The sequence below is a fragment of the Pareuzebyella sediminis genome (assembly GCF_008367235.1).
GTDB lineage: Bacteria > Bacteroidota > Bacteroidia > Flavobacteriales > Flavobacteriaceae > Pareuzebyella > Pareuzebyella sediminis.
The window spans coordinates 403,701-461,371 of the sequence record NZ_VTZS01000002.1; the positions used below are offsets into that span (position 1 = coordinate 403,701).

At 41.9% G+C, this 57,671-nt stretch carries 43 protein-coding genes (1 of these 43 only partly in view); 12 read left to right on the forward strand and 31 right to left on the reverse strand.

Features of this window, described 5'->3' with window-relative positions; translation table 11 throughout:
- Positions 1–326: 326 nt before the first annotated feature.
- Positions 327–1,979 carry a solute:sodium symporter family transporter gene (locus tag F2B13_RS08380; RefSeq protein ID WP_149303983.1) on the forward strand — a complete coding sequence of 551 codons (1,653 nt, stop codon included), beginning with the start codon at positions 327–329 and terminating at the stop codon, positions 1,977–1,979.
- Positions 1,980–2,054: 75 nt separating this feature from the next.
- On the opposite strand, the gene xylA is transcribed toward F2B13_RS08380, so the two are convergent.
- From xylA to F2B13_RS08420, 8 genes are all read right to left on the reverse strand, one after another.
- On the reverse strand, positions 2,055–3,380 hold the full coding sequence (gene xylA, locus F2B13_RS08385; protein WP_149303984.1) for a xylose isomerase: 1,326 nt from the start codon (positions 3,378–3,380) through the stop codon (positions 2,055–2,057).
- A gap of 87 nt (positions 3,381–3,467) precedes the next feature.
- Positions 3,468–4,967, reverse strand: a complete 1,500-nt coding sequence (locus F2B13_RS08390) for a xylulokinase (protein WP_149303985.1) — start codon at positions 4,965–4,967, stop codon at positions 3,468–3,470.
- 185 nt (positions 4,968–5,152) lie between these two features.
- The gene (locus tag F2B13_RS08395; RefSeq protein WP_232625204.1) at positions 5,153–8,362 is read right to left on the reverse strand and encodes a VCBS repeat-containing protein; all 3,210 of its coding nucleotides are present in this window, start codon (positions 8,360–8,362) and stop codon (positions 5,153–5,155) included.
- A gap of 71 nt (positions 8,363–8,433) precedes the next feature.
- Positions 8,434–11,715, reverse strand: coding sequence for a VCBS repeat-containing protein (locus F2B13_RS08400; protein ID WP_449406415.1), 3,282 nt, complete (start codon positions 11,713–11,715; stop codon positions 8,434–8,436).
- On the reverse strand, positions 11,715–12,326 hold the full coding sequence (locus F2B13_RS08405; protein WP_149274630.1) for a hypothetical protein: 612 nt from the start codon (positions 12,324–12,326) through the stop codon (positions 11,715–11,717). The genes F2B13_RS08400 and F2B13_RS08405 overlap by 1 nt, the downstream gene beginning before the upstream one ends.
- On the reverse strand, positions 12,286–15,561 hold the full coding sequence (locus F2B13_RS08410) for a VCBS repeat-containing protein (RefSeq protein WP_149303987.1): 3,276 nt from the start codon (positions 15,559–15,561) through the stop codon (positions 12,286–12,288). Before F2B13_RS08410 ends, F2B13_RS08405 begins: the two co-directional genes overlap by 41 nt.
- A 66-nt stretch (positions 15,562–15,627) precedes the next feature.
- Positions 15,628–17,220 carry a RagB/SusD family nutrient uptake outer membrane protein gene (locus F2B13_RS08415; RefSeq protein ID WP_149274632.1) on the reverse strand — a complete coding sequence of 531 codons (1,593 nt, stop codon included), beginning with the start codon at positions 17,218–17,220 and terminating at the stop codon, positions 15,628–15,630.
- A 9-nt stretch (positions 17,221–17,229) separates the two neighbouring features.
- Complete coding sequence (locus F2B13_RS08420) at positions 17,230–20,250, reverse strand: SusC/RagA family TonB-linked outer membrane protein (protein ID WP_149274633.1); 3,021 nt, start codon at positions 20,248–20,250, stop codon at positions 17,230–17,232.
- Between the two features lie 338 nt (positions 20,251–20,588).
- On the opposite strand from F2B13_RS08420, the gene F2B13_RS08425 reads away from it, so the two are divergent.
- The 7 genes from F2B13_RS08425 (at position 20,589) to F2B13_RS08455 (ending at position 29,312) form a co-directional block, all read left to right on the forward strand.
- Positions 20,589–21,626 (forward strand): LacI family DNA-binding transcriptional regulator, encoded by a 1,038-nt coding sequence (locus tag F2B13_RS08425; RefSeq protein WP_149274634.1) that lies wholly within the window; start codon positions 20,589–20,591, stop codon positions 21,624–21,626.
- A gap of 168 nt (positions 21,627–21,794) precedes the next feature.
- Positions 21,795–22,451, forward strand: a complete 657-nt coding sequence (pgmB, locus tag F2B13_RS08430) for a beta-phosphoglucomutase (protein WP_149303988.1) — start codon at positions 21,795–21,797, stop codon at positions 22,449–22,451.
- Positions 22,452–22,563: 112 nt separating this feature from the next.
- Positions 22,564–24,870: a glycoside hydrolase family 65 protein gene (locus F2B13_RS08435; RefSeq protein ID WP_149303989.1), complete on the forward strand. Its 2,307-nt coding sequence runs from the start codon at positions 22,564–22,566 to the stop codon at positions 24,868–24,870.
- Between the two features lie 20 nt (positions 24,871–24,890).
- On the forward strand, positions 24,891–26,672 hold the full coding sequence (locus tag F2B13_RS08440; protein WP_232625206.1) for an alpha-amylase family protein: 1,782 nt from the start codon (positions 24,891–24,893) through the stop codon (positions 26,670–26,672).
- Positions 26,673–26,678: 6 nt separating this feature from the next.
- Positions 26,679–27,428 carry a glycerophosphodiester phosphodiesterase gene (locus F2B13_RS08445; protein WP_317132006.1) on the forward strand — a complete coding sequence of 250 codons (750 nt, stop codon included), beginning with the start codon at positions 26,679–26,681 and terminating at the stop codon, positions 27,426–27,428.
- On the forward strand, positions 27,428–28,711 hold the full coding sequence (locus F2B13_RS08450) for a BaiN/RdsA family NAD(P)/FAD-dependent oxidoreductase (RefSeq protein ID WP_149274637.1): 1,284 nt from the start codon (positions 27,428–27,430) through the stop codon (positions 28,709–28,711). Before F2B13_RS08445 ends, F2B13_RS08450 begins: the two co-directional genes overlap by 1 nt.
- 55 nt (positions 28,712–28,766) lie before the next feature.
- Positions 28,767–29,312, forward strand: a complete 546-nt coding sequence (locus F2B13_RS08455) for a DUF1697 domain-containing protein (RefSeq protein WP_232625207.1) — start codon at positions 28,767–28,769, stop codon at positions 29,310–29,312.
- Between the two features lie 25 nt (positions 29,313–29,337).
- On the opposite strand, the gene F2B13_RS08460 is transcribed toward F2B13_RS08455, so the two are convergent.
- The gene (locus F2B13_RS08460; protein WP_149274639.1) at positions 29,338–29,814 is read right to left on the reverse strand and encodes a TspO/MBR family protein; all 477 of its coding nucleotides are present in this window, start codon (positions 29,812–29,814) and stop codon (positions 29,338–29,340) included.
- A 94-nt stretch (positions 29,815–29,908) separates the two neighbouring features.
- Between F2B13_RS08460 and F2B13_RS08465 the strand changes: the two genes are divergently transcribed.
- From F2B13_RS08465 to F2B13_RS08480, 4 genes are all read left to right on the forward strand, one after another.
- Entirely contained in the window at positions 29,909–31,012 is a 1,104-nt protein-coding gene (locus F2B13_RS08465; RefSeq protein WP_149274640.1) for a diphosphomevalonate/mevalonate 3,5-bisphosphate decarboxylase family protein, read from the forward strand.
- A gap of 74 nt (positions 31,013–31,086) precedes the next feature.
- Positions 31,087–32,025, forward strand: a complete 939-nt coding sequence (locus F2B13_RS08470) for a mevalonate kinase family protein (RefSeq protein WP_149274641.1) — start codon at positions 31,087–31,089, stop codon at positions 32,023–32,025.
- 10 nt (positions 32,026–32,035) lie between these two features.
- Positions 32,036–32,941, forward strand: coding sequence for a geranylgeranylglycerol-phosphate geranylgeranyltransferase (locus F2B13_RS08475; protein ID WP_149274642.1), 906 nt, complete (start codon positions 32,036–32,038; stop codon positions 32,939–32,941).
- Between the two features lie 114 nt (positions 32,942–33,055).
- Positions 33,056–33,898, forward strand: coding sequence for a pseudouridine synthase (locus F2B13_RS08480; protein ID WP_149274643.1), 843 nt, complete (start codon positions 33,056–33,058; stop codon positions 33,896–33,898).
- Positions 33,899–33,970: 72 nt separating this feature from the next.
- Here the strand turns inward: F2B13_RS08480 and F2B13_RS08485 are convergent, their stop codons facing one another.
- From F2B13_RS08485 to F2B13_RS08590, 22 genes are all read right to left on the reverse strand, one after another.
- Complete coding sequence (locus tag F2B13_RS08485) at positions 33,971–35,428, reverse strand: sulfatase (protein WP_149274644.1); 1,458 nt, start codon at positions 35,426–35,428, stop codon at positions 33,971–33,973.
- A gap of 282 nt (positions 35,429–35,710) precedes the next feature.
- A complete protein-coding gene (locus F2B13_RS08490) occupies positions 35,711–36,763 on the reverse strand; it encodes an endonuclease/exonuclease/phosphatase family protein (protein ID WP_149274645.1) in 1,053 nt (350 codons plus the stop codon).
- A 176-nt stretch (positions 36,764–36,939) separates the two neighbouring features.
- On the reverse strand, positions 36,940–39,162 hold the full coding sequence (locus F2B13_RS08495) for a xanthine dehydrogenase family protein molybdopterin-binding subunit (RefSeq protein ID WP_149274646.1): 2,223 nt from the start codon (positions 39,160–39,162) through the stop codon (positions 36,940–36,942).
- Positions 39,155–39,643, reverse strand: a complete 489-nt coding sequence (locus F2B13_RS08500) for a (2Fe-2S)-binding protein (RefSeq protein ID WP_317131622.1) — start codon at positions 39,641–39,643, stop codon at positions 39,155–39,157. The genes F2B13_RS08495 and F2B13_RS08500 overlap by 8 nt, the downstream gene beginning before the upstream one ends.
- Before the next feature lie 305 nt (positions 39,644–39,948).
- Positions 39,949–40,155 carry a helix-turn-helix transcriptional regulator gene (locus F2B13_RS08505; protein WP_149274648.1) on the reverse strand — a complete coding sequence of 69 codons (207 nt, stop codon included), beginning with the start codon at positions 40,153–40,155 and terminating at the stop codon, positions 39,949–39,951.
- A 12-nt stretch (positions 40,156–40,167) separates the two neighbouring features.
- On the reverse strand, positions 40,168–40,569 hold the full coding sequence (locus F2B13_RS08510; RefSeq protein ID WP_149274649.1) for a hypothetical protein: 402 nt from the start codon (positions 40,567–40,569) through the stop codon (positions 40,168–40,170).
- Positions 40,570–40,744: 175 nt separating this feature from the next.
- Positions 40,745–42,025: an argininosuccinate lyase gene (gene argH / locus F2B13_RS08515; RefSeq protein ID WP_149303992.1), complete on the reverse strand. Its 1,281-nt coding sequence runs from the start codon at positions 42,023–42,025 to the stop codon at positions 40,745–40,747.
- A gap of 59 nt (positions 42,026–42,084) precedes the next feature.
- Complete coding sequence (locus tag F2B13_RS08520) at positions 42,085–43,146, reverse strand: M20 family metallo-hydrolase (protein ID WP_149303993.1); 1,062 nt, start codon at positions 43,144–43,146, stop codon at positions 42,085–42,087.
- Between the two features lie 2 nt (positions 43,147–43,148).
- Positions 43,149–43,928 (reverse strand): acetylglutamate kinase, encoded by a 780-nt coding sequence (gene argB, locus F2B13_RS08525; protein WP_149274652.1) that lies wholly within the window; start codon positions 43,926–43,928, stop codon positions 43,149–43,151.
- A gap of 4 nt (positions 43,929–43,932) precedes the next feature.
- Positions 43,933–44,682, reverse strand: coding sequence for an SDR family NAD(P)-dependent oxidoreductase (locus F2B13_RS08530; RefSeq protein WP_149274653.1), 750 nt, complete (start codon positions 44,680–44,682; stop codon positions 43,933–43,935).
- 4 nt (positions 44,683–44,686) lie between these two features.
- The gene (locus tag F2B13_RS08535) at positions 44,687–45,625 is read right to left on the reverse strand and encodes an N-acetylornithine carbamoyltransferase (protein ID WP_149303994.1); all 939 of its coding nucleotides are present in this window, start codon (positions 45,623–45,625) and stop codon (positions 44,687–44,689) included.
- 52 nt (positions 45,626–45,677) lie between these two features.
- Positions 45,678–46,463: a glutamate 5-kinase gene (gene proB / locus F2B13_RS08540; RefSeq protein ID WP_149274655.1), complete on the reverse strand. Its 786-nt coding sequence runs from the start codon at positions 46,461–46,463 to the stop codon at positions 45,678–45,680.
- A 68-nt stretch (positions 46,464–46,531) separates the two neighbouring features.
- Positions 46,532–47,731 (reverse strand): glutamate-5-semialdehyde dehydrogenase, encoded by a 1,200-nt coding sequence (locus tag F2B13_RS08545; RefSeq protein WP_149303995.1) that lies wholly within the window; start codon positions 47,729–47,731, stop codon positions 46,532–46,534.
- On the reverse strand, positions 47,728–48,855 hold the full coding sequence (locus tag F2B13_RS08550) for an aspartate aminotransferase family protein (RefSeq protein ID WP_149274657.1): 1,128 nt from the start codon (positions 48,853–48,855) through the stop codon (positions 47,728–47,730). Before F2B13_RS08550 ends, F2B13_RS08545 begins: the two co-directional genes overlap by 4 nt.
- Before the next feature lie 123 nt (positions 48,856–48,978).
- Positions 48,979–49,779 (reverse strand): pyrroline-5-carboxylate reductase, encoded by an 801-nt coding sequence (gene proC, locus F2B13_RS08555; protein WP_149303996.1) that lies wholly within the window; start codon positions 49,777–49,779, stop codon positions 48,979–48,981.
- A gap of 71 nt (positions 49,780–49,850) precedes the next feature.
- Positions 49,851–50,825: an N-acetyl-gamma-glutamyl-phosphate reductase gene (argC, locus tag F2B13_RS08560; RefSeq protein ID WP_149274659.1), complete on the reverse strand. Its 975-nt coding sequence runs from the start codon at positions 50,823–50,825 to the stop codon at positions 49,851–49,853.
- A complete protein-coding gene (argG, locus tag F2B13_RS08565; RefSeq protein ID WP_149274660.1) occupies positions 50,818–52,008 on the reverse strand; it encodes an argininosuccinate synthase in 1,191 nt (396 codons plus the stop codon). Before argG ends, argC begins: the two co-directional genes overlap by 8 nt.
- Positions 52,009–52,073: 65 nt before the next feature.
- Complete coding sequence (locus F2B13_RS08570; RefSeq protein WP_149274661.1) at positions 52,074–52,700, reverse strand: GNAT family N-acetyltransferase; 627 nt, start codon at positions 52,698–52,700, stop codon at positions 52,074–52,076.
- A gap of 220 nt (positions 52,701–52,920) precedes the next feature.
- The gene (mptB, locus tag F2B13_RS08575; protein ID WP_149274662.1) at positions 52,921–54,282 is read right to left on the reverse strand and encodes a polyprenol phosphomannose-dependent alpha 1,6 mannosyltransferase MptB; all 1,362 of its coding nucleotides are present in this window, start codon (positions 54,280–54,282) and stop codon (positions 52,921–52,923) included.
- Positions 54,283–54,372: 90 nt separating this feature from the next.
- Entirely contained in the window at positions 54,373–55,857 is a 1,485-nt protein-coding gene (locus F2B13_RS08580) for a cellulose synthase family protein (protein WP_149274663.1), read from the reverse strand.
- A gap of 1 nt (position 55,858) precedes the next feature.
- Complete coding sequence (locus F2B13_RS08585) at positions 55,859–56,548, reverse strand: glycosyltransferase family 2 protein (protein ID WP_149303997.1); 690 nt, start codon at positions 56,546–56,548, stop codon at positions 55,859–55,861.
- 192 nt (positions 56,549–56,740) lie between these two features.
- A protein-coding gene (locus F2B13_RS08590) for a 4Fe-4S binding protein (protein ID WP_232622921.1) crosses the window boundary here: on the reverse strand, positions 56,741–57,671 show its 3' portion. Its footprint extends 662 nt past the window's final position; the window shows 931 of its 1,593 coding nt (coding positions 663–1,593); the start codon falls outside the window, past its right edge; the stop codon is at positions 56,741–56,743.

The following is a 57,671-nucleotide window of genomic DNA, read 5'->3' on the forward strand; positions in this document are numbered from 1 at the left end:
GTACTAATGGTTGGATGTTTAGGGCTGCAAAATTACATAATTTTTTAGCTTTCCCATACACTTGGTTTGGAAATGCTCATAGATAAAAATTAGTATTGTTGACTAAAAAACAGGGAGTTAAACTTACGAATCTTTTGTAAATTGGAATAGCGGTACCCCTGAAAACTAAGTTTTTCTCCAACAAAATAGTCGTTCTTCAACCTGATTGACCATTTATTTTCATTGTGACCTAACTGATTTCTATGTTAACAGATAAAACAGGCATTTTTGAATAGTTATCAAATAATCCGATATATTTATCATCAATAATCAAACCAAGCGATGAAATGATAGGAATTCTTTCTTTTTTAGGCTTTACCGTATTAGTGGCGATAATAGCCTATTTTGCCACTCGTACGACCGATGAAAAATCTTCTGATGGATATTTTCTGGGTGGAAGAAGTCTCACTGCTGGGGTAATTGCAGGTTCTCTTCTACTAACTAACCTTTCTACGGAACAAATTGTGGGGCTGAACGGAAGTGCCTATAAAGACGGTCTTTCTGTAATGGCTTGGGAGACTTTGGCGGCGATGGCGATGGTAGTCACCGCTATTTTCTTGTTACCTAGGTATTTGAAGGGAGGGTTGACGACTATTCCACAGTTCTTGGCCAAGCGATTTGATATTGCTACGAAAACCATCACGTCTGGCCTCTTTCTTACAGGATATGTGATCGTACTCTTGCCGGTTATACTCTATTCGGGGTCAGTGGCCATAAGCGGTATGTTCGATGTACCTGAATTGCTTAATGTCTCAGATGGTACAGCCTTGGTCATTTGTATCTGGGGTATTGGTATTATCGGTTCTATCTATGCTGTATTTGGCGGATTAAAAGCAGTCGCCGTATCAGATAGCATCAATGCCATCGGTTTGATTGTAGGGGGTCTATTGATACCGTTGTTCGGATTGATCGCTATTGGTGATGGAAATGCCATTGACGGTTTAAAAGTATTGGTCGATGCGAACCCTGAAAGGTTTGATTCTACGGGAGAACCTGGGCAAGAAGTTCCCTTTTCTACCATTTTCACGGGTATGATGTTAGTGCAATTGTTCTATTGGGGCACAAACCAACAGATTATACAGCGAGCCTTGGGTGCTAAAAATTTGGCTGAAGGCCAAAAAGGACTGTTATTGGCATCTTTTTTGAAAATTTTAGGCCCAATTATACTCGTTTTACCGGGTATGATTGCCTATTATTATTTTGAGGGAGGGTTGGAATCCAGTGATTTGGCCTATCCTGAATTGGTACGGGCAGTACTGCCAAAACCATTGGTTGGTTTTTTTGCGGCGGTTCTGTTTGGCGCGATTCTGAGTTCGTTCAACAGTGTCTTGAACAGTTCGGTAACCCTCTTTGGTATCGATATTTATAAGCAGCATATTAATAAGGAAGCCTCAGAGGCGACCGTGGTTAAATATGGAAAGATTTTCGGTATTTGCCTCGCTCTGGCGGCCATGTTTATAGCACCCCTGATCGCCGATGCAGGAAGTCTTTTTAATTATCTTCAGGAGATTAACGGCATTTACAGTATTCCCATTTTTACGATTATAGTTGTCGGATATCTAACCAAAAGAGTACCTGCCATTGCTGCAAAAATAGGAATCTTTTCAGGCTCTATACTTTATATTATCAGCCAATTCTGGCTTGGTCCGAAGCTCGTAGGGGAAGCTTTGGAATCGGCAAAGGCCGCCGGAATCTCAGATGCTTCGGAATTGCGATTAGTTGAAGCGGAGGCTTATCCACATTATTTGCATGTTATGGCCATTCTGTTTGTTTCGAATATAATTATTATGTTGATCATCGGAAAATTCTACCCAAGAAAAGAACCTTTCGAATTAGAGTACACGAAACAAGTATCGATAGAACCATACAAATATGTAAAACATGTCGGTCTTGCCATCTGCGTTATAGTTGTGGGTATCTATATCTACTTCGCCAAGTAAAAAAAGAAGTCCGATAATGTAGCACATTACCGGACTCCAGAAAACGATTCGTTTGAAAGTGAGCCTTACCTAATATTAAATATGCTGGCTAATGATGTTTTCGAAAAGTTCTTGTTTGCCGCTCTGAAGTTCAAGCTCTCCATTTGCCTTGGCAATGTCATAGAGATCTTTGAAATCGAGGGTACCCTCCTCAAAATCCTTGCCCTTGCCCGCATCGAAAGAACTATACCTTTTTTTCCTCAAGCTTTCATAAGAAGAGGATGAGATGATCTTGTCTGCGGTGATCAAGGCTCTTGCAAAGGTATCCATCCCGCCAATATGTGCATGAAAAACATCGTCCATATCCGTTGAATTCCTTCTTATTTTTGCGTCAAAGTTTATGCCCCCGCCCTGAAGGCCACCTGCTTTTAAGAAAGTTAACATGGCCTCGGTAACCTCGGTAATATTGTTGGGAAACTGATCGGTATCCCATCCGTTTTGATAGTCGCCGCGGTTGGCGTCAAGGCTACCTAGCATGCCGTGGGAAGCTGCAACTTCCATTTCATGCTGCATGGTATGGTTCGCCAATGTCGCATGATTAAATTCGAGATTGAGCTTAAAATCATCTTGCAAACCATATTGATGCAAGAAACCTATTACGGTAGCAGAGTCAAAATCATACTGATGTTTCATAGGTTCCATAGGTTTCGGCTCTATAAAAAAGTTTCCTTTGAAGCCTTGGCTTCTAGCATAATCCCTAGCCAGGCCTAAAAAGCGACCCATATGGTCGAGTTCACGTTTGATATCGGTGTTCAATAAAGACATATAGCCTTCACGGCCGCCCCAAAAGACATAGTTCTCGCCATTGAGTTCGATGGTTGCATCGAGGGCTAGTTTTATCTGACCGCCGGCACGGGCCAAGACGTTAAAATCTGGGTTGGTTGCCGCCCCGTTCATGTACCTAGGGTTAGAGAAACAATTGGCCGTTCCCCATAACAATTTTACGCCCGATGCTTCTTGTTTTGCTTTGATATAATCAACAATAGTGGTCAATCTTTTCTCTGATTCGTTGAAATTCGGGGCTTCCTGAATCAAGTCAAAATCGTGGAAACAGAAATAATCGACGCCCATCTTGGTGATAAATTCAAAGGCGGCATCGGCTTTTGCTTTGGCGGCTTCTATGGGGTCGGAAGGCTGGTCCCAGGGAAAATTCTGTGTTCCCGGTCCGAAGGGATCGGAACCTTGGCCACAGAACGTATGCCAATAAGCGATGGCAAATTTAAAATGTTCGGACATGGTTTTTCCGGCAACTTTTTGCTCTGGGTCGTACCACTTGAAAGATAATGGATTATCTGAATCCTTGCCTTCGTATTTTATCTCTCCGATTCCCTTAAAATATTCTTTGTCTCCTAATAGTGCCATTTTAATTTAATGAGTTATGTGTTAATAATTCTTCTTGAGCTCGATATAAGATCTAAGACCATTTAATTTTTGGGTCCTATATTTTATTTATTCATCGGTATTCACGAGATGCTCGAGCATGAGTTCCAGTTCTTTCTTCCACTTGTTGTAGGCTAGGGTGTAGGACGAGCTATTTTTGGAAGGTTTGAAACCCATAACATAGTCGTTGTTCATAATATGCTTTCCAAAGGCATCAAAATCACCGTGGTGCAATTCGCAGGCCCGCGCGGCCCCGATGGCCCCCGTGGTATTGTAAATTTCAATTTCTTGTCCTATAAGTGTCGAAATGGTGTTTGAGAAAATTTCGGACCGAAAGAGATTATCGTTACCTGCTCGAATTACCTTAGGTACGATTCCATCCGATTTCATGATTTCCATACCATATACAAAAGAAAAAGCGATGCCTTCTAGGGCAGCTCTACATAAATGGGCTTTCGTATGGTTATTAAGGTTGATATTGGCCATTCGAGTGCCTAGTGTCTTATTGTTCAATACTCTTTCCGCACCGTTACCAAAAGGATGTACGGTTACTCCATCAGATCCAATAGGAACCGATTCGGCCAGTTCGTTCATTTCTTCGTACGACGAAACCTTTAAGTTGTTCATCAACCATCGGTACATGATACCTGCTCCATTGATACAAGCCATTTTGCCGATACGTGTATTGTTGGTCGTGTAATTGACGTGGGCAAAATTGTTGACCCGGGCACTTTCTTTTACCGATAGACTATCTGTGATAGCATACATTACCCCCGAGGTACCTCCCGTAGCAGCCACTTCACCTGGATTAAAGACATTGAGTGAAAGTGCATTGTTGGGTTGGTCGCCCGCACGATAGAATATCGGGGTGCCAATGGCCAAACCAGAATCTTTTGCGCCTTGTTCGCTGATACCGCCTTGGTCGGAAAAGGTATCTACCAAATCAGGAATGAGATTTTCTTCGATACCATAATACTCAATGAACCAATTGGCAATGGATTTGGTCTTGAAATCCCAAAAAATACCTTCTGAAAGTCCCGAAATGGTCGAGCAGATTTTGCCGCTCAACTTATAGGCAATATAATCGCCGGGAAGCATGAATTTATAAATACGGGCATAGATCTCAGGCTCATTATCTTTGACCCATTTTAGTTTAGATGCGGTAAAATTTGCAGGAGAGTTCAGAAGGTGTTCTGAACACTTATTATGCCCAAGTTCGTCGAAGGCTTTCTGTCCAATGGTCACGGCACGACTGTCACACCAGATGATTGAGTTCCGTAAGGGTATTCCCTTGTCGTCGACTACTACCAGACCGTGCATTTGATAAGAAATGCCGATTCCGGTAATTGAGTCAGGGCTTACCCCATTCTCTTTGAGCAGTCTTTTGGAAGCATTACAAACATGCTGCCACCAATCGTCGGGGTGCTGTTCGGCCCAACCGTTTTGAAGGGCGATCATACCCATTTCAACGGAAGGTTCGCTGACTACAGCAATACTTTTTCCGGTGGCCTTTTCGACCAAAGCCGCTTTTATGGATGAACTTCCAATGTCAAAACCAATAGTGTACATTATACATTTATTAATTTGCTGCCAATATACTGCAAAATAGTATTAATTCGAAAAACTACTACGTATTGATTACTTTTCTTATAAAATCTATCACCAAAATTTTGATTACCCCCTTCTTTTTAGAGTAGTGTTTTCGTATGGAAAAGTATTTTCAATTTGCTGGGCCCCTGAGAGCCCAGTTGGTCTTAGGGACTGTCGTTTTTAGCTGAAGGCTTATTTTTATTGTTAGAGGGGCTCACGATATAAGATTTATCATTATTTGATAGCACCAAAAATTGGTGATCGTTCAATTTGGTTATTCTGCGTGCATTTAACCCTTGGGGAAGATTCAATCTTCCTGTTTCCTTGAGATTCATGTCTTTATTCAAAGTCAGGCTACCTCCTGAATTTCCGGTGTTTTGACCGAGTTCATTAACAAAATCCAAGAAGTTTCCAATATATACAATAGTATCGTCATCTAGATAAAAATCTTCAATGGTACTCATTTGGGCACTTCTGGGTAATGGAATTGGTTCGAATGTAGCTTCCTTGTTCCAATAGACCATTGACCGGAGTTCCGATAGTTTCTTGATTTCCAAAATTTGACTCTCCTTTTTTCCGGTGAGTTCTTCAATTGAATTTATTTTTGAAAAATCGGAATAGCTTAAGAATTTCTTCTTTAGAAAGGGTAGTTGGCCTACTAATTTATCTTTTGAGGCAAATGGAACATAATTTCCAAAGAAATCATAAAAAATGATGGGATCAGGTTGTTCGTTATCATCAAAGTCATCGAGATACATTTTAACCGGCCTTTCTTCGGAGGCTTTCCATTTAAAATTAAGACCTACATTACCGGCAAGAATATCGTTTCGTCCATCTTTGTCTAAATCTGCGACTAAAACCGTGTTCCAAAGGCCTTCGGTATTCTCAAGACCAAAATCTTTGGTTTTGTCCAAAAAGCTTGAATCGCCCTGATTTATAAGAATAGTTATGGGCATCCAGTCACCGACGATGACCAAATCTAAAAGGCCGTCATTGTTCATATCGGCCCATTGACTATCGGTAATCATACCCAAACGTCCTTTTTGTACCATGGCAAACTGACCTTTGCCATTATTCTTCAGCATGTAGCTGAAGGGTGACAAGCCATAACCTCCCGGAATCGAGCGATTACCAATAAAAAGATCGTCGAAACCATCACCGTTAAAGTCGGTGGAAGATACGCTGCCCCCATTTGTGCGTATCAGCGTGGTTTTCAAACGAGAGAATTTGGCAGTGCCATCGTTAACATAAATACGATCTTCTAGCTGAATATCATTTTCGAGTTTGTCATTGCCACCGCTCATTACGTAAAGATCTAGATCACCATCGTTTTCCAAATCGAAAGCGGCCGCTGACACATCTTCATAAATAATGTCTTTGGTGAAGTCGCTACCGTGGACTTGGAGGTAGTCACCGTTCTTTCCCTGAAGAAACATCTGTGGCGATTGATATCTTGCCCCGCCGATATAAATATCATCAAGTCCGTCCCCATTAAAATCAGCTTTGGCAAGGGCAGGGCCTTCCGCGGAAAGTTTTTCGGGCATCAGGGGTTCCCTTTCATAATCGAGAAAACTATTTTCCATATGGATATACGGGAAAGTGATCAAAGTATCAGCTTCAGTTTTAAGCCTTTTCTCGGTTCTTGCTAACGTATTATTTCTGAATATTGTGTGTATTTTATTGGTTTGAATATTCTTTTCCGTTTGTATTTTACCATCGAGCCAAGAGATCGTAACGGAATCTATTTCCGTAATATTTCCAAGACCGAAATGAACGCTGTGGGTAGAAGATGATTGAAATCCTTTTGTGGGGGTCAGCTCTTTAAGAAAACTTCTACCACTTGCATAGACACGTATTTTAGAACCGGTTACGTTTCTAAAAATCGAATCTCCTTTGAGTCTAAACGAAACGAAGTTATGGTCGTGATAATTACTATGGTTCTCGAGCAAAAATGCGGGTTCACCGATATTGTTTATTACAATGTCAAGATCACCATCATTGTCTAAGTCGGAATAGGCCGCCCCATTTGAATAAGAGGGAGGCTGTTCTTCGTCCCTCTCGTAATTTAAATCACCCTGATTGTAAAAAAAGACGTTGGGTAGCTTTACCGTAGGCATCTGATCGATAAGCTTTTTTTCGATGTCTTTTTGTTCGGTTAGCGAGAACTTTGCAAAATCTGTAGAGCTCAGGTAGTTAATGTAGTCAAGGTCGTTAGGTCTTTTGTAGATTCCGTTGGTGATGTACATATCGTTGGCTCCATCATTGTCAAAATCTTGGAGTAATACGCTCCAACTCCAATCAGTAGCATAGGTTTCTGTTTGAAGTGCTACATCAGTGAAAAACAGCTTGTTCTGATTGAGCTGAAAGGTGTTCCGGGCATATTGGTCGGCAAAACCGAAATTTTGCTTGATTTGGCTTACTTTATCAGAATCTTCCCCACCAGACTTTAAGAATATTTCGGAATCGTAGGGCATCATATCCAAGGTGAAAATATCCAAAAGATCATCCCCATTCATGTCCGCCACATCAACACCCATTGTAAAACGGGAGGTATGATCGAGGTATTGGCTTCCGCTTTCCTTGAAGGTCTTGTCGCCTTGATTGATGTAGAGGTAGTCGTTTTCATGAAAGTCATTGCCGACATAGATATCGATTAGTCCATCTTGATTAATGTCTGAGGTAATCAGTGCCAAACCGTATCCGAGGGCACTGCTATAGATGCCTGACTTTTTGGTCACATCGGTAAAACTTTCTATGCCCTTATTCAATTGATTTTCGAATAGTCGATCACCGGCTAGGGAATCTGTTTTTAGACGCTGTTCGATATTTCCATAGCTTCTGGGAGTGTGTATCGAATGGTTCATCAAGTACATATCCATATCTCCATCATTGTCATAATCGAAAAATGACGCTTGAGTAGACAATCCTGAGAAATCGAGACCGAATTTAGCAGCACTTTCGGTAAATGTATTGTTCCCGTTATTGATATAAAGTAGGTTGTGTGCATTAAGATTTTTGTATTTCCCCACTTTAGATACATATATATCTACAAAACCGTCGTTGTTGACATCTTCCATCGTGACTCCGGTCGACCAAGTAGAATCTATTTCAATATGGGCTTCTTCCGTAATGTCCTTGAACTTCAGGTTGCCCTCGTTCAGGTACAAGCGGTCGGAAACCTGGTTCGCTGTAAAGTAAATGTCGTCAAGGCCATCATTGTTGATGTCGCCCACGGCAACACCGCCCCCATTGTAGTAATAGAGGTATTCGATGATATTCAAATCGTCAAGATAATGGAGCTCATTCGCAAAATGAAGACCGGTACTGTCTGATGGCACTTGGCTAAAATAACCATCGGTGCTAGATGTCGTCATTCGATCTTTTTTTGAGCACGAAGTTGTTACAAGAACTAAACAAAAGATTATTCGGAGTACTACTCTCATTCCTAAAATTTAAATAGTGCTAGCGGGTCACTATTCCGCGCAATTATCAAGGTATCTCCATCAACGAACATGTCTCGAGTTTCTCCATTTACATGGAGTCCCTCACCATCCGGATAGCCTTTGAAATTCATATTTCCTTGGTTTTCCAGATATACACCGTAACTAGCATCGTACCTTCCCATTTCGGGCTTGACCCCGAAAAGGTTTCCTCCCAATACCAGATCAAGGTCTCCATCAGCATCGAAGTCATTGGCTGCGATAGCATAAACGGTAGAATATTGGGCCTCTATGGGTAGGGGCCGGACTTCAAAGCTGAGGTTGCCCTTATTGATCAATACGACAGATTCAAAGGTGTTCGCAGTCAGTTTTCTAGCGTCAATCAATTCTTCTTCGGTAAAAATAGTGCCGATATCGGCAGCTTTGAAGGAGTCATAGTTTGGGAACCTCTTTGTCAATGTTTTTAATTGTGCCGTCAAATCATGGCGCAGGGCATAAGGATAATCTTTGCCGTCTTCCGATCTGAAAGCGAGAATCGGATCTATAAAGCCATTACCGTCAAAGTCTTTTGAGAAAAGGGTTACCGGCTTTTTTTCAGTGGCCCTGAACCTACTGTTCAAACCTAGGTTCCCCAATACGAAATCTAAATCGCCGTCATTGTCAAGATCTGCTTTTTCAATGGTGTTCCACCATCCCTTCTTGTTCGCCAACTCATTTTTGGTAGAACGGCTGAACGTTCCATTTTCATTAGTAAGCACTTCAATTCCCATAAATTCACCAACAACCAATAAATCTTCGTCACGGTCGCCGTCAATATCGCCAAAAACTGCGTCCGTAATCATTCCGATATTTTGCAGTACTTTAGCTTTTTCACTTGTAACATCCTTGAAATGGCCTTTACCGTCATTTTGAAGAATAAAGCCCGAACAGGAAGCCCCATACTTTAAAGGTATGGTGCGTTCGCCTACAAAAAGGTCTAAGTCGCCATCGCCATCTATATCGGATGCGGCAACGGTCGAAGTGCTATGTACATTGATGGCCGTCGGTAGTTTCTGTTCGGATAGTGTAAAATTACCCTTTCCGTCATTGAAATACAGCCGATCGAAAAAGGCAGATGAATATTGTGAGAATTCAACGCCCCCACTGCATACATAAAGATCAAGATCTCCATCATTATCGGCATCGAAGAATACATTGCCCAAATCTTCCGAATCGCTATTCTTGATAAAATCAGGGACTATTTTTTTAACGTAGCCCTGGGCAGTATTAATCAATAGAGTAGCAGAATTCCCTTTTGATCCGCCTAGGAAAAGATCTTTTTTGCCATCATTGTTAACATCGGCCAAAGAGCCAAGTGGCCCCTCGGTGCTGCACATATGGCTTAACAGTCTTTCGCGGTCAAAATCGATAAATCGATTCTCTTGATGAACGTAGTCGATTTGGCCATTGAGTTGCTCAAACAAAGGTTGCCTTTTTGTTTCTTCCCGATCGATATCTTTCGCATCTTTTTCAAAGAGGGTAATAGTCTGATCGACCTGAATTTTTTTAAGTTTTGTTTCTTTTCCTGAAGGCCAAATTATTTTTGCCGAGACAGGGTCGCCCGATCTAAGACCAATATTGGGACGCACATCCACACTGGATTGAAACCCCCTTACCGGTTGATTTTCTATCGAAATAGCTTGTGGATATAGAATAATCTTAGCGCCTACGGCATGGGTGTTCTTATTTTCACCTCGAAGATCGAATTTGAGGTAGTGCCCTTTTTTGGTATCCATTGTGGTATTTTGGTACACAAAACTCTCCATATTGAGGTTGTTGACGACCAGATCGAGATCGCCATCGTTATCGAGGTCCCCATATGCAGCCCCATTGGAAAAACTTTCGGTCAGCAAACCCGAATCTTCAAAGCTTTCGAATTTTAAGTTCCCGAAATTTTTATAGGCGTGGTTTTTGAGTTTATTGGATGGAATAATATCGATAAGCTTGGCGTAGTTGATAGTGTCGTTAGCCATCATAGACTTCAAGATTTCTTCATTTGAAATGTATTGAAGGTAGTCTTGATCGGTGAGGTCTCGGTAGGCTCCATTGGCAATAAAAAGGTCTTTAAGACCATCGTTGTCCATGTCAAAGATTAATGCACCCCAGCTCCAATCGGATGCTTCGACCCCACTTAGACGGCCAATTTCACTAAAAGAACTATTGGTGTTATTGAGTTGTAGGGTATTGCGTGTGAATTGATGGTAATAGCCCGTATTTATTTTAAGCTGATATTTATTCCAATCCTCAAATGTGGTTACGCTTTTTAACCGTTGATAGTCTGACGGGAGCATTTCGGTAACGAAAATATCATTGTAACCATCGTTATTAATGTCTGCCATGTCCGCCCCCATAGAGGCTCCGCTGGTCGCTGTAATCTGATTTTCCAGCTGTTCGTCAAAGGTTCCATCTTTTTGGTTGATGTAGAGATAGTCTCTTTCAAAAAAGTCATTGGAAACATATATATCTTCCCACCCATCATTATTTACGTCTCCGACGGTTACCCCCAAACCAAAGCCCACAATACTGCCATAAATTCCTGCCTTTTCACTTACATCTATAAATGAGCCTCCTTGGTTTTCCATTAATTTATCACCGCCCAAAGCATCCCTTTTATTGCGCTCGTTCTTCTTAAGGTCGAAACCGCCTATAGCTTTGTAAGAGTTGTTCAAAATATAGGCGTCGAGATCTCCGTCTTTGTCATAGTCAAAGAAAGAAGCATGTGTTGAAAAGCCTTTGTCGTCAAGATTATATTCGGCCGCCATTTCGGAGAACGTAAGATCGCCATTGTTAATAAAAAGCTCGTTCTGCTTGTTCTCTCCGTTAAGATCACCGGAATTACATACATAAATATCCAGATTTCCGTCTCCGTTGATATCTACCATGGTCACTCCGGTCGACCATGGTTTGGTACCCGCTGTGCCACTATCATCAGTAATATCTTTGAATTTAAAATCTCCCTGATTGAGAAATAATCTGTTTTTCCCTTGGTTCGCAGTGAAATATATATCTGGAAGATTATCGTTATTTATATCACCGATGGCTACACCCCCCCCATTATAGTAGTTTCGATAGGTGTAAACATTGAACGAATTATCGTATGACAATGTATTGGAAAAATCAATGCCCGTTTCAGAGGCTTTCTTCAGCTTGAAAATCTGTGTTAGAGGGTCCTGTTTTGGCTCGTTTTCTTGAGTACAGCAAAGAAATATCAGGGCACTAAAGAAAATGGGAATTTTTTTATACATCATCATTTGTCCAATGAATATCTTAGGTCGTCGATTCGCGCTTTTACAATTCGATTATCATCAAGTGGTTTTATGAGTATACGTCGATTACCGTCAATTTTGACATACACTTCAGAGGTGTCTTTCTTCATGCGAAGTTGTATGAAGTCATTGCCGGGATACCATTTTTTTAAAGAGTCCTTTACCGAGTGTATTAGTTCATGGGATTGTAATTTTTCGTTCCACAATGACCAACCATCATATGAGAACTGAAAATTCATGCCCGTCATGGTATTGCTATCGTTAAAAATACCATAAAAAAGCATGGTGATGGCATATTGCAAGCCTTGTCCTTTTTTCTTGGGCAGTTTGTATTCAACGAACTGGTTATTGGGCCCCTGCTTAACAATCCCTTTGGAGTTCAATTGCCAACACCGGTCGAAAAATTCCTTTTTGGTCTGACCAAATCTCATGCCAAAAAGTAATGAATCATGAATGGTTCCTTTTGCCATTTCTTCTTTTACAAGCGAATCATATTTCGTCACTTCCGAAGAGCAACTAGCCACAGCCATGAACATAAGAATGGCGGTGTATTTATAGATTGCCCCTTTTTTTGTAAAATACAGTACTGTCATTGTTTATTATTGCAATTAGTGTTTTTTCACCTGCAATCGAGGACCAACTTAAAGACCGTATCTGCCCCTTGATATGCAAAGGGAATACCTTTTGGTTGATCGCGGTATTTTTTTGAATAAGGGGGCCAAAGATACCCCATCCTAAGGAAGCATCATACCTTCCGAACTGGGGTTTAACAAGAAATTGGTTTCCGCCAAAGAAAACATCCGTTAAACCATCTCCATCAATATCTTCTACAGTTATACTGTATATAGGGGCATATTGGATTTCCTCTGGAAGAGCCCTTGCAGTAAATCGCCCATTTTTATTTACAAAGATAGTACTCTCCAATATTTTTATGTCGCAAGTAAATGCTTGGTTCAAGGCTTCTTTAGGAAAAATTGAGGCCATGTTGGCTTTTGCATAATCTTTATAGTATAACAATTTTTTTCTGAGCTCGGGAATTTGGGATATGAGCTCGTCCTTATCGACAATAGGGTAGTAGTTTCCGTTTCTTTCTTTGGTAATAAGTTGTTCCTGAAACCCGTTCTTGTCGAAATCCGAAATAAACATGCGCATATCGGGTTCGTAGAAATTATTCCGCCCTACATTGCCCGCTACAATATCTAAATCTCCATCATCATCTGCATCGACGAGCTCAAGGGCGGTCCACATGCCGTTCGTATCTTGAAAACCGAATGAGTCGCTTTCATCCACGAATTTACCATTCGTTTGAATGAACGCCTTCAGGGGCATCCATTCCCCTGCTAGTATTAAATCTTTTTGACCGTCTTGGTTTAAATCTAACCATCGAGCATCGGTAATCATTCCGATATCTTTTAGGGTCTGTATTACAGTGAATTCACCACGCCCATTGTTTTGGAGGAGGTATCCTGATCCGGGTAAACCATAGGTATTCGCCTTATATCTTTCCCCAATGAATAAGTCGATATCGCCATCACGGTCATAATCTGCCGGTTTCACTACCGACGTGCTTATTGGTGATGAAAAGCTTAGTGCGGTCGATGCTTTCACAAAGGAAGCTCCATTGTTTATATAGTATGCATCGTTAAGGTCTGTAGAGTAGGCCGAATAGGCCTTTCCCCCATGGCACACGTAAAGGTCAAGGTCTCCGTCGTTATCTCCGTCAAAGAATTCGGCGTGTGTATCCTCTGAATTTTTTTCTTCCTCGAATGGGCCGAGCTGTTGAACATACCCTTTCGGGGAAGACAAATAGAGTTGTCCGCTCTGCGCCTTAGCACCTCCTATAAAATAATCCGGAAGACCGTCGTTATTTACATCGGCGGTCGCGAAAGCAGGCCCTTCATTGCTATACATCTGGGGGAGTAAACGTTCATTGTTGAAATCGATATATTTATTCTCTTTGTGAAGAAAAGTAAAGGGGGGTGAAACTTTTTCAAGAAGTATCTCTTCATTTTGTGTGCCTCGGTATTCCGAAGAGGCCACATTTACATTGGGATGAACGGTATATTGCCTGTTGGTGGATAAGTCCTTCATTACCTGAGTGTTGCCGTCAGGCCATTCTATAATAAGGGAGTCGATTTTTTTGGTCTCCCCAACCCCAAAATGAATAGTTGGGGGTACACTACTCTGAAACCCTCGGGAAACGAAGTTTTCAGCGTAACTCGATTTATCATCCCCATATTTTATGATGGCTTTGGCCGCAATACCCTTGGTGTTACCCTTCTCTTGATCAAATTTTATTTGGATACTCCGATGATTCAAGGTATCCGTGTGATTTTCGTACACCATAGAGGCCATATTCACATTGTTTAAAACCAAGTCAAGGTCACCGTCATTATCGAGGTCTGCATATGCACTGCCGTTACTGAAAGAAGGTGTCTCAAGGCCCCAAGCTGCACTGCTGTTTTCAAATCGGAATCTACCTAAATTGCGATATGCCACATTCGGCACAGGCTTGGATGGCATAGCGTCAATCAGTTTTGTGATGACATTTTTTTTGTTGCTGTTTATTTTGGCCTGAACGGCTTCTTGATTTGCCTCAAAATTAAGATAATCACGATCGAGCAGATCTTTGAAAATGCCATTGCTGATAAAAATATCGCGCAAGCCGTCATTGTCCATATCAAAAAGTAGGGCGGCCCAACTCCATTCCGTAGCCGAAACATTCGCTTGCCGGCCTATTTCCGAAAAGGACCTGTTCCCAAAATTGCGTTGTAAGGTGTTGCGGGGATACTGATAGTAATATCCTTGTTTAACCGCGAGGTCATGTTTATCCCAAGATTCGAACACTGTCTTTGTTTTTTTTCTTTCATCGCTCAGTGGCAGCATTTCGGTTACCATCAGGTCTGGAAGCATGTCGTTGTTAAGATCCGCCATGTCGGCTCCCATGGAACCCATGGATATTGATCCGAAATATGATTCCAGTTCTTCTGAAAACCCACCTTGTCGGTTGTTGATATATAGGTAATCACGTTCGAAAAAATCGTTCGAAATGAAAATATCCGTCCAGTTGTCGCTATTGAAATCTCCTAGGGTAATTCCTAGCCCAAACCCTATCTTGCTTGAATAAATACCTGCTTCCTCAGTAATATCCTTAAAATTTCCATGGTCATTTCTAAAAAACTTATTTCCGTTACCCTGCTCGTCAGGTATGTTCCGTTGATCGCGAACCAGGTCAAAACCTCCAATCGATTTTAAGGAGTTGTTCAAAACATAGGCGTCAAGATCTCCATCCTTATCATAATCAAAAAATGCAGCATGAACAGAGAGTCCTTCCACGTCGAGGCCATAGGCTTTTGAAGATTCGTTAAATGTGAGGTCGCCGTTGTTTATAAAAAGTTCATTATGTCGATTGGCCCCTCCTGGTTTCCCTGATTTGCAAACATAAATATCAAGAAGGCCATCTCCATTGATATCGACGAAGGTGGCGCCCGTAGACCATACATTCGGACAACCCACTCCAGCTTGTTTCGTTATATCCTTAAATGTCCAATTCCCTTGATTTAGATAGAGCTTGTTGTCGACCATATTTCCGGTGAAGTAGATATCTTCGAGACCATCATTGTTGATGTCTCCGATAGCCACTCCGCCACCATTATAGAAATTTCTGTAGAGATAAGGGTTGAAATTTTCGGTATATACCAAGGTATTTTCAAAAGTAATCCCTGTTACCGACGAATCTTTGAGTGAAAACAATGGAGTTGCACTGTCCGTGGAATGCTTCGCACAGGATACCAATAGTAAGAATACAAGTATGCGTGTAAGCCTCATTTTAGGGAGTGAAAAAAAAAGGGTTGTTCGTTTGAACAACCCTTGCAATTTAAAAAAACATCTAAATTAATACCCAGGGTTCTGTGTTAAAGAACCACCAGAGGCATCGATTTGAGCCTGTGGTATCGGGAATAATCTTTTGTTCGGGTCGGAGTCCGTTTTCTCCCACCAGGCATCTTCGTATTTGCCAAAGCGAATCAAATCTATTCTTCGGCTAGATTCCTGAAACATTTCTTTGCCCCTTTCGGCCAAGAAACCGTCTGCATCTATAGAGGCTAGGGGGGCGAGACCAGCGCGATCTCTCAAGGCATTTACATCGGGTAAGGCCATACTCCAGTCTCCTGCGGCACGTGCCATAGCTTCTGCCCTCATTAAGTGTACGTCACCCAATCGAACGATGGGATAATCGTTGTTCATATTTGCTCTTTGAAAGAGGGCGAAACTGAATTTCTTCATTCGTGTTCCTCCATCACGGATGGCGTTTGGCTCCAATTCATTAATTGCCGGTTTGTAATTGATGACAAGATTATCGTCATCAGCGGCATAATCAAGCAGAGGGTCACCGTTAAAATCGGTCTGGGGCCCTTCCAAAAAGTTGGCTTCCTTTCGTAAGTCGTCGTCTTCAAAACTGTTGTAAAACTCTTCAAGTACGACAAACCCGTTCCAAGGTTGTTCATCTAACCCCCAAGTCAATTGGCTGGGGCCGTGTAAGGTCATCATATTAAAGTTCATTCCGCCACCACCGGTCTCATCGTACTCTATCGACCATATGATTTCAGGATTATTCTCATTATTGGGTGCAAAAATCGCAGCATATCCTTCAAGCGTTTCCGGATCACTTGGCACACCAGGCCTTTTTGCCAAGTTGGGTACCGAACAACCTACTCCACAAAGTTGGTACGGACTGTTGTCTAGAATATATTCAGAGGCCCATTGTGCTTCTTCCCAACGTGCGGTACCGGTATATACTTCAGCATTCAAATATAATTTTGAAAGAATACCCAAAGCGGCATACTGATTGATTCTATAACTGCTAATATCAGTGTTTAGTGGGCTGGATGATAAATCCATAGTTGCGGTCACTGCGGGAATTCCAAGCGAGGCCAAAAGTTCGCTCTCTACAAAATCAAAGACTTCTTGGCGGCTTGATTGGGGGGCGTCGGCACCGGGAGCCGTTATTATTTTAACCCTGCCGAAGCCATCTAGCAATCTCCAATAGAAGTATGCTCTCAATGCCCGCACTTGGGCGGTTTGATTGGCATTTAAAGACCCTGCCAATGAGGTATTGCATTCTCCGATACCGGCATAGGAATCGTTCCATAGTTCCACCACTCGATCATGGGTGGAGCCGTATGTATGACGATGCAATTGAATCCAGATACCACCATCAAACCAGTCGCCCCCTTTTTGGGTTACTGCAATGTCATCGGCTGTTACTGTGTTCGTAGCAAAGAAACCGGTATTACCTGCCGAACCTGCACGCAATCTAGCAAAGGGAGCCAGAAGAGCACCCCCCCCAGAATCACCACCGGCCGAAACACCATCATTAGAAAATTGCTGATCTTCGGTAAATGAATCCTCCAATTCATCTTCAAGGTCAGTACATGAAAATGCGATGAGCACTGTACTGAAAAGGACTATTTTTATGTATTGTCTCATAGTATTTTTTTAGAAATTAATATTGAGTCCCAATGTGAATGTTCTAGAAGTAAAATAACTATTTCTTCTATCGATACCTGGAGCTAGCGGATTAGCGGTTCCGGTGTTGATGCTTCCCGTATCGGTAATAACAATCTCGCCATTGGCACTATTGTTATCGCCGAAATCCGCAAGTACGGGTTCGGGGTCTGTACCTGAATATCCCGTAATGGTAAATAGGTTCTGCGCTGCCAAGGAAATCCGAATATCCTTGACATAGTCCCCGTTAATATTCCAATTATAACCAACGGAAAGGTTGTCCAAGCGCACAAAATCAGCTTTCTCGACATAATATGAACTAAATTGGGCAGTTTTGATGTCAGACCTTGCATACTTCGTATTGATGAAGTTATAGGAGGACTGCGACCCGATAATAGGCTCGTAAAAGGCTCGGAAGGTGTTCACTAGACTGTGACCAAAAGCTCCTCTGAAAAAGAAATTGGCATCCCAATTACCAAAGGTGAATTGATTCGTCCAACCTATCTCGAAATCAGGAATCCCTTTACCCAACACTGCGAAATCGGCATTGTCTTCCAAAGCTTGACCTTGATCAGTTATTACTTGACCGTCTCCGTTTACATCTTCGAGAATGGGAGTGCCTTGTTCGTTAACATTACCGGTAAACACTGGTCCCCAAATCTGTCCTACTTCTTCCCCTTCCCGTACCAAGATAACACTAGTGTTGTTTTGACCGGGAGATCCAAGATTCGCAATGACCTGATCTCCTTGTGGGTTTTCTTCCAAAGTGGTCTTATAGGTAGAAAACACCAATCCGGTATTATACGTTAGGCGCTCATTTTTGATGGCGTCATAATTGATGGTAAACTCAACACCATTAGTTCTCAATTTTCCTGCATTTTCATAACGTTGTGAAATACCACCGAATAAAGCGGCGTCCACGTTGACCAAACTAATGAAATCATCTATGTTTCTTGTGTATAGGTCTAAGGTTGCGGAAAGTCGGTCTGTAGCAAATTCGAAGCCAAGGTTTAACTCAGCTTTCTCCTCCCATTTCAAATCGGGGTTAGGAGCTCGAACTCCTTGACCTGTACTTGACCCGTCTGATCCACTTGTACCTGGGTTCACAGCATAGGTGGTGGCGAAAAGTCCCACTTCCGGTGGAATCGCACCCGTTACCCCATACCCTAGACGAGCCTTTAAAAGGTTCACATTCTCTAATTCCAAGTACTTGTTCAAGTCGGCACCGACAGCTACCGCTGGAAAAAGACCCCACTGGTTATCCGTACCGAATCGGCTAGAACCTTCGCGCCGTAGTGAGGCGTTCAGATAAATAGCATTATCGATGGTTGCGTTAAAGCGCCCGAAAAAGGCAACGATACGGTCACCATCCCTTCGATCACTATTGGCTTGAATCCGACCGGCTTCCGAAAGGTCTTGGGAGCTTTCTATGTTGTTCCTAAAGTCAAAATTAATTCCAGGGGGAAAGTCGCCCAAAGAAAAGAAAACCCCGTTGTAGTCAGATTCTTGAAATGAATACCCACCTGTCACTGTATAGGTAGTATGATCACTTATAGACCCCGTATAGGTAAGATAGCCTTCAAAAAGATCAAATCGTTCCTCTTCGGTCAAAAAATTGGCCAATCCGCGTGTCGTAGGGCTTACTGCATTTCCTAAATAGAGAGCCGTAGTCGGAAAGTATTGAGATCTGTTTCTTTTGATGTTCTGGGTAGCCATGTTTAAATTCGCTGAAAGATTATCGGTAAGTCGATAATTGAAATTCATACTGAAATTCAGCGTATTGGTCGTTCTATCATTGTCACTCTGCCGGGCAATGGAGGCTGGGTTGAAGCTATCGAAAAGCCCCAAAGTTTCAAAGAAGCCGCCATATTGCGAAGAAGAAAACGGGAAAGGAGCATCGGCTCCGAATACAGGTGCTGTCGGGTTGTAAGTCACTGCATATCTCAGAGACTCATTAAAGCCCAATTTACTGTCCCTTCTAGTCAGGGCCGAATTGAAATCGATCTTCAAACGGTCATCGAACAGGCGGGCAGTAATGTTGGTCCTTGCATTTACTTGTTTGAAACCTGAGTTGTATAGAATTCCATCCAACTTTCTAAAGTTTCCGGAAACTCGGTAAGCGACATCTTGGGTTCCACCAACAGCGGCGATATTCTGTACATGGGAATAGCCCGTTTGTGTCACTTCATCTATCCAGTCTGTGTTGCTTCCCAAATCATTTCCTCCGGCCTCCAAAAACTGTGGGCCATCCATAACATCAATCTGATTTGCAATACTCGAAGTGGCAAACTGCCCATTGTACGTAAGTCGCAACGGCTGCCCGGTTTTACCAGATTTCGTGGTTACCAAAATAACCCCTGCGGAGCCTCGGGTTCCATAAATTGCTGCCGCGGAACCATCCTTTAATACGGTAATGTTCTCGATATCGTTGGGGTCGACATTATTTAAAGAACCCCCAAGAACACCGTCAATCACTACCAAAGGTTCTTGGTTGCCCCCTATGGTCGAAATACCCCTAAGACGAACCGTGCCATTTGTATTTGGATCACCGCCTTTGTTTACTATGGTAAGCCCGGCCACTTTACCTTGGAGTAGTTGGGTGGGGTCGTTTACCGTACCCTGATTAAAATCTTCCGAGCTAACACTTGTAACCGCCGTGGTGATTTCTTTTTTCTGCTGGCTACCATAACCAACGACCACGACTTCTTCAAGGGCTTGTGCATCTTCCGCTAAGGTAATATCAATAGTCGTCTGTCCTGCGACAGGTATTTCTTGACCTTTGTACCCGATATAGCTGAAAAGGAGTACAGCATCCTCTCCTACATCCGAAATGGTGTAATTTCCATCAAAATCGGTTTGGGTTCCGTTCGTAGTTCCCTTGACAACAACACTTGCTCCTGGAAGAGGACCGTTGACATCGGAAACTGTTCCGGATACTTCTTGTGCTTGTATTAGCCCGAAGCATAAAAATATGCCGAAGACAAACAAGTTCTTCAGTAATCTGATTTTCATAAAGATTGTTTTAGTTGAGTTAAAATTCTTAACAAGCGTCGAAAATATGTAAAAATAATGTTAATTACATGCGCTGGTACGATTAAGCCCTTACGAAAACGGTTTCGTGTTAATAACTTTATCGGTTTATTATAATAATAAATAATGGAGGTTGCTTTTAAAGCATTTCAAATTATCTGTCTTTAAAATAAGAAAAAGTAGTTTAATTTCAAAAAAAGAAGATTTTGAAGGTATTCGGTTTCGATGGCAATGCAGTTGAAACATGGCCTACTGTTAAAAAAATTAAGAATTACGGCAATTCCTAATTTTTAAGCATTAAATTCCACTTTTTAAATGAAATGGGCAGTTTCAAACGTAAAATAACTTTAAAGCATATTGCGAGAGAATTGGAGGTATCTATCTCTACGGTTTCGAAGGCACTAAAGAATAGTGAAGAAATTAGTACAGAGACCAAAGAAAAGATTCAAGCCTTTGCCAAGCTGTATAATTACAAGCCGAACAATATTGCGATAAGTCTGAAGAACAAAAGAACAAAGACTATAGGAGTAGTGATTCCGGATATCGTTCACCACTTCTTTACTACTGTCTTTCGAGGAATTGAAAAATATGCCAATAATCGGGGATATAACGTCATTGTCTGTGTATCTGACGAATCTTTTGATAAAGAAGTTATTAATATGGAACTGTTGGCCAATGGCAGTATAGATGGCTTCATCATGTCGCTCTCGGCCGAAACCCAGCAAAAGAACGATTTTAACCATCTAAAGGAAGTCACGGAACAGGGCATCCCTTTGGTTTTGTTCGATCGCGTAACCGATGAGGTCGCTTGCGACAAGGTTATACTTAATGATAAAAAGATAGCATACGAGGCAACAAAGAAATTATTGTTGGATAACCGTAAACGCATTGCACTGTTGACGACGGAGAGTTATTTTAATGTGAGTGAAAAGCGAAATCAAGGATATAAAAAAGCACTCAAGGAATATGGTATTGACTACGACAAAAGATTGACACTTGTTCTGCCTTATAAAGGAGTTGATGAAAGCGACGTTCGGACTTTTTTCGAAAGGCAACAAATTGATGCCGTATTATGCGTAAATGAAATCTTTGCTATTCTCGCTATGTCGGTCGCTCAAAAAATGGGATATAAAATTCCCGAAGAGATTGCAGTAATCGGGTTTACTGATGGATTGTTATCGCAATATGCTAATCCTTCGCTTACAACAGTTGCCCAACACGGCGTAAAAATGGGTGAAATTGCTGCCGAGATGCTCATTAATAGGGTAGAGGCTGAGATGGAAAGCGATGAGGAGGTGTACAGGACGGAGGTCCTTCAGGCGACTTTGATAGAAAGAAACTCCACAGTTAATACATGATCTTTTACTGCTACTTTCCCTTGCAATGGTTTTTTGATTGTACGACTTTGTTTATTTTCACGCCTTGTTTTCCTAGCGGTATCCTCTTGTAGCGGTGAGCCTTCGTATCCCGTTACATTGATTAAAAATATATAGGATATTTACCATACTTATTTGAGCAATTTGAATATGAAGAAAAACGGTTTCATTTTCGACCTTGACGGCGTCATCGTCGACACGGCCAAATACCACTATCTAGCCTGGAAGAACTTGGCCAATAAGCTAGGTTTTGAATTTACGGAAGAACAGAATGAACTTTTTAAAGGAGTGAGTCGAAAGCGGTGTCTTGATATCTTACTTCAAATAGGTGGCGTCACCGCCACCCAGAAGCAGTTTGATCATTGGATGGGAGAAAAAAATAAAGAATATTTGCAATACATAGAAAATATGGATGCCTCCGAGATTTTATCAGATGTACCCAAAGTATTACATTTTCTAAAGGAAAAAAACATTCAGATGGCCGTAGGGTCGGCGAGTAAAAATGCAAGACCGATCTTGGAAAAGGTGGGTCTGATTTCTTATTTTAACACCATCATTGATGGTAACAATGTGACTAAGGCAAAACCTGACCCGGAAGTTTTTTTGCTTGCCGCACAAGAACTTGGGGTCAGACCCCAAGAGTGTGTGGTTTTTGAAGATGCCGTTGCCGGAATTCAGGCGGCCAAAAATGCCAGTATGACAAGTATAGGAATTGGTGATGCCAAAATTCTAGCGGAGGCCAATTACAACTTCAGGGATTTTACGGAAATTAGCCTTGATTTTTTGAATGCCGTAATCTATGAGTAGCATTTTGAATTCCACGTAATCGAGGCTATACCTTACATTGATGTGAAACCCATGGGTCACTAGATAACATCTGGTTTTTTAATTTTTGCAATAATTCTATATACCTAATCGAATGAATCAAGACTATATTATACCCGATGGCTGGTCGATTATCGAAGAAGGCTTCGATGCAAATCGTGTGAAATCATCGGAAAGTATTTTCAGTATTGGAAACGGGGCCATGGGGCAACGAGCCAATTTCGAAGAGACCTATTCGGGGAATACCTTTCAGGGAAGTTATATTGCCGGAGTTTATTACCCTGATAAAACGCGTGTAGGCTGGTGGAAGAATGGTTATCCTGAGTACTTTGCAAAAGTATTGAACGCCCCGAATTGGATAGGAATAGATATATACATCGAGGGTCAGTTGCTCGACTTGAACACGTGTTCGCAGGTCGTTGAATTTAGAAGGGAGCTCCATATGAAAGAGGGGGTTTACACACGCAATTTTAAGGCCGTAATGGCCAATTCAGCGGAAATAGAAGTGAAAGTCACACGCTTTTTAAGCCTTGAATTCGATGAAGTAGGGGCCATTAAGTATGAAGTAACACCCCTCAATTCGAAAAGGGAGATTACATTTCAACCTTATTTAGATAGCGGTATAACCAATGAAGACTCAAATTGGGACGATAAATTTTGGAATACTACGCGTATTGTTTCCGAGGGTAGTCAGGCATTTATAGAGTCACATACCCTGAAGACCAATTTTTCGGTGTGCACTTTTATGCATTGCCATTTAGACCTTAATGGCGTAAAATTGAATAACCTACCATCCGCCACAAAAGAAGAACAACGCGTCGGTCACCAGTACATCACCCAAGTAGAACCGGGAGAAACGTTGTCCCTCTACAAATTTGGCGGTTACACGGTTTCTCGTAATCATGCTGAGGACGATTTGATGCACGCGGCCAAGAAGGTATTGGCTCAGGTCACCGAACTTGGTTTCGATGCCCTATTGGAAAAACAAAAAAAGGCATGGGCCGAGATTTGGGAAATGAGCGATATTTCCATTGATGGCGATGTCAAGGCACAGCAGGGCATACGGTTCAATATTTTTCAGTTGAACCAAACTTATTTAGGGAAAGATTCACGTTTGAACATTGGTCCGAAAGGCTTTACGGGCGAGAAATACGGTGGAAGTACGTATTGGGATACCGAGGCCTATTGCATACCCTTCTATATGGCCACGAAAGACCAAAAAGTGGCACGTAACCTGTTGAAATATCGATATAACCATTTGGAAAAGGCCATTGAGAACGCTCAAAAATTGGGTTTTACCAAGGGTGCCGCCCTCTATCCTATGGTAACGATGAACGGTGAAGAATGCCATAACGAATGGGAAATTACTTTCGAGGAGATTCATCGCAACGGGGCTATCGCCTTCGCCATTTTCAATTATTGCAGGTTTACCGGAGATTACAGCTATATTCTAGAAATGGGTCTTGAGGTCCTTATTGGCATAGCACGTTTTTGGCAGCAAAGGGCCAATTTTTCCGAGCAAAAGAACAAATATGTAATCTTGGGGGTCACGGGGCCCAATGAGTATGAGAACAACGTGAACAATAATTGGTATACCAATTATTTGGCCAAATGGTGTATAACTTATACCATCGAGCAACTTCAAAAAGTAAAAGAGGGCTTTCCTGAAGATTACAAGCGGGTTATCGGAAAAACTGAAGTGACGGATACCGAAGTAAGGCAATGGGGCAAGGTGGCTGACCAAATGTATTTTCCATATGCTAAAGAACAAGGGGTGTTTTTACAGCAGGACGGTTTTTTAGATAAAGAGCTGATTACAGTAGAAAACCTGCCTAAGGCACAACGGCCCATTAATCAAAAATGGAGTTGGGATAGAATTCTCCGGTCGCCCTACATTAAACAGGCCGATGTGTTGCAAGGGTTCTATTTCTTCGAAGATCATTTCTCTTTGGAAGATTTAAAAAACCATTTTGATTTTTACGAACCCTTTACGGTTCACGAATCATCCCTATCCCCTTGTGTTCATAGTATTCAAGCGGCTAAACTGAATCAAATGGAGCAGGCCTACACCTTTTATTTGAGGACCTCGAGATTAGATTTAGACGATTACAACAAAGAGGTGGAAGAAGGCCTACATATTACCTCAATGGCAGGAACATGGATGAGCATCGTCGAGGGTTTCGGAGGTATGCGCGTCGTAGAGGATACATTGTCTTTTACGCCTCGAATTCCTTTACAATGGAAAGGGTATTCCTTTAAAGTAAATTTTAGGGATCAAATTGTAAAGGTTTCGGTCACCGCCCAAAAGACTCTTTTTCTGCTTACCGGAAAGAATGCGATCACCATTCAGGTCAATGGAAGCCCGGTGCAGTTGAGGCCTAATACCGCCGTTGAAATTTGAACAAAAAGAACAAGATCAGAGTGACATCCAAAGAGAAAAAAAAAGTGGTTTATCATGTGTTTACCAGATTGTTCGGTAATACCAATACCACCTATAAACCATGGGGTACCATTAGTGAGAATGGAGTTGGAAAATTTTCTGATTTTACGGCGAAAGCGCTGAAAGAAATAAAGAGTTTGGGGGTCACCCATATTTGGTACACCGGGGTATTGCACCATGCCTTGATACACGACTATATTGAGTACGGCATATCGAACGATGATCCCGATGTGGTCAAAGGAAGGGCGGGATCTCCCTATGCGGTTAAAGATTATTACAATGTAAATCCAGATCTTGCCAACGACCCTGGCGAACGCCTTGAAGAATTCAAGGCACTCATCGACCGCACCCATAAGGTAGGGCTTCAATTGATTATCGATATCGTGCCTAACCATGTGGCCCGTAACTACGAAGGAAAGTCAACTCCTGAAGGTTATGAGCCTTTTGGCGCCTCCGACGATACTTCAGTAGTTTATGCCCGGAACAATAACTTTTATTACATTCCGAATGAGGCTTTTCAAGTACCGGAATGGCGGGATGGTTATGTGCCTCTCGGTGGAGAAATACCTAAGTATCTAGATGGTAAATTCGTTGAAAATCCAGCAAAATGGACCGGTAATGGATCTCGACTTGCCCGCCCCGATTTTAACGATTGGTACGAGACGGTAAAAATTAACTACGGAGTACGACCTGATGGGTCCTACGATTTCGAAAGATTGCCCGAAGCATACGGAAATAAAGATTATAAAGCGCATTATCAATTTTGGAAAGAACGGTCTGTACCCAGTTCTTGGATAAAGTTCAAGGATATAGCCCTATTTTGGCTAGATATGGGAGTAGATGGATTTCGATATGATATGGCTGAAATGGTTCCGGTCGAATTTTGGAGTTACATGAACTCTCATATCAAGATGAAGAGACCCGATGCCCTTCTACTCGCCGAAGTGTATAACCCCAATGAATACCGAAACTATATTTTCAAAGGGAAAATGGATTATCTCTATGATAAAGTCGAAATGTATGACTCGCTCAAGCAGATCATGCAAGGATATGGCTGGACGGACCATATCCCCGTCATAAAACGGGGTACCGAAGATATCGAACATCATCTGCTTCATTTTTTAGAGAATCATGACGAACAGCGTATTGCCAGCCCTGCCTTTGCAGGAGATGCGCAAAAAGGAAAACCGGCAATGGTCGTTTCGGCGACCATGACCACTGCCCCGGTCATGATATATTTCGGTCAAGAAGTGGGCGAGCCGGCTTTGGAGAACGCAGGTTTTGGAAGCCCAACCCGAACCTCGATTTTTGATTACATAGGCGTTCCTCATCATCAACGTTGGGTTAATGACAAAAAGTTTGATGGAGGTGCACTTTCGGAAGAAGAAGGGCAACTACGGGATTTTTATAAGCGTTTGCTTAATTTTACTAGTAGCAGCGCGGCCCTTATGGGGCATTATCAAGATATTCATTTTTATAATCGGGAACATACCGAGTATTACAACCACCATGTGCTATCTTATGTGCGTTGGTGCGACCGTGAAAAACTTATTGTCGTCGCCAACTTTGATGCGAACGATTGGTTTGGTTTTGAACTCCAAATTCCTTTTGAAATTATCTCTAAATGGGGGCTTTCAGAAGGAAATTATACTTTGGTCGATGCCCTATATGGTAGTCGACGCGTGCTCAAAGTAAAAAATGGATTAGGTCAGGTTCGAATCGATGTCGACCCCTTACAATCTTTTGTGCTCAAAATAGAATAGTTCATTATGATGAAAAGAAATACGATATTTATACTGTTATCACTCGCAATTTTATCTGGTTGTATGCAAAGCGGACCATTAACGATAGGCCATCGTGGGGCAATGGGACACGAAACAGAAAACACTCTGGCCTCAATACAAAAGGCCATTGATTTGGGGGTCGATATGATTGAAATTGATGTCTTCAAAATTAAAAGCGGTGAAATCATAGTCTTTCATGACAACACCGTAGACCGACTTACGAATGGAATGGGAGAAATTGAAGGATATACTCTTTTGGAGTTAAAGAAGTTAAGGCTAGAAGGAGGGCATAGCATTCCAACACTTGAAGAAGTGTTGGATTTGATGGATGCCAAGGTAGATTTGAATATTGAATTGAAAGGAGCAGATACGGCCGCTGATGTAGATGCCATTGTTCATTCCTATATAGACAAGGGCAAATGGAAGCTAAGCGATTTTATCATTTCCAGCTTTAAATGGGGCGAGCTTGAATCCATGAGAAAGATTGATGCGCAGATACCGATTGCGATTCTGATCGATAAAGATCCATTAAAAGCGATTGCAATTGCAGAAGAGCTTCAAGCTGAGGCCATAAATCCAAATTTCGAATCGTTAAACCCGCAAAATACTTTAGCAATAAAGGAAGCAGGGTTTAAAATATATCCTTGGACGGTCAACGAAACCGAAGATATCACTAAAATGAAGAGTCTCGGGGTCGATGGAATAATAACCAACTATCCTGAACGCATAAGGTAATGTTCGATGTCATAATTGTCGGGGGTGGCGCTGCTGGTTTTTATTCTGCCATTCATATTGCCGAAGCACGACCCGATTTGAAGATTGCCATTTTAGAACAAGGAAAACAAGTGCTCGGGAAGGTGAAAGTTTCTGGAGGCGGAAGGTGCAATGTGACCCATGCTACTTTCGACCCCAAAAACTTGATTAAAAACTATCCAAGGGGCGAAAAAGAGCTCCTTGGCCCGTTCTATACTTATGCCAGTACTGAGGTTGTCTCTTTTTTTGAGAAGAGGGGGGTATCCTTAAAGGTGGAGGCCGATGGCAGAATGTTTCCAACTTCCGATTCTTCGCAAACTATTATCGACTGTTTTCTCGATGAGGCTGATCGTCTTGGGATAAGTATTCTCAGGCATAGTAAGGTGACAGAAATAAGACCTGAAAATTTAGAAGATGGTGATAAGATATGGAATGTCGTATCGATTAGGGGAGCTTACCGCTGTAGAAGATTGGAAGTCGCGACCGGCAGTAGCACGAAAATTTGGCAGCTGCTGGAAAAATTGGGTCATGTTATAGTGAAGCCAGTACCTTCTTTATTTACCTTCAATTGCAATGACAAAAGGATTACCGGTATTCAAGGCATAAGTGTTAAGGCCAGAGTCGATTTATTTGATACGAAACGCCCTAACTCAAAGGTCACTGTAGCGTTAAAGAGTAAGAAGACCGAACTGCCTTTGCTCACCGAAGAAGGCCCGGTACTTATAACGCATTGGGGGTTGAGTGGTCCTGCAATATTAAGGCTATCTGCGTGGGGAGCTAGATTGCTAAACGAAAAGGACTATCGGTTCAGGGTTAGAATTAATTGGCTGCCTGACTATCATTTTGAAGGTATCATGAAATTACTTCTTCAAGTCAAGACGGTCGAGGCTAAAAAAACAGTGTTGCGTACGAAGGCGGTTAATTTACCCCGAAGGCTTTGGAGCAGTTTGGTGAAAGCCTCTGGCATCGATGAAACGGAGCGATGGGCCCACATTTCGAAGTTTAAATTGGAAAATTTGGCAAGAGAATTGACCCAATGCGAGCTCGATATTGACGGTAAGAGTACTTTTAAGGAAGAATTCGTAACCGCTGGTGGGGTTGATTTAAAGGAAATTAACTTTAAGACTTTTGAAAGTAAAAAGCAGTCCCAATTGTTCTTTGCGGGAGAAGTGATGAATATTGATGCCATTACCGGGGGCTTTAATTTTCAGAGCGCTTGGACCGGCGGGTATATCGCTGCACAGGGTATTATAAACTCTCTGTAGCAATGGGTGAGCTTTTATGTGAATGGGTAGCATGGAATAAAATAATATGGAGATTATGAAAACTTTTATTGTGCTATTGCGGGGCATCAATGTCAGTGGGCAAAAACAAATAAAAATGGCCGATTTACGATCCATGCTAGAAAAAAATAATTTTGAGAATGTTAGAACCTATATACAAAGTGGAAACGTTGTTCTTGATTCGAAAGAAACCGCTATTCCACTTTTGGAGGCTACCATATCTGCCGCAATCAAAGCAACTTTTGGTTTCGAGATTCCGGTACTGGTAAAATTGAAAGGAGACATTCAAGATATTTTGAAACGGAATCCTTTTGAGGAGACAGCAAATAATAGTGATAAAAGATTGTACTACGTACTACTTAAAACAGCCCCTGATAGAGATCTTGTGAAAGCTTTCGAAACGGAAAGGTATGAAAATGAGGGATTTTCCGTAGCAAGTGATTGCGTGTATTTAGTTTGCAATAAAGGTTATGGAAACGCCAAACTAAATAATAATTTGATTGAGCGAAAATTAAAGGTTGAGGCGACTACCAGAAATCATAGAACCATGCTAAGGTTGGTGGAAATGGGTGAAACCCTCTAAACTTGTGCTTTAGGGATTGGCCACGCTAGTGGTTTAGTTCCCAAATTTTGTAGTTCAATACCGCTGCAAAACCTACCCATAGCAGGTATGGAATGAGGAGATAGGCGGCCCATTTGTTAACTACTTTAAACCAGCGTATCGTCAATACCAACAATATAAGCAGGATAATAATAACTAGTAACGCCCAAAAGGGTTCTTTGAGACCAAAAAAAACAATACTCCAGGCGGCATTCACCAGCAACTGAAAAACGAAATGATATAAAGCTGTTTGCACCCACAAATGGTAAACTCCTTTCGCCCACACTAAACCAGCAGCGACCCCCATGCTTACGTAAAGAAAAAACCAAACTGGAGCGAACAACCAATTCGGAGGGTTAAAACTGGGCTTCCTCAAGGTAACGTACCAATCGTTCACCGAACTTTGGGTGATAAAACTTGATAGAAACCCAATAATTAGGCAAATGGTAACTGATATTGAGATATAGAATAGTTTTTTCTTCAACTGGTCCACGTATTTCGCCTAAAATAATGATTTATTTTATGGAAGGCCATCCTCTTTGGCTTAAAAACTATCTTTGCATAAAATGGTGTATTCGATGACCGAAAAAGATTTTATTCCTACCCATTATTCTAAAAGAAATATTGAGAGCGTTCAAGAAGGTAAACAAGGTAAAACGGTATGGAAGTCTCCAAGTAATATCGCATTGGTGAAATATTGGGGTAAACGAGAAAATCAACTACCAGCAAATCCTTCTATCAGTTTTACGCTTGATTCCTGTGCAACGGTCACTTCTGTTACCTTCACGAAACTGAAAAACAGATCCAAGACCTTTGCATTTGACGTACTGTTCGAAGGCGAGTCAAGACCAGATTTCCGTCCTAAAATAGCGACTTTCTTGAACCGGATTGAAACCTATCTTCCGTTTTTACGTTGGTATAATTTGCGGATCGAAACCTCGAATTCATTTCCCCATAGTAGTGGAATCGCTTCTTCCGCGAGTGGCATGTCGGCACTTGCCCTCTGCCTCATCGACATGGAAAATGATATTGCGCCCATGGCCGACGAGGAGTTCTTTATAAAGAAAGCATCATTTTTGGCCCGATTGGGATCGGGTAGTGCCTGTCGAAGCGTTGAAGGAGATATCGTACATTGGGGTTATCATGAAAAAACGAAAGGAAGTTCTGATTTATACGGTATTAAGTTCCCTTACGCCGTAGATGATATATTTAAGGAATATCAAGATACCATTCTATTGGTCGATAAAGGAAAGAAAGAGGTAAGTAGCACTTTGGGCCATAATTTAATGCATGGTCATCCTTTTGCACAGCGGCGTTTTGAGCAGGCCCATACCAATCTCGACCGTTTACATAAAGTTTTTTCCAGTGGAGATCTTGACGGCTTTGTGGACATTGTAGAAAGTGAGGCGTTGACCTTGCATGCTATGATGATGTCCAGTAGGCCTTACTTCATTTTGATGAAGCCAAATACCTTGGAAATAATAAATAAAATATGGGCGTTCAGAAAAGCGACCCAAAGTAAGGTTTGCTTTACTTTAGATGCGGGTGCGAACGTACATGTGCTTTATCCGAAAATGGAGAAGCAACGGGTGCTTGAGTTTATTGAAAACGATCTGGTTGCCCACTGCGAAAAAGGGCATTATATTTGCGACAGAATTGGATATGGTGCTAAAAAAATGTAACTTTTATCATAATTAAGGTATTCGACCGTTTAATGGTATTCCACTCGATACTTATTATTTAGAAATATAAATATATGAAGGGCCCTTTGTTTTACTCCAAGATTCTCCTTTTCGGGGAATATGGGATCATTAAAGATTCCAAAGGCTTGTCTATTCCTTATAATTTTTTCAAAGGAGCCTTAAAGACCGATAAAAATCCTTCGGAGACGGCTAAAGAGTCCAATCGAAATTTGAGAGAGTTCATGGGCTACCTCGAAATCGTACAGAAGAACAGTCCGGAGTTGGTTTCCTTCGATTTTCAGGCAATGAAAGAAGATATTGCAGGGGGTATGTACTTCGATAGTTCGATTCCCCAAGGATATGGGATAGGAAGTAGTGGTGCACTGGTGGCGGCTATATATGATAAGTATGCCCAAAACAAGATAACGGTGCTAGAGAACCTTACTCGGGAGAAGCTTTTGAAGTTAAAGGAGATTTTCGGTAAAATGGAATCGTTCTTTCATGGAAAGTCATCGGGTCTCGATCCTTTAAATAGTTATTTGAGTATTCCCATATTAATCAACTCGCAAGATAATATAGAGTCTACCAGTATACCTTCGCAAAATGCCGAAGGTAAAGGCGCTGTTTTTCTACTCGACAGTGGCTCTACAGGTGAGACTGCGCCCATGGTGCAACTTTTTATGGAAAAGATGAAACAAGAGGGTTTCCGAAACATGCTCAAAAATCAGTTTATAAAGCACACCGATGCTTGCGTCGAAGATTTCGTCAACGGAAATGTGAAATCTCTTTTTGGAAATCTAAAACAACTTTCACATGTGGTGCTCGACAATTTTAAGCCTATGATACCGGTTAAATTCCATGAACTTTGGAAACAGGGAATTGAAACGAACGACTACTATCTTAAGTTATGTGGTTCTGGCGGTGGAGGATATATTCTTGGTTTTACCCAAGATTTCGAAAAGGCCAAAAAGGTGTTGAAAGACTACGATTTAGAAGTGGTATACAACTTCTAAAACTCAAAAAATGCTTCGTCGAAAAAATAAGCTCTTACTTTTAAAAGTATTGAGTCTATTTTCTGTAGTTCGCGGATACAATATCCTAATAATTATTTTGGCCCAATACCTGGCTTCAATTTATATTTTGGCCCATGAATTGCCTTTACGCCGTGTAGTTTTAGATATCAATCTTTTCATTATCGTTGTTTCATCGGCCTTGGTCATTGCAAGTGGGTACATTATCAATAATTTCTATGATGCCGAAAAAGACCTTATTAATAAGCCGAGAAAAAGTATGTTAGATCGCTTGGTAAGTCAGCGTTTTAAGCTTACTACCTATTTTGTACTTAATTTTTTGGCTGTAATCGCGGCAAGTTATGTGTCGTTTAAAGCCGTATTTTTCTTCTCCGCCTACATTTTTGGTATTTGGATATACTCCCACAAATTAAAAAGAATACCCTTTGTAGGGAACTTGGTTTCGGCCCTATTGGCCATTGCCCCATTCTTCGCGGTTTTTGTTTATTACAGAAATTTTGAGAAAGTGATTTTTGTTCATGCGACGTTCCTTTTTCTTCTGATTTTGGCCAGAGAGATGATCAAAGACCTTGAGAATATGACGGGCGATATGGCCCAAAATTATAAGACGATTCCTATTTTGTATGGTGGAAGAACATCAAAGGTTTTCATCACTATTTTGATTTTACTGACTTTTATTCCTTCCCTTTTATTGATTACGAAGTTTGATGTGGGCTATATGAGTTATTATTTCATAGGTTGCGTGGCCTTTTTTGTGCTTTTTTTAATCCTATTGGCAAAATCGCAAAGTAAAAAACATTATGTGTGGCTACACAACATCTTAAAATTGATTATACTTTTGGGGGTTTTCAGTATTTTGCTTATCAATGTCGATTTAGTACTTCACCGTATCTTGTGATAGTTACCCTTAAATGCCCGGTAGCACTATTCACATAAACATGCCTAATTTCTTCTTAACATTTTGTACGAGTGCTCTCTAAGCATTTCCTACCTTTGTGAAAAATGAATGGACATGAACAGATCGAATTCAAATGGCGATAATAAAGCCTCGGGCAGACAAGGGGGAAGATTTCGTAAAAAGAGTTATGCAAGGGGGAATGCCCCGATTAAAAAAAATCAGAAGGTACAAGCTTCGAGTAATCCGGATCTTATTCGTTTGAACAAATATGTGGCCAACTCAGGGGTTTGTTCTAGAAGGGAGGCGGACATTTATATTTCGGCCGGAAACGTTACCGTTAATGGAAAGCCAGTTACAGAAATGGGGTATAAGGTGAAGCTTACAGATGAGGTTAAATTTGATGGGCGGTTGTTGAATCCGATCAAAAGGGAATATGTGTTATTGAACAAACCCCGTGATTTCAGTACCTCTGGGCGTAACGAAAAGGGAAAAAGAACGGCTCTCGGACTGATTTCGAGCGCCACAAAGACCACATTGGATCCTGTGGGGAAGTTACATAAAGATAGTACGGGGCTTATCCTTTTTACGAACGATGGCGAATTGACCAAAAGATTAAACAGCCCCAAAAACGGACTTCGAAAAATTTATCATATCGAGCTTGACAAAACATTACGTAGTGCGGATCTAAAAAAAATTCAAGAAGGGGTATCCGTCGATGATAAGTTGGTAAGGGTAAACGATGTAAGTTTTATTGAAAATGCTCCTAAGAACGAGGTAGGAATGGAAATTTTCAGTACTCGTAGCAGTATTGTACGGCGTATTTTCGAGACTTTGGGCTATCAGGTAGTGAAACTCGATCGCGTGGTCTATGCCGGACTTACCAAAAAGGATTTGCCAAGAGGCCACTGGCGATACCTTACAGAACAGGAAGTAATCAATCTTGGAATGATAAAGTAGGGCGATTACTATCGCCAAGACATTTCCATATCATGGGAGCAGCTCACGGGCCGCTGTTCAGAGCGGATACACTTATTTTCTTGAAGGGTGTTTACCCCATTCGTATCTTTTGTTGATATCAAAATTTGGATTCGAAACAGGTCTGGCCGCTTTAGTTTCTTTCTGCCATTTCTTTAGAATCTTCTTCATAAACATCAGTTTTTCGGGGTAGATGTATTTCAGGTCGGTCATCTCGTTTACATCGTATTTTATATTGTAAAGAAAGAACTCGTCCGTTACGAGATTTTCTATTAATTTCCAATCTCCTTTCCGTATGGCCGACATAGGCTCTTCATGATGATATACCGGATAATGGGTAAAGATTTCCCGTTCCGGACTGTACTTATTTTCCATTAATGCAGGCAGCATGGATAACCCATCAAATTTTTGTTGATTCGGCATATTCGTTTCGGCCAATTCCAAGAATGTGGGGTAAAAATCAACACAAGAAATTGGGGCTTCTGATCTTGAGGAAGGGTTGATTTTTCCGGGCCACCTGATAATCAATGGCACACGTATGCCTCCTTCATATAGCGTACCTTTTCCTGCCCGAAGAGGGGTATTTGTAGTTGCAATATATTGAAGAGGATGATTTTCAGGATAAGCATAATTGCTGTTACCTGCCAGTAACGGAACATTGTCGAAGCGTTTGTCCACACCACCATTATCAGAGAAGAAAATAAAAACCGTGTTATCGGTAAGATTGTTCTTATCCAATGCATCCATTATCTCTCCTACATTTTTATCTATATGCTCTATCATACTTGCATACACGGCATTACTTGGGTAATCCGAATCTTTCGTTTTTTTCAGATATTTATTGATCAAATCCCGGTCGGCATCCAATTGTACATGAACATCGTAGTGCGATATGAATAAAAAGAAAGGCTCTTTTTTGTGTTCTTTAATAAAATCAACTCCCATATCGGTGAGTACATCGCTCAATCGTTTGTCTTCTTTTGCTCCATATTGCGGCACGAACTTTGGGTTGTAAAAACCGCCTCCTACATAAGTATGGGCTTTGTCGTAGCCACGGGCATTAGGCAGATGCTTTTCGTCATTACCCAAATGCCATTTACCAAAGTATGCGGTTTTATAACCGGCAGCCTGCATGGCCTCGCCAATGGTGAAAATGTTATCGGGTAGGTGTTGTGCCTTATTCATTGGAACAGTCACTTTTTCATAGGGTCGCCAATGACCAGGTATGAAATCAAAAATCCCTATCCTGGCCGTATTTTGTCCAGACTGAATACTAGCTCTTGTGGGAGAGCAAACCGGCGCGGCATAGGCATTATTAAAAATTACCCCCTGCGAGGCCAGTTTAGCAATGTTCGGCGCTTCGTTAAACTTATTACCATACACAGGTAGATCATGTCCGCCAAGATCGTCGGCCATTATTAAAACTATATTTGGGCGATTTTGCGCCAAGGATATAAACGACAAAAAAAGGACAAAGAAAAATGCAGTTACTTTTAATTTGTTTTGTTTCATGTATTTCAAATTAAAATCAAGACTAGATATTTGAACCTTTACGGAAGTGCATTGTACCTACAATTTGTATCTAAATTCTTTTGCCAGCGTTTAATCTTACGAAGTCAATGCACTGCATTATGTAATCTAAAACCGTTAAAAAAGTATTGACCTTAAACTAGAAAAGTTTGTGTTACTTGTCAGTAATGTAGCCATATGTTATTAAAGATAGTAGTAAGCACCTAACTTAGCAAATACAAATCGAATAACATATCTGTTTGGGTTGTCTTAAGTTAGCTAGTGCTAAAGCATGTCCATATCGATTAAGCAGCTCACGGGCCGGTGATCAGAGGCCTGTGGAAACTCGCTGTAGATGGGCTTTCCATTTTTGGTGTCGTGTATGATCCGGGCATCTTTGACCCAGAGGCTTTTCCACTGGCTGTAAAGAATATGGTCTATCCAAGAGCGACGATAGGTATAATTGAAAATAGGATCGGGAAAAGAAGCCGTATACAGACTCGAAAAATCAAGCTCACTTTTGTCTTTGTCATTTAATGAATCAAAAACGGCATTTCCTAATGTGAGATGAGGTCTCCACACCGACCCGATTAAACGTTCAACCCCACTGGCTTGTAGACGCATTTCACTCGTGTCGAACCCAGGACCATCGTTGATATCCCCACATACGATTATAGGAATATCCCGCGTATCGGGATGGCTTAGATAGTCATCGAGAAACTGAGTGCGTAACTGAAAGCATTGGGCTACAATTTTTTTTCGAGTACCGTCGGCTTTGGCCCACCATTTTGACCATTCCAACGCATCACGAAAGCCTTTACTTTTGAGGTGAAGCCCTAAGACCCTGAACTTTTTACCGTTGGCCAAATTTATGGTGGCGTAGAGGGGCCGCCTTTCGAACTTGTGGTATTCCAATAGTTCATCATCGTCGGTATCCATTGTAAAAGGATCGGTGGCCAGTTTTAGCGCATTTGCCTCGGGGGCCGACATGACATTGTACCAGTCAAAAACTTTGTTTTCAAATTTGTTAGAATCCCTTCGTACTGCGATACCGACACTTTGAGCCCCTGAAGGTTGAACGGCACAATCCCAATCTCCGTTCACTTCGGGTTGGTCGAAGAAGAGTTGTAGTTCCGCTACTTGGTTGGGCCCTTCTACAATGACCCATATATCGGAATCGACTTCGTTGATAACCCCGGTTACATCGCGACGGCGCGCCCCAATATTTCGTTTGGTCATATAGCCTTTTTGATTGTCGGGTTTGAATACAGGAGGTTCTCCGGTGAAGAATTCGTTCATCCATTCTACGTTCCAGAGCGTAAATCTAATGTTTGTCATGCGGCCAAGTTTTTATGAAAATGGTGCTTGTAAAGAGCCATATTGATATTGGATAAAGGTGAGGGAAAATAGTTGCAGGTGTGATTCTTGTTAAAATCGGTTATGCCCATTTCTTGAATATGGGTGCAGAAATTACAGAAGGTGTGCCTCTTTCGTAGTGCATGGCCCATAATTAATTAGCCAATAATTTCATTTTTAAGACTAAGCGAGTGGTTTTTGATAGGTAATTCCCTGATTCGAAGTCCGGTCGCGTCAAAAATAGCGTTCGTTAAAGCAGGGGCAATTCCTGGTGTGCTCGGTTCACCTGCTCCGCCAGGATATGCACCACTATTAATAATATGTGTTTCGATTTTCGGGCTTTCGTTCATCCTTACCATTTGATAATCGTGGAAGTTACTTTGTTCAACGGATCCCTGTTTAATAGTAATTTCGCCATAAAGGGCAGCGGTCAGGCCATAAATGATTCCGCTTTCCATCTGGGCCTCAAAACCATCAGGATGAAATGCAAATCCAGGATCGGCGACACAAACCACCCGGTGTACTTTCAGTTTTTCGTCCAACATCTCAATTTCGACAACTTGTGCTACAATAGTACCAAAGCACTGATGTAAAGAAATGCCACGGCCCCAATTTTTAGGCAAGGGTGTGTTCCAATTTGCTTTTTCGGCGACCATTTCCAATACATCTAAAAAGCGGGGCGCATTCGAAAGCTGGCTTTTGCGAAACTCAAAAGGGTCTACATTTGCATGATGGGCAAGCTCATCGATAAAAGATTCCGTAAAGAAGGCATGCATCGAAGAATCAACACTTCGCCAGTAGCCCCAAGGAACGTGCGTTTCACTAACCGAATAATGAATCGATTGATTGGCTACGTCATAGGGAATATGGGGGGCCTCCTCCGGATCATGCTTAAACAAGAATTGGTTGTCCCAAGCTATTATTTTTCCTTTGTTATCAAGAGAAGCTTTGAATCGACTAATATTCGCCTCTCGGTAAAAATCATGTCGTATATCTTCCTCCCGCGACCATATAAGCTTCACGGGGTAGTCAACTTCCTTGGCAATTCGTACGGCTTGTAGGGCCACATCGTCAACGAACCTACGTCCAAAACCCCCACCCAAATATTGATTATTTACCTGTACTTGTTCTATTTCCAAATCCAGTAATTCGGCAACACTCATTGCAAATCCCAATGGATTCTGACAACCTACCCATAATGTACAGCTATCTGAAGTAACGTGAGCCGTGCAGTTCATGGGTTCCAAGGTGGCATGTGCCAAATAAGGAACCCGGTATTCGGCTTCCACCGTTTGACCAGGATTCTTGAAGGCAGATTCAACATCCCCGAGGGCTAGATCCTTTTCATCTTTTCCGGCGGACAATGAAGTATTCATATCCCTTATGTACTGATCATATATGTCGTTTTGGTCTATAGATTCGTTACCGTTTTCCTCAAAAACGATTTTCACTTGATCAAGGGCATTTTTAGCAATCCAATAGCTATCCGCTATGACGGCCACCGCATCTTCAAGCTTTACAATTTTCCGTACTCCGGGCATATTAGCTACCACACCATCATCGATTGATTTTAGTTTTGTTCCAAAGACCGGGGCGGCCTTTATAGTGGCATAGCGCATATTGGGAACAGTGACATCGATTCCAAAATTGGCGGAACCGTCTACTTTTTGAGGTACGTCGAATCTTTGCCGAGAAGTACCCATTATGGTAAATTCTTCCGGTCTTTTTAGTTTTGGTTTGGCGGGTTGGGACAAGGTAACGGCCTGCTGTGCAAAATTGATGAATGGCTCGGAACGGTTGGTAGCCGAGTGTAAGATCGAGCTATTCTTTGCCTCCAACTCTTCAAGAGGCACCCCCCACTTATCGGCAGCGGCCTGAAGCAAAACTGCCTTGGCCCCTGCACCTGCTATACGCATAGCGAGCATTCCAGTAAAGCGTACAGATGAACTTCCACCAGTCATTTGCAGACCCATCTGTTTTGTGACCGTTAAAAATGCCCCGTCGACCGTATCAATGAGAAAAGAAGGGAAATCTTTTTCTCCTAAAATAAATCCTTTGGCCAGTGCATAGTTGGCATATTCCTTATTTCCTGGGGCCTCCATCATGTGAACAAGTTTCCAATCGGCATCCATTTCATCGGCAAGCATCATGGGCAGAGTAGTATGTGTGCCCTGTCCCATTTCTGCATGTGGCACAATCACCGTAATGGTATTATCGGGGGCTATTTTTAGCCAAATGTTCATTACGGTTTCCCCTTTATCGGATATCATGGGCGCTACTTTGCCTGCCCGGTTTCCAGGACGGATCGCAACGCCCAGTACCAGAGCACCACCCGTGAGCACGCCCGTGGTTATAAAAGCTCTTCGCGTCCACTTACCCATGGTTTTCGGTTTTTAGCGTTGGTGTCGAAGCCAGTTCGATTGCGGCTTTTTTGATTCCTTTTCTTATTCGGGAATAGGTGCCGCACCGACAGATATTTCCACTCATGGCGTTGTCAATATCATCATCATTAGGGGCAGGGTTGTCGGTTAAAAGAGCGAGGGCCGACATGAGCTGGCCCGATTGACAATACCCACACTGAGGCACTTGCTCTTCGATCCAAGCCTTTTGCAGGGCATGCATTTTCGTGCCTGAGGCAATGCCTTCGATAGTCGTAATCTCTTTGTCGATAGATGTATGGAGGGGCGTAAGACAAGAGCGAATGGCATTACCCTCCATTATAACGGTACAGGCACCACACTGGCCTATACCACACCCAAATTTTGTTCCGGTCAAGCCACATTGTTCACGTATGACCCATAACAATGGAGTTGAAGGGTCTACATCAACTTCATGTTCTTTTCCGTTAATTGTTAAAATCATCAGAGTTTATCTTTTGGCAATCGCTATAATCACTAGGCCTATTTCTACTACAATGTACGATAAAAAGCGATGATGCTTACCTTCTAGCCATTAAAATGGAAGAGTGCGGCCTGAAAAGAAAGTTCAATACAAAGAAATTGGAGTGGTAAGCCGCCCGGCTCAATAACTTCATAGGCTTGATGAAAAGTACTCTGGATAGTTATGTAAGGTGTTGTTTTACAGTGAATTAATTATTCCTATAATGTTCGGATGAAATTTAATCGCAAGTTTAGGGCTGAATTTTTACCGGGTATGCTTTTGGTTCATCAATCCCAATCCTCCGATTCCAAAGCAAAGAGTGTATCGACCGCAATATCGAATATGCTGGCTATTTTAAGAGAGAGTACCGTTGAGGGAATATACCTGCTCTTCTCGATAGAATTAATGGTCTGCCTTGAAACGCCCACTTTTTTTGCTAATTCTGCTTGCGTTAGGTCGTTTTTGGCGCGTTCCACTTTGATGGTGTTTTTCATGGAAATGGCAGATTAAGCTTTTACTTTGAAATAATAGTAGCATCCTAGGGCCATACCTAGGGCGATGGTCAAATATTCAAAAGCGGAAATGGAATACCAACTGTTGGTCTCTACGGAATATCCATTGAAATTGTAATAATAGTTAATAAGCATCACGATTATAGCAGCCCCCGGGACGCCTATGGCAAGTGATTTAAATTTTAAATAAATAATCCGCTCATCAAAATCCTTGTCCTTGGAAAAAAAAATGAGCGCCAGCCCTGAGGCCACTGGTAGGCTGGCTCCTGTTAAGTCGACGATGTCGTAGGTGACTATTCTATAAAGGAATGTGATAAGGGCGAGGATGATTAAAAGAATACCCACGAATTTGAATTGATGGGGATAAATGAAGATAGAGGACATTGATTTTTTCATAAAAAGTCATTTATAGTTGACTAAAAGTAAAGTATATTTTACATTTTAGCAAGAAAAATATAGGTGATTTCCCATTTGAAGATGAAAATAAGCTATCGCGTGGCTGGTACTCTATCTGCACATTGCTTGGATGAGAATAGGGGTAAGAGCTCAATCAAGCATCTGAGCTACGCTTTTAAAGCGCCCCATCCATTTTCTTTCGGATCTCATCGAGACATAAATTGCCCAAACTGCCTTCATGGGAATGTTGAATATCACGTTTAGGGGTAAAGGTGCCCTGCTGAATTTCCTGTCCCATTTTTTTATAGGCATCCCGAAAAGGCATCCCGTTCTGTACCAGCTCGTTGAGTGTATCGACACTGAAAAGATAATCGTATTTCGGATCGTCCAAAACATTGGGATTAACGCGGATTTCCTTCAAACTAAAGGTCATTATCTCTAAACAAGCCTTCATATCTTGAATTGCGGGAACAATAATTTCTTTTACCAGTTGCAGGTCACGATGATAGCCACTCGGTAGGTTGTTGATAACCAACGTCAATTGTTGGGGCACGGCCTGAAGTTTATTGCATTTACCTCGTACCAGTTCAAAGACATCGGGGTTCTTTTTATGGGGCATAATGCTACTTCCCGTGGTAAGTTCATCCGGAAAGGAAACAAAATCAAAGTTTTGGCTCATGTACAAGCAGATATCCATGGCCATCTTCGATAAGGAAGCTGCAATATTAGCCAGACCGAAGGCTGCTGCTTTTTCTACTTTGCCCCTTCCCATCTGGGCTGCAACGACATTATATTTCAAGGTTTCAAAACCCATTTCCTTGGTCGTAAAGGTACGGTCTATATCGAACGAACTACCATAACCGGCGGCACTACCCAAAGGGTTTTGGTCTGCCACTTTGTAGGCCGCATTGAGAAAATAGACGTCATCGACCAAGCTTTCCGCATAAGCCGAGAACCAAAGTCCGAACGAGGACGGCATTGCAATCTGCAAATGGGTATAGCCAGGTAAAAGAATGTCTTTGTATTTCTCGGCCTGTTGTAATAATAGGTCGAATAAAGTCTTGGTTTGTTGCTTTATTTCCGAAAGCTCGGCCTTGAGGTATAAATGCATCGCGACCAGAACTTGGTCGTTCCTGGATCGGGCCGTATGTATTTTCTTTCCGGTATCCCCTAATTTTTCGGTGAGTAAGTATTCGATTTTCGAGTGCATATCTTCGAAGGAATCTTCGATCGTAAATTTCCCGTTCGCGATGGTCGATGCAATATGGTCCAGTTCTTTCGTCAAGGCGAGTGTTTCTTCTTTGCTCAGAAGGCCAATTCTACCAAGCATTTTGGCATGGGCCTTCGAGGCGATAACATCGTACTTGGCAAGGATGAGATCCAATTCCCTGTCGTCGCCAACTGTAAAATGGTCTATTTTCGTGTCTGTACTGAAGCCTTTGTCCCAGAGTTTCATAGGTGTCGATTTTCTTTTTTAGGTACAAAGAAGTATGGCCACTTCGGTACCGTTAGATTTTATAAAAATTTTTCCAATATTTTAATATACAAGTCTATACCATCCTCTATTTCCTGTACATAAATAAACTCATCGGCCGAATGGGACCGGGTACTATCGCCAGGTCCCAATTTAAGGGATTGACATTGTAGGGCCGCTTGGTCGGAAAGTGTCGGGGAGCCATAAGTTTTTCTACCTAGGGCCACTCCCGATTTCACTAGGGGGTGGTCTTTGGCAATCGACGAAGAGTTCAGGCGTAAGGAGCGCTCTTTCAATTCACAAGGGGCTTCCCTTTTTAATATTTCTGCAATTTCGGCATTGGTATACTTGTCGGTCACACGAACATCGATAACAAGATCTACCTGTGCAGGTACAACATTATGTTGGCTTCCGGCATTTATCTGGGTTACCGTTAATTTAACCTCGCCAAGCGCATCGGAAACTTTGTCGAATTTGTAGTTCTTGAACCACTCTAACACTTCAATGCTGTTATAAATGGCATTGTTAAGGTTGGGATGTGCAGCATGGGAAGGTGTACCCTTTACAACAGCATCAAAAACAATAAGTCCTTTTTCGGCAATTGCCAAATCGAGCAGAGTAGGTTCCCCTACAATGGCCACATCTATTTTAGGAAGCTTCGGAAGCAACCCCCTTAGGCTATTTGCACCCGCACTTTCCTCTTCCATGGAGGCAACCATGAGAATATTATGGCTGGGATTTTTCCGGGCATAGAAATAGGTAAAGGCCGCGATCAACGAAACCAGGGCGCCCCCTGCATCATTACTGCCCAGACCATATAATTTACCATCTTCGATATGGGGATGAAACGGATCTTTAGTGTAGGCCGAATTCGGCTTTACGGTATCATGATGGGAATTGAGTAGGAGGGTGGGCTTGCTTTCATCAAAGTATTTGTTTACCGCATATACATTGTTGATATGTCTTTGAAAAGGAATGTTAAAAGCTTTGAACCAATCTTCGATGGCGTCGGCGGTTTTATCTTCTTCAGACGAAAATGAGGGAATTGAAATAAGGGTTTTTAACAATTCCAAGGATTTTTCGGTAAGCTGTTCTTGATCCATTCTTATAAGGTTATAGTAGTGTAGGGGGATGCATTTTCTTCGAGCATGGAAATATGTCCTATGCAAACTTTGGTCACGCGGTGACGTAGGGCATGAAAGCAGTTTGTTAGTTTTGGAAGCATACCATCGGCAATGATACCTTGGTTCAAAAGATCAGTATAAATTTTACTATCAATGTATTCGATGACCGAATCTTCATCGGTAACATCCATCAAAACTCCCTTTTTTTCAAAACAGAAATAGAGAGTAGTATCGTAAAGTTCACTCAGGCCAATCGCTACTTCAGAAGCAATGGTGTCGGCATTGGTATTTAACAACTGCCCTTTACCATCATGGGTGAGCGCACAAAAAACAGGAACCAACCCAAGAGTCAATAAATGGGAGAGCAAACCTTCATTGATGCCGTCAACATCACCTGCAAAACCGTAATCGATCTCATTGACCGGTCTTTTATGGGCTTGTATGGTATCTCCATCGGCTCCACTCAAACCTATGGCGTTGCAGCCATTGGCTTGAAGCCGAGCCACTATGTTCTTATTCGTTAGGCCGCCATAAACCATGGTAATTACATCGAGGCTTTCGGCATCTGTGATGCGCCTTCCTCCGACCATTTTCGGTTCGATTCCGAGCCGTTGCAGTACCTGGGTCGCAAGTTTTCCTCCGCCATGGACCAAGATTTTTGGGTCTTCTACTTTTGAGAAATAGTGTAAGAACCTTTCGAGCTCTGTTTCGTTCTCGATTACATTACCTCCAATTTTTACTATGGATAAGGATCGCTTCATTCGTTTATGCATTTATAATTCCACCATCAATGGTCACCGCGGTACCCGTCATCCAACTAGCTTCTTCCGAGACCAGGAATAGCGCTAGTTTAGCAATATCCAATGGAGTTCCCAAGCGTTTCATAAGCGTAGCGTCGCTGGCATCTTGAAGCGCGGATTCTGGATTTTTAAAGGCTTTTGCCGAACGCTGTAATAAGGGAGTGTCGACAGGCCCCGGGCAGATGGCGTTCACCCTTATTTTTGGCCCGTACTCCACAGCCATTTGTTTCATAAGGGCCAACGAAGCGGATTTTGATGCGCAGTAGGCCGGATGGTTCGGAAAACTTTTAAAAGCTGCAATTGATGCATTGATGAGCATATTGCCTTCACTCTTTTGAAGATAAGGAATTGCATATTTCGAGATATAGAAAATAGCACTAAGATTTGTGTCCAACGTTTTGTGCCATTTTTCAATAGGTAGTGAAATTACATTACCTAGCCCTAAAATACCCGCGTTCAAGGACAGGATATCGATACCGCCGAAGGATCGAATCGCCTCTTCGACCAATAATTCATTATATTGTGGCGTGCTCACATCACCTGGTAGGAATATGGCTTCACCAAATTGGTCAGTCAAGGCTTTGCCTCGATCCCTATTCCTTCCGGACAAGACCAATTTTGCACCCTCCTTCGAAAAAATTTCAGCAATGGCCTTTCCCATTCCACTGGTAGCCCCGGTAACAATGCAAACTTTGTTCTCTAGTTTTCCAGCCATGCTCTTATAGGGTTTCCAATATCTTTTTTAATACAATCTGTGCAGAATACGTTCTATTGTTGGCCTGTTCTATTACCAGTGACTGCCCACCATCAAGTATGGCATCTTCGACCACCACATTTCTTCGCACGGGAAGGCAATGCATAAACTTGGCATTTCCCAATTTTTCTTCGGTCATCATCCAATGGCTATCTTGAGTTGTGACTTTTCCGTAATCCGTATAGTTACTCCAATTTTTGACATACACGAAATCGGCATCTTTGCATGCTTTTGTTTGATCGTATTCTATCTTAGAATCCCTGGTAATTTTTGGATTCAGTTCATACCCTTTGGGATGGGTGATCACAAAATCGACTTCTTGTCGGTGCATCATCTCAACGAAAGAGTTCGCCACTGCATGTGGCAAAGCTTTGGGGTGTGGAGCCCAAGACAACACCACTTTGGGTTTCGTTTTTTTATTGTTTTCAGCAAGGGTAATAGCGTCGGCCAAGGCCTGTAACGGGTGGCCGGTTGAGCTTTCCATATTTACGATCGGTACGGTAGCGTACTTTCTAAACCCCTGCAGGACCAGTTCGGCCTCATCTTTTTCTCTATCTTCTAATTCGGCGAACGCACGAATGGCGACGATATCACAATATTGCGAGACGACCTGGGCCGCTTCTTTGATATGTTCCGATGTGCCTTGGTTCATGATAGTGCCATCTCCGAATTCAATGGCCCAGCCCTCACTGCCAAAGTTCATGACCATGATGTCCATACCTAAATTCATGGCGGCTTTTTGGGTGCTTAAACGGGTGCGAAGGCTGTTGTTGAAAAACAACAGTCCTAAAGTTTTATTTTTTCCTAATGATTTGTGCTGTAGTGGATTTTTCTTTATTTCCTTGGCTTCTTCCACCCAAGTGGAAAGAGAGTCGATGTCTTGTATGGAAAGATATTGTTTCATTTTAAGGATTTCAAGTTAATTCTTTTGGTTATAAAAGTTTAGCGGGTCGTTTTTACATTTTTTTGGGATCCAAAAGTGATGTAATCTTAGTCTTCTGACTTTTATTTTCTAAGGCATCAATAATAAAGTTATCGGAAAGCCCATTGACGATCCAAGTTTCGATCTGCGCTTTTTGTGCAATAAGGGCCGCTTCAATTTTTGATTGCATGCCTCCCGTACCATGCGATGATTTAGAAATGCTTATTTCTTTTTGTAAACTATGTATGCCGATTACTTCTGGTATGGTTTCGGGGTGTCCACTTTCTAAGGAGGCCTTCGTGTAGATACCGTTGGTATTGGTAGCGATAATTAGAAGGTCGACCTTTAGTAGGCAGGCGGTCAATGCAGCGAGCTTGTCATTATCTCCGAACTGTATCTCGTCGGCAGCTACCGTATCATTTTCATTAATAATCGGAATTACGTTGTTCGAGACCAGTATGTCAATAGTGTTTTTGATGTTGGACTTGGCTTTTGGATTTTCAAAATCTGAATAAGACAAAAGACATTGGGCCGTAAAGAGACCTAATTCCCTAAAATTTTCCTGAATGATTCGCATTAAGTGGGGTTGACCTATTGCTGCTAAGGCTTGTTTAACATTGATTTCACCTCCATTATGTTCAAGTTTAACAAACTGCTTGGCCGCGGCGATCGCACCGGAACTCACAATGATAAACTCATATTCATTTCCGAGTTTAGCAATCTGTCGCGCAATGTCCTCTATTTTCCCCCTGGAAATTTGATCCGTTTCCTTGGTCAGGGTATTGGAACCTATTTTTAACAACACACGTTTTTTCATAATTCTCTTTCAAGTTATTGCTAGGTCAGAGCAATAAGATATTCCTTTCATCACTTTCCAGTGCCCTACAATTAAGGCCGAATTTGCCCCGTACCTTCAACATACCATTTATTGGTGACTAAATGCTGCAAACCGATGGGACCTCTTTGGTGCAGCTTATCCGTACTAATAGCTAGTTCACCGCCCAATCCGAATTGGCCCCCATCGGTAAATCGTGTCGATACATTATGATAAACCGCCGCACAATCTACGCCATTCATAAAGTAGGATGCGGTTTTTGAATTTTTGGTCACAATCGATGCGGAATGTCCTCCACTGTATTTATTGATTTTGGCAATCGCTGCTTCAACACCGTCAACTAGGCCGAGTACAATTTTATAATCTAAAAATTCCTCGTACCAAATTTCTTCGTTTGCAATAGGTGTTGTCCCTTCGAGCCCCTTTATATGATCATCGACGAAAATTTTGACTCCGTACTTCTTCAATTCTTGGGTCAATTGCCGGATAAACTGTTGCTTTTCAGGTAAGTCCGACGCTATAATAACTTTATCCAAGGCGTTACAAGCCGAAATTTTCGTAGTCTTGGCATTCTTGATGATATCCATGGCTATTTGCAGATCGGCCTCATGGTCAACGTATACAAAATTATTACCGCGACCACTCACAATAACGGGGCAGGTCGCATGCTCTTTTACAAAAGCAATCAGTCGCTCCCCGCCCCTTGGTACGATCAAGTCTATTTTTTCTGTAGGATGCTCCAAAAAGGCCTGGGTCTCTTTGCGATTGAATTGTAAGTAGGTGACCCAGTCAAAAGATGCTCCGTGTTCGCCTAAAGCATCATGCCATAATTTCAGTAACACTAGGTTGGAGTTGAGCGATTCCTTACCTCCCTTCAGCAATATTTTGTTACCTGATTTAAAAGCGATGCCTGCGGCCTCGATGGTGACATCGGGCCTTGACTCATAAATAATCATTACAGTGCCGAAAGGTGCGGTTTTATTGCTTACCCGCATACCGTTTTCGTGGGTGAATTTAAACCGTTCTTTCCCTAAAGGATCTTCTTGGCTGGCCAGTTCTTGAAGGGATCGTACCATGCCGGCTATTTTATCGTCGTCAACTTTCAGACGGTCTCTCATGGCGATGTCTTCTCCTACGTAGGTTTCGATATCAATTGCATTCGCATCCGAAATGGCCTTACGTTCCTTTTGTAGTAGACGGGCCATAGTCTTAAGAACGGCATTTCGTTTTTGTATGTCTAAAAATGCCTTCATTGGAGCTCTTTTTTTAAGGCTGAGAAAAAAGTATCCAGATCATTTTCCGTGATATTCAAGGCGGGGAGCACTCGCAATACAAAGGGGTCTTTAGCCCCGCCGGTAAATAAATGTTGATTGTAGATCAGGCGCTTCCGTAAATCCGCTACTTCAAAATCAAATACTAGGCCGAGCATAAGACCTCGACCTTTCACTTTTTTAACTTGGGAAATTTCTGCGGCAAGGCCCCTAACATAGCCTTCTAAGCGCGCCGCATTGGCCAGTAGTCGTTCTTCTTCCAATACTTCCAAAACCGCAAGAGTAGCTACACAGGCTAAATGATTGCCACCAAATGTGGTGCCTAAAAGGCCATAAGAAGCTTTGATATCGCTATGTATTAGCACTCCTCCCACGGGAAACCCATTGCCCATACCCTTGGCCATCGTAATAATGTCGGGTTGTATCCGGTGATGCTGAAAACCGAAAAACTTGCCCGTTCTACCGAAGCCGGACTGTACTTCGTCTGCAATGAGCACTACCCCGTACTCTTTACAAAGAGAGGCTATTTTTTGATAAAATGTTGTAGAAGGCTCGTCTAGACCGCCAACACCTTGGATGGCTTCTAGAATTACGCAGCATACGTCGTTCTTCTCGATTTCTTCCTGAAAAGCTTCTACGTCGTTGAAGGGTACGAAGGTCACCTTCTGTTGCTGATTGATAGGAGCATTAATTTTAGGGTTATCTGTGGCAGCAACGGCAGCGGAGGTCCGCCCGTGAAAACTATTCTTAAAAGCGATGACTCTCGCCTTTCCTGTATGGAAAGAAGCCATTTTAAGGGCATTTTCATTGGCTTCCGCACCGGAATTGCACATAAATAGATTGTAGTTATCGCAATCCGATATCTTTCCGAGTTTGGACGCCAGTTCTTCTTGTAAAGGATTTTTGACCGAATTGCTATAGAATCCGATACGATCCAATTGATCTTTTAATCGTTTGACATAATACGGATGTGAGTGTCCAATGGAAATCACAGCGTGACCTCCATAAAAATCTAGGTAATTTTGTCCTTGGTCATCAGTTACCACAATCCCTTTTGCGGAAACTGGGGTTACATTGTACAGTGGATATACATCAAATAATTCCATTCGATATTCTTTTAATTTCGTGGTAAGGAATACATTCCTTTGGTTTTAGCGGTTGTTCCATTTTATAAATGGGCCTTTGCTTGCTTTTTACAGAATGAACCGATTAACATTTAGTACGTATGGCTATAATTGGCCCTCCTTAATTTGACTTATCTTCTCATAAGAGGCTACGATACCTTGAATCAGTGAAGAACTTAAGCCTTGGTGCTCCATTTCGTTAAGGCCTTGAATGGTACAACCTTTTGGGGTCGTTACCTTATCGATTTCAGCTTCTGGATGACTTCCTGATTCAATAAGCAAATTTGCGGCGCCATTGCATGTGTGCATGGCCAATTCCTGTGCTTCCTTAGCATCAAATCCAAGCTGGATGGCCCCTTGCGTGGTGGCACGTATCAAACGCATCCAAAAGGCAACTCCACTGGCACAAATGACCGTGGCCGCCTGCATTTGTTGTTCAGGTATCTCCATAGAATGGCCCATACGGTTGAAAATTGCCTTGGCCAAGGCAATCTTTTTTTTGCCTTTATCATTACTACAAATACAGGTCATCGATTGCCCCACTGAAATGGCAGTATTCGGCATGCTTCGAATAATATTCCGTTCAGGCCCTATCAAAGCCTCCATTTTGGCAATACTAAAACCGGTAATTGTCGAAATGATCACGTGATTGTCCGTGAGCAAATCTTTAATATCCCTCAAAATGTCGTGAAGCTGGCTCGGTTGTACCGCAAAAATCAGTATATCCGAATTTTTTACCGCTTCGCGGTTATCGGAGGTTATGGTAACATTGCCGTATTTTTCAAATTGCTCAATGTCCGAGGTGTTACGCTTGGTCAAATACATGGAGGTGGCTCCATTGGAGTTCAAAATACCTTTGGCAATGGAGACTCCTAAATTTCCTGCACCGATAATCGCTATTTTCATTCTCTTCTATTTATGTCTTTTTCCTGGGTTTGGAAATCATAACAAGTAAGGTCGACGCCTTATTTCAAATTTTAAAAAACTCCTGCCTTTAGCAAGAGGCCTAGGCTTTCATTCATTCCAAACATCAAATTCATGTTTTGTACGGCTTGTCCGGATGCTCCTTTCAACAAATTGTCAATAGCTGAAGTTACCAATAGGGTCTCTTCATGTTTGTACAAATGAATATGGCATTGATTGGTATTAACTACTTGTTTAAGGTGAATAGGTTCTTGGGATATCTGGGTGAAAGGCGCATTGGCATAAAAACTTTGATACAAATCAACAGCCTCGTTCAGGCCGCCTTCGAAAGCCGTATAGGCAGTGGCAAAGATACCCCGTGTAAAATTACCGCGATTTGGAAGAAAATGTAAGGTTCCCGAATCGGTTTGTAACGATTTTAGACTTTCATTGATTTCACCCAAATGTTGGTGCGTAAACGGCTTGTACCAACTCACGTTATTGTTTCGCCAGCTAAAATGAGAGGTCGCCGATAAGCTGACCCCGGCACCCGTACTTCCGGTAACGGCGTTCACATGAACATCGTTTGCTAGAAGTTTGGCAGCGGCCAAGGGAAGTAGGGCCAATTGAATGGCCGTTGCGAAACAGCCCGGATTCGCCACATAATTTGCTTTGGTAATTTTCGTTTTGTTCAGTTCAGGCAATCCGTAGACGAACTCCTTATGTTCAAAAACTGAATCTTTTTTTAATCGAAAGTCGTTGCTTAGGTCGATGATTTTCGTGTTCTTCGAAAACCGATTTTCCTGTAAAAATTTGGAGGAATTACCATGACCTAGACAAAGAAAAACGACGTCAACCTCAGGATTTGACTTTCCTGTAAAGGCGATATCTGTAACACCCATCAGATCGGCATGGGCAGTACTCACTTTTTTGCCAGCCTTTGTCGTGCTGTACACAAAGTCGATGGCGGTCTGCGGATGCTGTAGTAAGATTCGAATAAGCTCGCCTCCTGTATAACCCGAACCCCCTATGATGCCCGCCTTAACCATGTTTTTTGTTTACGTGGTTATAAATTTTACCTGGGTTGGATAGTATTTTGATAAAACCTTTGGCATCATCAGCAGTCCAACCCTTGTTCATTTCGCCGTAGCTTCCAAAAGAAGCGTTCATTAGATCATGTTCTGAAGAAATTCCGTCCAAGGTAAATTGAAATGGGTTCAAACTGACGAAAACCTCGCCCGAAACGTTTTTCTGGGTATCTGTTAAAAAAGCTTCGATATTGCGCATAACTTCATCGAGATAATTGCCTTCATGTAAAAGCATGCCATAAAAATTGCCCAGCTGTTCTTTTTGAAACTGTTGCCACTTGCTAAGGGTATGTTTTTCGAGGAGGTGATGTGCCTTTATAATTATTAAAGATGCCGGGGCCTCGAAACCTACTCGACCTTTGATGCCAATAATGGTGTCACCCACATGAATGTCTCGGCCAATGGCGTATTTTGAAGCTAGTGCATCCAGCTTGATTATATTATTAACAGGCGAATCTTTTGCGCCGTTTATGGCAACGATTTCTCCTTGCTCAAAGGTCAAACTCACTTTTGAGGGCTCTTTTTTTTGTAGTTGACTGGGATATGCCGAATCGGGTAAAGCCTTTTCGGATGTCAAGGTTTCTTCCCCTCCTACAGAAGTTCCCCATAGACCGCGATTGATAGAATATTTGGCCTTTTCCCAAGAATAATCTACTCCGTTTTGTTTTAGATACTCGATTTCGGCTTCTCGCGACAGTTTGTTGTCCCTAATGGGGGTGATAATTTCGATTTCTGGTGCAATGATCTGAAATATCATATCGAACCTTACCTGATCGTTACCAGCTCCAGTGCTACCATGAGCAATACTCTCCGCTCCGATTTTTTTGGCATATTCGATGATTTCCAAGGCCTGTACTATTCGTTCCGCACTTACCGAGAGCGGATAGGTGTTATTTTTCAGCACATTCCCAAAAATTAGGTATTTTACTACCTTGTCGTAGAAGGTCTGCACGGCATCGATCGAGGTATACGAGCTAGCCCCCAATTGCAAGGCTTTTTCCTTTATGGTGGCAATTTCTTCCTTTGAAAAACCGCCTGTATTCACACTTACGGCATGGACCTCAAAACCTTTTTCCTTTGATAAATATTTGGCGCAATACGAGGTGTCTAGACCACCACTATAAGCTAGTACTAATTTTTTCATTGTATTAAGTTTACTCAGGTTATATGGATGTCGCTGGGCAATTGAATGCCCGAACGATTGGGTTCTTATTTATCCTTTTTTTTGAGAAATAGACTCTCTTTAATGCTTTTCAGACGTTTAAAGGCGGTACTGTTGACTTCATGTTTTGCTTTCTTTGCATTTTTCTCTTTCGCTTCCGGGTCGTACAGCATACCCGTGCACAAACACATTTTTTGTTCGGTACGCGTGAGAATATCAAAGTTCTTGCAGGTTTGGCAGCCTTTCCAAAATTCAGGATCGTTGGTGAGTTCTGAAAACGTCACTGGTTTGTAACCGAGCTCATAGTTCATTTTCATTACGGCCAATCCTGTGGTAATACCGAATATCTTGGCATCGGGAAATTTTTCCCGTGAAAGCTCGAAAATTCTTTTTTTGATTTGTTTGGCAAGCCCTTGGTTCCGATAGTCAGGATGTACAATAAGTCCTGAATTGGCCACAAAATCTTTGTTGCCCCATACCTCGATATAGCAGAACCCTGCAAACTTATCTCCGTCTAAGGCAATTACAGCGTTACCGTTCTGCAATCTTTTTTGAATATACTCCGGAGTACGCTTAGCGATTCCCGTTCCCCGAATTTTTGCTGATTCCGATATGGTTTCGGCAATTATTGGGGCATATTTAAAATGTGATTCGTTAGCAATTAATATTTTCATTGCCAATGTTGATTGAATTTAAATGGTAAAAAATTAAGGGTTGTTCTTTAAGAAGGGAAATGGACTCACCTATTTCCATGAAATATGCATCACCCTTACGGGCGGCGAGAAGAAAACGGACGAGCCGGGGCGATTACGCCCAATGTTACTAATATGTGCTTTTGTCCTTTCATGGAAAATCAAATGTACAAGATTACATCGAAATTACAACACAACAGGTCTAATTTTTTCGAAAAATTGGTTTTTGCTTCATTTGATTAAAAATTTCATACGCGATAAACCCATATACGCAGATATATTCAAAGGCCAAGAGCATTAGGTTTTCCTTGAAATCCACTTTAGAATACGCGTAGTAGCTTAATACCACTGCAGCCGACCATACAATAGCAAATCGATACTCCGTAAATATGGTAAGGATAACCAAGAAAATAATGTACCAAGGGTGAACGGTTGCCGATAGCATATAATATGTGGTCAGAATAAGGAGCATCGAAGAAATTAATACAGAAAGTTTCTGGTTTTCGCGAAAAATAGTAGTTATCAGAATAATGAGAACAATAACAATCTGGGTAATCGTACCATGGGTTTTGATTAGCTTCCAGGGTTTGACATCGAATTGTATTGCAATATGTTTTATGCCATTGTAAAGCCCCGCATTAAATTCAAAATTAGAAAACCAGAGTCCGACCGTTTTAGTATAGTTTGTCAAAAATTCCGGAGAATAGAATGGTAAAAAGAGCAAGAGGCAGCTTATCCCTACAATTAAATAAAAAATCAGACTTTTTTTAAGACCAAAATATTTGAAAAAGAGGGGCAGAAATAAGAGTGGTACTAACTTTACTGCTATGGAAAGGGCGTAGGGCAGTGCAGCAAGAGCCCATTTCTTAATAGAAAGTAAATAAAGCGACCACACAAAAAAGAAGAGCATGACCCCTTCAAAATGAAGGTTTCCAGTAAGCTCTATTATTACCAAAGGGTTCAGGAAGTACCAAAAAATAAGATGCGGCGAACGGTTCAGGTTTTTCAGCAACTTGCGTCCGAAATAGACGATACCTAAATCGCAAAGAATGATGATACTTCGCATAACGACTACTTGTGCTAGAATACTCTTGCCTCCCAATAGAGCGGCAAAGGCAAAAAGAAATTGATGTAGGGGCGGGTAATTACTGAAGTGTTTCGCACTGAGACTTCCCATGCCTTGGTAGAGCTCTTGGGCGTTAGGTATAAAAAGGTCTTCTTGAGCTATTAGTTCATTTGGCGTAGCCAAATAAGGGTTGACAAAATGGCTCACCAACTGCCCGTCCCAAATAAAACGATAGAAGTCTTGTGAAAGATTGGGTTCGGTCAATAAGAAGATTATCCGAAAAAGTAGCCCAACAACAACTAAAAATTTTAGGTTCCATTTTTCAAACTGAATCAGTTTAAAGCACAGAAAAAACAATCCTGCGAAAAGGGTCAAGAGCTTGATAAAGTCCTTCCGCTCTAAGTGATGGGAAAAGGTATAGTACAAGATTAGACAAAGTATGGTCAATATAATGGGTACTTTGTGCAGCTTCCAGTACGTACTGAGTTGGTTGGACATTGGTTTTTTCAGAGGCTTAGAACCGAAAAAGTAGTAAAATTTAATCAAATGCCCTGTTAAAAGATTCAACAGAATACGATTAAGATACTTTTAAGCTCTGGCCGTCAATGACTTGGTAAATACAAAACCAAATCCTATGAAAAGCATCAAGTGAAAGGGAAACAAACCGAAATCGTCCAAAGGAATTGCGCTATACATGCCGAAAAGAAAATAAAGCATTAGTACCGCTTCTAGAATCATGTTCGGAGAAAGTTTTTTAGTGAGATACTTATTGCCCTTCCATGAATCGGTAATATTATTCAGATTAAACTTGGGCGTACGTACAAATTCGCTGCGTTTTCCCATATGCCCTTCTAGAACTGCAATGGAGTTATGTAAGGAGAAACCCAATGCGACCGAGAAGAAAGTAAAAAACAGTTTAATATAGTCTACGAAATTATCAAAACTACTTCCTTGTATGCTCTTATAGGTGAACCAATAGCAAACGAAAAGTATAATAGTGCTCAACACGAATATTTTCAGTACTTCAAAAACGATATCGAACTGTGGGTATATCGCTTTTATGTACATTGCAGGTATACTCAGAAGCGAAACTAGGAAAACACATAGGAACATGGAGCTGTTCAGCAGGTGCATGACGCCATGAAATTTGGTCTTAAAAGATATATTCTTAGCGATAATAACGTTCCACACGCTCTTTCTGAAGTTCTCGGCTCCACCTTTGTTCCAGCGAAATTGTTGTGATCTGGCCGCACTGATAACCACCGGTAATTCTGCCGGCGTCTCTACATCTTCCAAATATTTAAACTTCCAATTCTTTAATTGGGCGCGGTAGCTCAAATCAAGATCTTCGGTAAGGGTATCTCCTTCCCAGTTACCGGCGTCGAGAATACATTTTTTTCTCCATATACCTGCCGTTCCGTTAAAATTGATGAAATGACCTTTTGCATTGCGACCCACTTGTTCTAAGGTAAAATGGGCATCGAGGGCAAAGGCCTGAATTCTGGTCAAGGTCGAATATTCGCGGTTGATATGACCCCAACGGGTTTGTACCACGCCAATTTCTGGATCTTTGAAATAAATAACGGTCTTTTTTAACCAATCGCCGGAGGGCATAAAGTCCGCGTCAAAGATGGCGATCAATTCTCCTTTGGCAATTTTAAGCCCTTCCTTCAAGGCTCCAGCCTTAAACCCTTGCCGATTTTTTCGTCGAATGTGTTCAATATCCAGTCCTGTAGCTTTCAGTGCTTTTATGCGCTCGGCAGTGGCCAAAACGGAATCGTCGGTGGAATCGTCAAGTACTTGTATTTCGAGCTTACTCTTAGGATACTCGATTTTGGCAATATTCGCCAAAAGACGTTCCATCACATATTCCTCGTTGTAGACTGGTAGTTGAATAGTCACAAATGGAATCTCCTTTGGGTCTAGAAGGTTGAATTTCGGCGCCTCTTGGTTCCGTTTTTTATAACCCAAGTAATTCACCAAAAGGTTGAGTTGGGCCAAGCTGTAAAAGAATATCAACAACAGAGCAATACTGTATATGATTAGGATAATATAAGCAATGAGTACTCCCATATTATTTAAAGCTGTATTTAAAAATCCAACCTAATATTTTTATGCCTGCAAATATACTACCTTTTACGGTCCCCGACACTTTTGAAAGGCCAATTCTTTTTTTATAACGCACTGGTACTTCGGTATATGCCAATTTATTTTTTAGGGCTTTTAATTGCATTTCAACAGTCCACCCATACGTCTTATCCTCCATCTCCAGAGTTAATAACTTGTCATACTTTATAGCTCTAAACGGTCCTAGGTCCGTAAATGTTGCCCCAAAAAGTACACGCATTAAAGCGGTGGCCAACCAATTGCCGAAAACCTGCTGCGGTGTCATACTGCCCTTCTCCCTTAGTTGCTCTACCCTAGCCCCGATTACAAGATCTTTATCATCCTCTAAAATAGGGGCCACAACTTTGTTAAGTTCTTGGGGAAAATCGGAGTAGTCCCCATCGATAAATACGATGATCTGAGGTGGTTTGGATTGCTTTGCGATATATTCCATTCCTTTTAGACAGGCATAGCCATAACCTTTTCGATTTTCGATAAGTACCGTTGCCCCGGCCGCTCTTGCATTTTCCTCCGTGCGGTCTGATGAATTATTGTTGACCACGATAATTTCAGAGACCGAATCGGGAATGTCTTTGATGACTTCAGCTATTGATTCGGCTTCATTGTATGCGGGAATGATTACCTTGATGTCTGTCATTACTTCAAATCGAGAGCTAACTTTTCGCGGCCAAAACTACTTAAAGAAAACCATACCTTCTCATTATTTGTGGTGCTTAATTTGGCCTTTGGTAAGCTTTTTAGATAGAAAAGTACATGTGTCGAAGGTATGTGGGTGATACATACGTCTTTGCTTTTTTAGAACAGCTGAGTACGTAGTTCCATTGGAATGCTATTTTTTGTTGTGATTATGTACCAACTCCATCAAATCAACGTCGTTGCCCAGTAAAACCTGCCTGCTTTCAATGCGCCCTTGTGTGGGGCCGTTTTCTAATTTGAGCACTCCCCTTGGGCAAACCGCGGAGCATATACCACAGCCCACGCAGCTTGAGCGAACGATATTTTCACCTTTCTGCGCGTACGCGCGAACATCAATGCCCATTTCACAGTAAGTAGAGCAATTACCGCATGAAATGCACTGTCCACCATTGGTGGTAATCCTGAATTTAGAAAAGAGCCTTTGCTGAAAACCCAGTATAGCGGCCATCGGGCACCCAAAACGACACCATACCCGGTTGCCGAAAATAGGATAAAAACCAGTGCCGATTACGCCTGAGAAAATACTTCCTATAAGTACGCCATACCATTGCCTTAAGGTCGCGGTCTTGAAAATGAATATATTTTGATCACCACTGAAGAAATGAAAACCGATCATGGCCATTAGTATGACAAAATAGCCTATGGCCCCATATTTTGCGTCTTTCTGTAATTGGTCACGTTTATAGATCATCGCCCAAGCAAATACTGCGGTCAAAATCACCGCTGAGCCTATTAAAAAGGTGGTTTTGGTCAACCAATATTTACTTGTATCGTTTCCCAGGTATGAATGTACCACTGCGATGGTCATTACGGTAACGAATACTACCACACTATGTACTACCCATCGTTCTATTTTCCAAGCTATCATCGATTTATCGCTAAGCTGTCGGAAGGAATCTCCCGCGGTCTCTGCGAGACCGCCGCAGCCACAAACCCAAGAACAGTACCACCTTTTTCCAAATTTATAGGTGAGAATCGGGGTAATCACAAAAATCGAAAGTACCCCAAAAATCAATAGGGCGAGCCCAATATCACCAGCATCAATGAAGCCGTTCACTCGATAA

Coding starts and splice junctions, on each gene's coding strand:
- F2B13_RS08380 (WP_149303983.1), top strand. CDS start 327: ATGATAGGAATTCTTTCTTTTTTAGGCTTTACCGTATTAGTGGCGATA.
- xylA (WP_149303984.1), bottom strand. CDS start 3,380: ATGGCACTATTAGGAGACAAAGAATATTTTAAGGGAATCGGAGAGATA.
- F2B13_RS08390 (WP_149303985.1), bottom strand. CDS start 4,967: ATGTACACTATTGGTTTTGACATTGGAAGTTCATCCATAAAAGCGGCT.
- F2B13_RS08395 (WP_232625204.1), bottom strand. CDS start 8,362: ATGACGACATCTAGCACCGATGGTTATTTTAGCCAAGTGCCATCAGAC.
- F2B13_RS08400 (WP_449406415.1), bottom strand. CDS start 11,715: ATGATGTATAAAAAAATTCCCATTTTCTTTAGTGCCCTGATATTTCTT.
- F2B13_RS08405 (WP_149274630.1), bottom strand. CDS start 12,326: ATGACAGTACTGTATTTTACAAAAAAAGGGGCAATCTATAAATACACC.
- F2B13_RS08410 (WP_149303987.1), bottom strand. CDS start 15,561: ATGAGGCTTACACGCATACTTGTATTCTTACTATTGGTATCCTGTGCG.
- F2B13_RS08415 (WP_149274632.1), bottom strand. CDS start 17,220: ATGAGACAATACATAAAAATAGTCCTTTTCAGTACAGTGCTCATCGCA.
- F2B13_RS08420 (WP_149274633.1), bottom strand. CDS start 20,250: ATGAAAATCAGATTACTGAAGAACTTGTTTGTCTTCGGCATATTTTTA.
- F2B13_RS08425 (WP_149274634.1), top strand. CDS start 20,589: ATGGGCAGTTTCAAACGTAAAATAACTTTAAAGCATATTGCGAGAGAA.
- pgmB (WP_149303988.1), top strand. CDS start 21,795: ATGAAGAAAAACGGTTTCATTTTCGACCTTGACGGCGTCATCGTCGAC.
- F2B13_RS08435 (WP_149303989.1), top strand. CDS start 22,564: ATGAATCAAGACTATATTATACCCGATGGCTGGTCGATTATCGAAGAA.
- F2B13_RS08445 (WP_317132006.1), top strand. CDS start 26,679: ATGATGAAAAGAAATACGATATTTATACTGTTATCACTCGCAATTTTA.
- F2B13_RS08450 (WP_149274637.1), top strand. CDS start 27,428: ATGTTCGATGTCATAATTGTCGGGGGTGGCGCTGCTGGTTTTTATTCT.
- F2B13_RS08455 (WP_232625207.1), top strand. CDS start 28,767: ATGAAAACTTTTATTGTGCTATTGCGGGGCATCAATGTCAGTGGGCAA.
- F2B13_RS08465 (WP_149274640.1), top strand. CDS start 29,909: ATGACCGAAAAAGATTTTATTCCTACCCATTATTCTAAAAGAAATATT.
- F2B13_RS08470 (WP_149274641.1), top strand. CDS start 31,087: ATGAAGGGCCCTTTGTTTTACTCCAAGATTCTCCTTTTCGGGGAATAT.
- F2B13_RS08475 (WP_149274642.1), top strand. CDS start 32,036: ATGCTTCGTCGAAAAAATAAGCTCTTACTTTTAAAAGTATTGAGTCTA.
- F2B13_RS08480 (WP_149274643.1), top strand. CDS start 33,056: ATGAACAGATCGAATTCAAATGGCGATAATAAAGCCTCGGGCAGACAA.
- F2B13_RS08485 (WP_149274644.1), bottom strand. CDS start 35,428: ATGAAACAAAACAAATTAAAAGTAACTGCATTTTTCTTTGTCCTTTTT.
- F2B13_RS08490 (WP_149274645.1), bottom strand. CDS start 36,763: ATGACAAACATTAGATTTACGCTCTGGAACGTAGAATGGATGAACGAA.
- F2B13_RS08495 (WP_149274646.1), bottom strand. CDS start 39,162: ATGGGTAAGTGGACGCGAAGAGCTTTTATAACCACGGGCGTGCTCACG.
- F2B13_RS08500 (WP_317131622.1), bottom strand. CDS start 39,643: ATGATTTTAACAATTAACGGAAAAGAACATGAAGTTGATGTAGACCCT.
- F2B13_RS08505 (WP_149274648.1), bottom strand. CDS start 40,155: ATGAAAAACACCATCAAAGTGGAACGCGCCAAAAACGACCTAACGCAA.
- F2B13_RS08510 (WP_149274649.1), bottom strand. CDS start 40,569: ATGAAAAAATCAATGTCCTCTATCTTCATTTATCCCCATCAATTCAAA.
- argH (WP_149303992.1), bottom strand. CDS start 42,025: ATGAAACTCTGGGACAAAGGCTTCAGTACAGACACGAAAATAGACCAT.
- F2B13_RS08520 (WP_149303993.1), bottom strand. CDS start 43,146: ATGGATCAAGAACAGCTTACCGAAAAATCCTTGGAATTGTTAAAAACC.
- argB (WP_149274652.1), bottom strand. CDS start 43,928: ATGAAGCGATCCTTATCCATAGTAAAAATTGGAGGTAATGTAATCGAG.
- F2B13_RS08530 (WP_149274653.1), bottom strand. CDS start 44,682: ATGGCTGGAAAACTAGAGAACAAAGTTTGCATTGTTACCGGGGCTACC.
- F2B13_RS08535 (WP_149303994.1), bottom strand. CDS start 45,625: ATGAAACAATATCTTTCCATACAAGACATCGACTCTCTTTCCACTTGG.
- F2B13_RS08545 (WP_149303995.1), bottom strand. CDS start 47,731: ATGAAGGCATTTTTAGACATACAAAAACGAAATGCCGTTCTTAAGACT.
- F2B13_RS08550 (WP_149274657.1), bottom strand. CDS start 48,855: ATGGAATTATTTGATGTATATCCACTGTACAATGTAACCCCAGTTTCC.
- proC (WP_149303996.1), bottom strand. CDS start 49,779: ATGAAAATAGCGATTATCGGTGCAGGAAATTTAGGAGTCTCCATTGCC.
- argC (WP_149274659.1), bottom strand. CDS start 50,825: ATGGTTAAGGCGGGCATCATAGGGGGTTCGGGTTATACAGGAGGCGAG.
- argG (WP_149274660.1), bottom strand. CDS start 52,008: ATGAAAAAATTAGTACTAGCTTATAGTGGTGGTCTAGACACCTCGTAT.
- F2B13_RS08570 (WP_149274661.1), bottom strand. CDS start 52,700: ATGAAAATATTAATTGCTAACGAATCACATTTTAAATATGCCCCAATA.
- mptB (WP_149274662.1), bottom strand. CDS start 54,282: ATGTCCAACCAACTCAGTACGTACTGGAAGCTGCACAAAGTACCCATT.
- F2B13_RS08580 (WP_149274663.1), bottom strand. CDS start 55,857: ATGGGAGTACTCATTGCTTATATTATCCTAATCATATACAGTATTGCT.
- F2B13_RS08585 (WP_149303997.1), bottom strand. CDS start 56,548: ATGACAGACATCAAGGTAATCATTCCCGCATACAATGAAGCCGAATCA.